The sequence below is a fragment of the Gracilimonas sp. genome, assembly GCF_017641085.1.
Classification (GTDB): domain Bacteria; phylum Bacteroidota; class Rhodothermia; order Balneolales; family Balneolaceae; genus Gracilimonas.
The window spans coordinates 288,357-346,027 of sequence record NZ_JAEPPI010000003.1 but is presented as its reverse complement, the minus strand read 5'-3'; the positions used below and the strand labels follow the sequence as shown (position 1 = coordinate 346,027).

General features: G+C 44.9%; 53 protein-coding genes (2 of these 53 cut by a window edge). 19 read left to right on the top strand and 34 right to left on the bottom strand.

Annotation, left to right across the window (positions count from 1 at the left end; all coding sequences use genetic code 11):
* The 3 genes in view from JJ941_RS12530 to JJ941_RS12520 are tightly spaced (at most 55 nt apart) and all read right to left on the bottom strand, a layout consistent with a single transcriptional unit that may run on beyond the window.
* On the bottom strand, positions 1 to 3,049 hold the 5' portion of the coding sequence (locus JJ941_RS12530; RefSeq protein WP_290965778.1) for a CusA/CzcA family heavy metal efflux RND transporter. The gene continues 86 nt to the left of window position 1, outside the view; the window shows 3,049 of its 3,135 coding nt (coding positions 1–3,049); the start codon lies at positions 3,047 to 3,049; its stop codon lies off the left edge, out of view.
* Positions 3,050 to 3,104: 55 nt separating this feature from the next.
* The gene (locus tag JJ941_RS12525) at positions 3,105 to 4,598 is read right to left on the bottom strand and encodes an efflux RND transporter periplasmic adaptor subunit (protein ID WP_290965775.1); all 1,494 of its coding nucleotides are present in this window, start codon (positions 4,596 to 4,598) and stop codon (positions 3,105 to 3,107) included.
* Between the two features lie 21 nt (positions 4,599 to 4,619).
* Positions 4,620 to 5,888 carry a TolC family protein gene (locus JJ941_RS12520; RefSeq protein ID WP_290967002.1) on the bottom strand — a complete coding sequence of 423 codons (1,269 nt, stop codon included), beginning with the start codon at positions 5,886 to 5,888 and terminating at the stop codon, positions 4,620 to 4,622.
* 476 nt (positions 5,889 to 6,364) lie between these two features.
* Between JJ941_RS12520 and JJ941_RS12515 the strand changes: the two genes are divergently transcribed.
* The 3 genes from JJ941_RS12515 to merA are packed head-to-tail and all read left to right on the top strand — an operon-like array spanning position 6,365 to position 9,010.
* Entirely contained in the window at positions 6,365 to 6,745 is a 381-nt protein-coding gene (locus JJ941_RS12515; protein WP_290965772.1) for a metalloregulator ArsR/SmtB family transcription factor, read from the top strand.
* The gene (merTP, locus tag JJ941_RS12510) at positions 6,742 to 7,368 is read left to right on the top strand and encodes a mercuric transport protein MerTP (RefSeq protein WP_290965769.1); all 627 of its coding nucleotides are present in this window, start codon (positions 6,742 to 6,744) and stop codon (positions 7,366 to 7,368) included. Before JJ941_RS12515 ends, merTP begins: the two co-directional genes overlap by 4 nt.
* Before the next feature lie 4 nt (positions 7,369 to 7,372).
* Positions 7,373 to 9,010 carry a mercury(II) reductase gene (merA, locus tag JJ941_RS12505; RefSeq protein WP_290965766.1) on the top strand — a complete coding sequence of 546 codons (1,638 nt, stop codon included), beginning with the start codon at positions 7,373 to 7,375 and terminating at the stop codon, positions 9,008 to 9,010.
* A gap of 187 nt (positions 9,011 to 9,197) precedes the next feature.
* Here merA and JJ941_RS12500 read toward each other — a convergent pair whose 3' ends face one another.
* From JJ941_RS12500 to JJ941_RS12490, 3 genes are read right to left on the bottom strand one after another with little or no spacing between them, the layout of a single operon-like run.
* Positions 9,198 to 9,626: a nuclear transport factor 2 family protein gene (locus JJ941_RS12500; protein ID WP_290965763.1), complete on the bottom strand. Its 429-nt coding sequence runs from the start codon at positions 9,624 to 9,626 to the stop codon at positions 9,198 to 9,200.
* A 39-nt stretch (positions 9,627 to 9,665) separates the two neighbouring features.
* Entirely contained in the window at positions 9,666 to 10,100 is a 435-nt protein-coding gene (locus JJ941_RS12495; RefSeq protein WP_290965760.1) for a cytochrome c, read from the bottom strand.
* Between the two features lie 59 nt (positions 10,101 to 10,159).
* Positions 10,160 to 11,236 carry a DUF2231 domain-containing protein gene (locus tag JJ941_RS12490; RefSeq protein ID WP_290965758.1) on the bottom strand — a complete coding sequence of 359 codons (1,077 nt, stop codon included), beginning with the start codon at positions 11,234 to 11,236 and terminating at the stop codon, positions 10,160 to 10,162.
* A gap of 271 nt (positions 11,237 to 11,507) precedes the next feature.
* On the opposite strand from JJ941_RS12490, the gene JJ941_RS12485 reads away from it, so the two are divergent.
* From JJ941_RS12485 to JJ941_RS12475, 3 genes are all read left to right on the top strand, one after another.
* Positions 11,508 to 12,068, top strand: coding sequence for a YceI family protein (locus JJ941_RS12485; protein WP_290965755.1), 561 nt, complete (start codon positions 11,508 to 11,510; stop codon positions 12,066 to 12,068).
* Positions 12,069 to 12,153: 85 nt separating this feature from the next.
* A complete protein-coding gene (locus JJ941_RS12480; protein WP_290965752.1) occupies positions 12,154 to 12,714 on the top strand; it encodes a cupredoxin domain-containing protein in 561 nt (186 codons plus the stop codon).
* Between the two features lie 175 nt (positions 12,715 to 12,889).
* Complete coding sequence (locus JJ941_RS12475) at positions 12,890 to 13,489, top strand: DUF4136 domain-containing protein (RefSeq protein WP_290965750.1); 600 nt, start codon at positions 12,890 to 12,892, stop codon at positions 13,487 to 13,489.
* 395 nt (positions 13,490 to 13,884) lie between these two features.
* Here the strand turns inward: JJ941_RS12475 and JJ941_RS12470 are convergent, their stop codons facing one another.
* The 9 genes from JJ941_RS12470 to JJ941_RS12430 form a co-directional block, all read right to left on the bottom strand.
* Positions 13,885 to 14,598, bottom strand: coding sequence for a M15 family metallopeptidase (locus tag JJ941_RS12470; protein WP_290965748.1), 714 nt, complete (start codon positions 14,596 to 14,598; stop codon positions 13,885 to 13,887).
* A 78-nt stretch (positions 14,599 to 14,676) separates the two neighbouring features.
* Entirely contained in the window at positions 14,677 to 15,180 is a 504-nt protein-coding gene (locus JJ941_RS12465; RefSeq protein WP_290965747.1) for a nuclear transport factor 2 family protein, read from the bottom strand.
* An 83-nt stretch (positions 15,181 to 15,263) separates the two neighbouring features.
* Complete coding sequence (locus JJ941_RS12460) at positions 15,264 to 17,726, bottom strand: fused MFS/spermidine synthase (RefSeq protein WP_290965745.1); 2,463 nt, start codon at positions 17,724 to 17,726, stop codon at positions 15,264 to 15,266.
* A 206-nt stretch (positions 17,727 to 17,932) separates the two neighbouring features.
* Positions 17,933 to 19,276: a RagB/SusD family nutrient uptake outer membrane protein gene (locus tag JJ941_RS12455; protein ID WP_290965743.1), complete on the bottom strand. Its 1,344-nt coding sequence runs from the start codon at positions 19,274 to 19,276 to the stop codon at positions 17,933 to 17,935.
* A gap of 31 nt (positions 19,277 to 19,307) precedes the next feature.
* Positions 19,308 to 22,580: a SusC/RagA family TonB-linked outer membrane protein gene (locus JJ941_RS12450; protein WP_290965740.1), complete on the bottom strand. Its 3,273-nt coding sequence runs from the start codon at positions 22,578 to 22,580 to the stop codon at positions 19,308 to 19,310.
* A 24-nt stretch (positions 22,581 to 22,604) separates the two neighbouring features.
* Positions 22,605 to 23,642: a FecR domain-containing protein gene (locus JJ941_RS12445; protein ID WP_290965737.1), complete on the bottom strand. Its 1,038-nt coding sequence runs from the start codon at positions 23,640 to 23,642 to the stop codon at positions 22,605 to 22,607.
* 221 nt (positions 23,643 to 23,863) lie between these two features.
* Positions 23,864 to 24,412 (bottom strand): RNA polymerase sigma-70 factor, encoded by a 549-nt coding sequence (locus JJ941_RS12440; protein ID WP_290965734.1) that lies wholly within the window; start codon positions 24,410 to 24,412, stop codon positions 23,864 to 23,866.
* Between the two features lie 443 nt (positions 24,413 to 24,855).
* On the bottom strand, positions 24,856 to 27,075 hold the full coding sequence (locus JJ941_RS12435) for a TonB-dependent receptor (RefSeq protein ID WP_290965731.1): 2,220 nt from the start codon (positions 27,073 to 27,075) through the stop codon (positions 24,856 to 24,858).
* 117 nt (positions 27,076 to 27,192) lie between these two features.
* A complete protein-coding gene (locus JJ941_RS12430) occupies positions 27,193 to 27,480 on the bottom strand; it encodes a hypothetical protein (RefSeq protein ID WP_290965728.1) in 288 nt (95 codons plus the stop codon).
* 510 nt (positions 27,481 to 27,990) lie between these two features.
* On the opposite strand from JJ941_RS12430, the gene JJ941_RS12425 reads away from it, so the two are divergent.
* A complete protein-coding gene (locus tag JJ941_RS12425; protein WP_290965726.1) occupies positions 27,991 to 28,758 on the top strand; it encodes an SDR family oxidoreductase in 768 nt (255 codons plus the stop codon).
* Between the two features lie 194 nt (positions 28,759 to 28,952).
* On the opposite strand, the gene JJ941_RS12420 is transcribed toward JJ941_RS12425, so the two are convergent.
* The 7 genes from JJ941_RS12420 to JJ941_RS12390 all read right to left on the bottom strand — a co-directional run bounded on the left by JJ941_RS12420 (position 28,953) and on the right by JJ941_RS12390 (position 35,120).
* A complete protein-coding gene (locus JJ941_RS12420) occupies positions 28,953 to 29,777 on the bottom strand; it encodes a copper resistance protein B (protein WP_290965723.1) in 825 nt (274 codons plus the stop codon).
* On the bottom strand, positions 29,774 to 31,579 hold the full coding sequence (locus JJ941_RS12415; RefSeq protein ID WP_290965720.1) for a copper resistance system multicopper oxidase: 1,806 nt from the start codon (positions 31,577 to 31,579) through the stop codon (positions 29,774 to 29,776). Before JJ941_RS12415 ends, JJ941_RS12420 begins: the two co-directional genes overlap by 4 nt.
* A 207-nt stretch (positions 31,580 to 31,786) precedes the next feature.
* Positions 31,787 to 32,350 carry a hypothetical protein gene (locus tag JJ941_RS12410; RefSeq protein ID WP_290965718.1) on the bottom strand — a complete coding sequence of 188 codons (564 nt, stop codon included), beginning with the start codon at positions 32,348 to 32,350 and terminating at the stop codon, positions 31,787 to 31,789.
* A 47-nt stretch (positions 32,351 to 32,397) separates the two neighbouring features.
* Positions 32,398 to 32,916, bottom strand: coding sequence for a hypothetical protein (locus JJ941_RS12405; RefSeq protein WP_290965716.1), 519 nt, complete (start codon positions 32,914 to 32,916; stop codon positions 32,398 to 32,400).
* 124 nt (positions 32,917 to 33,040) lie between these two features.
* Positions 33,041 to 33,358 (bottom strand): hypothetical protein, encoded by a 318-nt coding sequence (locus JJ941_RS12400; protein ID WP_290965715.1) that lies wholly within the window; start codon positions 33,356 to 33,358, stop codon positions 33,041 to 33,043.
* A 19-nt stretch (positions 33,359 to 33,377) separates the two neighbouring features.
* Positions 33,378 to 34,652, bottom strand: coding sequence for a hypothetical protein (locus JJ941_RS12395; RefSeq protein ID WP_290965712.1), 1,275 nt, complete (start codon positions 34,650 to 34,652; stop codon positions 33,378 to 33,380).
* A 33-nt stretch (positions 34,653 to 34,685) separates the two neighbouring features.
* Positions 34,686 to 35,120: a cytochrome c gene (locus JJ941_RS12390; RefSeq protein WP_290965710.1), complete on the bottom strand. Its 435-nt coding sequence runs from the start codon at positions 35,118 to 35,120 to the stop codon at positions 34,686 to 34,688.
* A gap of 202 nt (positions 35,121 to 35,322) precedes the next feature.
* Between JJ941_RS12390 and JJ941_RS12385 the strand changes: the two genes are divergently transcribed.
* Both JJ941_RS12385 and JJ941_RS12380 read left to right on the top strand, forming a co-directional pair.
* Positions 35,323 to 36,051 carry a response regulator transcription factor gene (locus JJ941_RS12385; RefSeq protein WP_290965707.1) on the top strand — a complete coding sequence of 243 codons (729 nt, stop codon included), beginning with the start codon at positions 35,323 to 35,325 and terminating at the stop codon, positions 36,049 to 36,051.
* The gene (locus tag JJ941_RS12380; protein ID WP_290965704.1) at positions 36,048 to 37,496 is read left to right on the top strand and encodes an ATP-binding protein; all 1,449 of its coding nucleotides are present in this window, start codon (positions 36,048 to 36,050) and stop codon (positions 37,494 to 37,496) included. The genes JJ941_RS12385 and JJ941_RS12380 overlap by 4 nt, the downstream gene beginning before the upstream one ends.
* 322 nt (positions 37,497 to 37,818) lie before the next feature.
* Here JJ941_RS12380 and JJ941_RS12375 read toward each other — a convergent pair whose 3' ends face one another.
* From JJ941_RS12375 to JJ941_RS12365, 3 genes are all read right to left on the bottom strand, one after another.
* Positions 37,819 to 38,457 (bottom strand): class I SAM-dependent methyltransferase, encoded by a 639-nt coding sequence (locus tag JJ941_RS12375; protein ID WP_290965701.1) that lies wholly within the window; start codon positions 38,455 to 38,457, stop codon positions 37,819 to 37,821.
* 112 nt (positions 38,458 to 38,569) lie between these two features.
* The gene (locus tag JJ941_RS12370) at positions 38,570 to 38,707 is read right to left on the bottom strand and encodes a hypothetical protein (protein WP_290965699.1); all 138 of its coding nucleotides are present in this window, start codon (positions 38,705 to 38,707) and stop codon (positions 38,570 to 38,572) included.
* 405 nt (positions 38,708 to 39,112) lie between these two features.
* Positions 39,113 to 39,901 (bottom strand): GntR family transcriptional regulator, encoded by a 789-nt coding sequence (locus JJ941_RS12365; RefSeq protein ID WP_290965696.1) that lies wholly within the window; start codon positions 39,899 to 39,901, stop codon positions 39,113 to 39,115.
* 252 nt (positions 39,902 to 40,153) lie between these two features.
* Between JJ941_RS12365 and JJ941_RS12360 the strand changes: the two genes are divergently transcribed.
* From JJ941_RS12360 to JJ941_RS12315, 10 genes are all read left to right on the top strand, one after another.
* The gene (locus JJ941_RS12360) at positions 40,154 to 40,540 is read left to right on the top strand and encodes a DUF302 domain-containing protein (protein ID WP_290965693.1); all 387 of its coding nucleotides are present in this window, start codon (positions 40,154 to 40,156) and stop codon (positions 40,538 to 40,540) included.
* Positions 40,541 to 40,613: 73 nt separating this feature from the next.
* Complete coding sequence (locus tag JJ941_RS12355; RefSeq protein ID WP_290965689.1) at positions 40,614 to 41,102, top strand: hypothetical protein; 489 nt, start codon at positions 40,614 to 40,616, stop codon at positions 41,100 to 41,102.
* Between the two features lie 72 nt (positions 41,103 to 41,174).
* Entirely contained in the window at positions 41,175 to 41,408 is a 234-nt protein-coding gene (locus tag JJ941_RS12350) for an SHOCT domain-containing protein (protein WP_290965686.1), read from the top strand.
* Positions 41,409 to 41,462: 54 nt separating this feature from the next.
* On the top strand, positions 41,463 to 42,830 hold the full coding sequence (locus JJ941_RS12345) for a TolC family protein (protein WP_290965682.1): 1,368 nt from the start codon (positions 41,463 to 41,465) through the stop codon (positions 42,828 to 42,830).
* A 47-nt stretch (positions 42,831 to 42,877) separates the two neighbouring features.
* A complete protein-coding gene (locus tag JJ941_RS12340; RefSeq protein WP_290965681.1) occupies positions 42,878 to 43,975 on the top strand; it encodes an efflux RND transporter periplasmic adaptor subunit in 1,098 nt (365 codons plus the stop codon).
* Positions 43,976 to 43,998: 23 nt separating this feature from the next.
* Positions 43,999 to 47,229, top strand: coding sequence for an efflux RND transporter permease subunit (locus JJ941_RS12335; RefSeq protein WP_290965679.1), 3,231 nt, complete (start codon positions 43,999 to 44,001; stop codon positions 47,227 to 47,229).
* 28 nt (positions 47,230 to 47,257) lie between these two features.
* Positions 47,258 to 47,575, top strand: coding sequence for a hypothetical protein (locus tag JJ941_RS12330; RefSeq protein ID WP_290965677.1), 318 nt, complete (start codon positions 47,258 to 47,260; stop codon positions 47,573 to 47,575).
* A 47-nt stretch (positions 47,576 to 47,622) separates the two neighbouring features.
* Positions 47,623 to 47,871, top strand: a complete 249-nt coding sequence (locus JJ941_RS12325; protein ID WP_290967791.1) for a DUF2892 domain-containing protein — start codon at positions 47,623 to 47,625, stop codon at positions 47,869 to 47,871.
* A 2-nt stretch (positions 47,872 to 47,873) separates the two neighbouring features.
* Entirely contained in the window at positions 47,874 to 48,164 is a 291-nt protein-coding gene (locus tag JJ941_RS12320) for a thioredoxin family protein (protein WP_290965671.1), read from the top strand.
* A 93-nt stretch (positions 48,165 to 48,257) separates the two neighbouring features.
* Positions 48,258 to 48,728, top strand: coding sequence for a rhodanese-like domain-containing protein (locus tag JJ941_RS12315; RefSeq protein ID WP_290965668.1), 471 nt, complete (start codon positions 48,258 to 48,260; stop codon positions 48,726 to 48,728).
* A 9-nt stretch (positions 48,729 to 48,737) separates the two neighbouring features.
* Here the strand turns inward: JJ941_RS12315 and JJ941_RS12310 are convergent, their stop codons facing one another.
* The 9 genes in view from JJ941_RS12310 to JJ941_RS12270 are tightly spaced (at most 13 nt apart) and all read right to left on the bottom strand, a layout consistent with a single transcriptional unit that may run on beyond the window.
* Entirely contained in the window at positions 48,738 to 49,436 is a 699-nt protein-coding gene (locus JJ941_RS12310; RefSeq protein ID WP_290965665.1) for a hypothetical protein, read from the bottom strand.
* Between the two features lie 13 nt (positions 49,437 to 49,449).
* The gene (locus tag JJ941_RS12305; RefSeq protein ID WP_290965662.1) at positions 49,450 to 50,484 is read right to left on the bottom strand and encodes a hypothetical protein; all 1,035 of its coding nucleotides are present in this window, start codon (positions 50,482 to 50,484) and stop codon (positions 49,450 to 49,452) included.
* A gap of 11 nt (positions 50,485 to 50,495) precedes the next feature.
* Positions 50,496 to 51,857 (bottom strand): NADH-quinone oxidoreductase subunit N, encoded by a 1,362-nt coding sequence (locus tag JJ941_RS12300; protein ID WP_290965659.1) that lies wholly within the window; start codon positions 51,855 to 51,857, stop codon positions 50,496 to 50,498.
* Between the two features lie 5 nt (positions 51,858 to 51,862).
* Positions 51,863 to 53,341: an NADH-quinone oxidoreductase subunit M gene (locus JJ941_RS12295; RefSeq protein ID WP_290965656.1), complete on the bottom strand. Its 1,479-nt coding sequence runs from the start codon at positions 53,339 to 53,341 to the stop codon at positions 51,863 to 51,865.
* A 3-nt stretch (positions 53,342 to 53,344) separates the two neighbouring features.
* A complete protein-coding gene (locus tag JJ941_RS12290; RefSeq protein WP_290965654.1) occupies positions 53,345 to 55,231 on the bottom strand; it encodes a proton-conducting transporter membrane subunit in 1,887 nt (628 codons plus the stop codon).
* Between the two features lie 7 nt (positions 55,232 to 55,238).
* Positions 55,239 to 55,547, bottom strand: coding sequence for an NADH-quinone oxidoreductase subunit NuoK (nuoK, locus tag JJ941_RS12285; protein ID WP_290965652.1), 309 nt, complete (start codon positions 55,545 to 55,547; stop codon positions 55,239 to 55,241).
* Positions 55,548 to 55,552: 5 nt separating this feature from the next.
* Positions 55,553 to 56,071, bottom strand: coding sequence for an NADH-quinone oxidoreductase subunit J (locus JJ941_RS12280; RefSeq protein WP_290965649.1), 519 nt, complete (start codon positions 56,069 to 56,071; stop codon positions 55,553 to 55,555).
* The gene (locus JJ941_RS12275) at positions 56,068 to 56,970 is read right to left on the bottom strand and encodes a complex I subunit 1 family protein (RefSeq protein ID WP_290965646.1); all 903 of its coding nucleotides are present in this window, start codon (positions 56,968 to 56,970) and stop codon (positions 56,068 to 56,070) included. The genes JJ941_RS12280 and JJ941_RS12275 overlap by 4 nt, the downstream gene beginning before the upstream one ends.
* A 12-nt stretch (positions 56,971 to 56,982) precedes the next feature.
* On the bottom strand, positions 56,983 to 57,671 hold the final stretch of the coding sequence (locus tag JJ941_RS12270) for a hypothetical protein (RefSeq protein WP_290965643.1). It continues 1,870 nt past the right edge of the window; the window shows 689 of its 2,559 coding nt (coding positions 1,871–2,559); its start codon lies off the right edge, out of view; its stop codon occupies positions 56,983 to 56,985.

The following is a 57,671-nucleotide window of genomic DNA, read 5'->3' as shown; positions in this document are numbered from 1 at the left end:
GGCTAAGTATCGTTGCTGATACCATCCCCCCAACCATTGGGGCGGCAATCCGCTTCATGACGGTAGCCCCTGTTCCCGCACCCCACATTATTGGCAGCAGCCCGCCGGTGATGGCACAAACTGTCATAAATATTGGGCGAATTCGCTGGGCAGATCCTTCAAAGATAGCCTGTTTCAGATCGTCTAGGTTCTTCATCTTGTCATTATATTTCCGGTCGTTGTAGGCATTATCCAGATATGTGAGCATTATAACCCCGATTTCTGCGGCCACACCTGCAAGAGCTATGGCACCAACCCCAACAGCCACACTCAGATTATAATCCAGGATATACAATAGCCAGAATGAACCAACCAATGAGAAGGGCAGTGTCAAAAGAACGATCATACTCTCCTGTAGATTTTTAAAGTTAAAGTACAGCAGCAGGAAGATAATGAGCAAGGTGATCGGAACTACCACTTGCAGACGCTTTTTAGCCCGCTCCATGTATTCATATTGCCCACTCCAGCTTAGACTGTATCCGGAAGGCAGGTCCAACCGTTCATCAACGGTTTGCCGGGCCTGGTTAACATAGGTTCCAAGATCAGAAGTAGTTAAGTCCACATAGATCCAGCTGGAATAGCGGGCATTCTCGGTTTTAATCACAGGCGCGTCTTTGCGGATCTGCAAATCGGCAACGTATTCAATGGGTATTTGAGCCCCAGAAGGAGTTGAAATCAATACCCGCCCGAGATCCGTAAGGTTTTCACGGGTCTCTCGGGCATACCGTACGTTGACCGGATAGCGTTCCAGCCCTTCCACGGTCTCAGTTACGTTCATTCCACCGATGGCAGATTGGATTACATCCTGCACGTCACCGGTCGTTAGTCCATAACGGGCAGCTTCTTTACGGTCGATATTGAAGTCCAGGTAATTTCCTCCAGTTGTCTTGTCAGCGAAGACACTCAAAGTTCCAGGTACATCTCGCACCACGGAGGCTATGTCCGAACTGAGATCGGAAAGTGTCTGAAGATCTGGTCCGGTTACTTTAATACCAATCGGAGTTTTTATACCAGTAGACAGCATATCTATTCGTGTCTTAATCGGCATCGTCCAGGCGTTAGTAAGCCCCGGAATTTTGATGGCCGCATCCATCTCTTGCTTCAGTTTATCCATCGTCATACCCTCACGCCACTCATCTTCAGGTTTTAACTGGATAATGGTTTCGAACATCGATAGTGGTGCCGGATCCGTGGAAGTTTGTGCTCGTCCTGCTTTGCCAAATACCGATTTCACTTCAGGGAAACTGGCGATAACTTTATCAGTTTGTTGCAGGAGTTCCTTCGCCTTGGTTATACTGATACCAGGATCGGTGGTCGGCATATAAAGCAGGTCACCCTCTTCGATAGGAGGCATAAATTCCGAACCGAGTCGTTGCAATGGCACTATAGATATGGCAAGTATTGCAATAGAGGCTATGATGGTGGTCCACTTAAAGCGCAATGCCAAATTTATTACCGGTCTGTAAATCCATATTAAAAAACGGTTAACGGGGTTTTTATGTTCGGGTTGAATTTTTCCGCGTATAAGGTATCCCATTAATACAGGTACCAGCGTCACCGAGAGCAGTGCTGCTGCTGCCATGGCGTACGTTTTGGTAAAAGCCAGTGGTTTAAAAAGACGTCCTTCTTGTCCCTGTAATGCAAAGATTGGCAGAAACGAAACCGTGATAATCAGAAGGGAGAAGAACAAGGCCGGCCCTACCTCTTTGGAAGCATCTATAATAATCCGCCAATGTTCCTTTTTGCCCCGATCTCTTTCCAGATGTTTATGCGCATTCTCCACCATCACGATTGCCGCATCCACCATTGCTCCAATAGCAATGGCTATCCCACTTAATGACATAATATTGGCGTTGATACCCTGAAAATACATCACTATGAAGGCGGCCAAAATACCGATGGGCAAACTGATAATAGCCACTAATGAACTCCTAAAGTGTAATAGGAATATCAACACAATGATAGCAACGACGATGCTTTCCTCCAGAAGTTTATGTTCCAAAAATTCAATAGCACGCTTAATCAGGCTGGAGCGGTCATAAGCCGTTTTAATGGTGATTCCCTCTGGAAGCCCGCTTTCAAGTTCTTTCAACTTTGCCTTTACGTTGTCGATGGTTTGCAGCGCATTTTCTCCAAACCGCATGATGACCACGCCCCCTACTGCTTCTCCTTCGCCATTCCAGTCAACTACACCGCGACGGAGGTCCGGGCCTATTTGAACATTAGCTACATTACGAATGGTCACGGGCGTGCCGTTACCATCGGTACCGATGGGCACATTTTCAACATCTTCAACTGTTTGAATATATCCTTTGCCACGGACCATAAACTCGGTTTCGCTCATTTCCACCAAGCGGCCACCCACGTCATTATTACTGCGTTTGATAGCCATTTTTACTTTCGACAACGGGATATCATAAGCCAGCAGTTTATCCGGATCCACTTCTACCTGGTATTGTTTGACATGACCTCCCACACTGGCAACTTCGGCTACCCCGTCCACACTGAGTAGTTCGTATTTAAGGAACCAGTCTTGAATTGAGCGCAACTGTTGGAGGTCGTACTGGTCTCCACCATCCAGCACGTACTCGTAAACCCAACCAACCCCGGTTGCATCCGGTCCAAGCGTGGGCGTTACCCCTTCAGGCAAATTACTGCCTGCAGTATTAAGGTATTCCAGTACCCGGCTTCGCGCCCAATACATATCGGTATCGTCTTCAAAAATGATGTATATGAAAGAGAGCCCGAAGAAGGAATAGCCTCGAACAACTTTAGATTTGGGTACCGACATCATAGTAGTGGTTAGCGGATAGGTGACCTGGTCCTCAACAACCTGCGGGGCCTGTCCCGGATATTTGGTGAAGACAATAACCTGTACATCACTTAGATCGGGAATGGCATCTACGGGTGTTTGATACATTACATATGTACCGCCTGCCAGTATCAGAATACTAGCAATAATCACCATAAAGCGGTTATTTACAGATAGTTCAATTATTTTCTGTAGCATTTCTTAATTCTCCAAAATGTTTAAAAGGGTTTGTACTTTAACTTTGCCCATTGATTCACATATTCATATTTGAATGGTCGGTAGTGTCGGCCGGCATTTCATCATGATTCATTTCCCCGCCGGTCATATCCATGTTTGAATGATCGGTAGTGTCGACTGGCGTCTCATCGTGGTTCATTTCACCACCGGACATGTCCATGTTCTCCATATCAGAGGTATCTTGCTTTTGCTGAAGCATTTTTTGAATCGCTTCTTGCAGCCGGCTTTCACTATCGAAAAGGAACTGAGCAGAAGTAACAATCTCTTCACCCGGTTTTACGCCTTCCAATATTTCAATTTCATTGTTTCGCTCGCCACCTTCCATACCTAAGGTTACTTCGCGGGGTTCAAACGAGCCTTCGCCCTTTGCCACAAAAACGATGTTACGTTCCCCGGTTCTGATGATAGCCTCATTTGGAATGACGGTGACATTATTTTTGGGTCGCGTTTGGATGCTTACATTGGCAAACATCCCTGGCTTTAGTTCAAGATTAGGGTTGGAAAATTCCAGCCGCACCTGAACGGTTCGGGTTTTCTGGTCCAGGGTGGGGTATACATAGGCAACGATTCCTTCATAGGTTTTACCCGGTTGATAGGAAAGTTCCATTTGTGCAGGTTGTCCCTCTTCAATCCAGGGTACCTCGTAGTCGTACACGCTTGTTTGCACCCAAATGGTTGAAAGATCTGCTATTTTATACGCAGGTGTACTCGCTTTTATATACTCGCCTTCTATGGCATTTTTATGAAGCACTATTCCAGAGGCAGGCGATTTTAGCGTAATAGCTTTCTTGACTTCCCCACTTTGTTCCAGTTGTTTTATTTCTGAATCAGGAATGTCCCAATATTCTAGCCGTTGGCGTGTAGCATCAAGTAGGCTACTTCCTCCAGAACGGATGGTTTCAAAACTGCTGGAGGCTACCTTTTTCTGGGTTTTTAGAGCCAACAGGTATTCTCTCTGAGTGGTCACCAACTCAGGAGAGTAGATACTGAATAGCGGTTGCCCCCGTTGCACCATTTTACCTGTATAATCCACGTAAAGCTGCTCAACCCAACCTGAAATTTTTGGACTTACAGTAAAAAGTTTTTGTTCATCGTAATCGACTTTCCCAACGGCACGGACGACTGTTGATAAATCTTTTTGCTGAACTTTGGCCGTTCGAACATTCATATTTTGTACCACCACGGGATTTATTGATATCATCCCTTCCGAGCTGCTTGCTCCATCGGCATATACCGGAACCAGGTCCATACCCATACTAGATTTACCGGGTTCATCATAAATTTCACTTGGATTCATCGGAGCTTGCCAGTACAGTACTTCGCGATCTTCCTTTTGCCTGGTATCTGATTCAGCCTTCGGCATATTCTGCATCTCTTCCGCGGTTTCTGTAGAAGATGCTGAACTGTCAGTAGTTTGTTGTGTTCCCAGCCAGTAACCACCTAGTGAAAAGGCGACAACTGCTCCGAGGGATAGTAATATTGATTTGGTATTCATAATGGTTGTACTCATTGTTTAAATTTTGAAAAAGGTTTAAAACTCTGTGCCGGTTAGTGCTTCTATATCTGCTATAGCTTTATGGTAGTCGGCTAAAAAGCGATGGTAATCCAGGCGAAACTGAAAAAGCGTTAATTCACTATCAAGTAGAGACAAGAAGTCCACCTTGTCATTCTGATACCCGGCTATTGATGACTCCAGGGATTCTTCGGCCTGAGGAATAATCCCTGTTCTGTACAGTTCCAAGAGTCTCTGGTTTTTTTCAAGGTCAGTAAGTGATTGTTGAAGTTTTTGTTCAATGGAATTTGCTACATTTTGATAGCGATACTCTATAGACGACTGTCGAATTTGGGTCTCTTGTACCTTTTTATTCTGCTTTTTATTTAAAAAGAGAGGAATTTTAACATTGAACATAGCCGAGACAAAATCATAGCCCTGCATCCCGTTTTGCAGTTCATTCCGTTGGGTATAAGCAACACCAACTGAAAAATCAGGATATCGGTCTTTCAGTGCTAAATCTACCTTTTGCCCGCTTTGCTTAACGGCCGTTTTCCATGCTGCAAGTACCGGGCTGCTACTGTCGGCTCGCTGAATGAGCGTTTGTAGTTTGCCCGTCCAGGGTTCCGGTTCCATAACAACAGCCTTGCCAAGCGGCGAATCAGCGGGGTCGTTTAATAGGGTATTAATGCGGGCCTGCACAGCTTCACGCTGTTGGAGAAGCTTGAGTTCCTGATCAATCATTTTTGAAAGAGCTACTTGTGCCCGTAATACATCCGGTTGCGTACCTTTACCCACGCCATACCTTGTCTCAGCTATTTCAACGAATTCCTTGAGCAACTCCTGGTTATTTGCAACTGTTGCAAGAGCCTGATCTATGTAATAGAGGTCGAAATAAGCCTGAGAGGTGTTTTTTATAAGCTGATTCTTAAGTTCTCTATACCGATGTAAAGCTATCTCCGACTCACTTTTTGCAATATCGCCCTTCAGACTAAGTTTACCGGGGAAAGGGAACGGTTGCATCAGGGATACCTGCTTGCCTGTCATAGGCTCCTGATCAAGAGCAAAGCTGTTGACCGGCAGGTTCATGATATTTAAACCTAACGTAGGATCGGGTAATGCTTTTACCTGTGATATCTTAGTTTTGCTGGCATCCCAGTCTTTATTTGAAGCCATTAATTCTGGATTTTGTTCTAATACTTTTTGTATAAGCTCATCCAGTAATAATGTGGAGTCTGGTGTTTGAGAAAAACTTAAATTAGATGAAACAAGGAACAGTGATATTCCGAAGAAAAATCCCTTTATCATTATTTTTTTCATTCCTAAATCCTTGGTTTAAAAGGCACAAAGCCCGTAGTTTGATATGTTGTATTTAACCCAAACTACGAGGGGAATGCTTAAATGAAGCTTAAATCATAAGAAGTTTTTATTTCTATAGGTTAGGTGGCTATACCAAGATGGTGAAACAGAAAAAAGAGAAGAATATTAAGGCTAATTAATTCGATTTTTGGAGCTCAGGATGGTTGAAAATACGAACTAAGTGGAGGCCGAAAAGAAGTACCGGGATGTGATTCACAAAATTGAAGACTTGCAGCGGATAAAAGGGACGATGCTTAATCTCATTGACTCCTGCACTGGCGATGTGCACGAAGATGAGTGCCCTATCCTTGAGGCCCTGGAAGGCAAAAGCGTAACTCGGAAAAACCAAGATGATTCATCATTTAATCACTTGCTTAAATGATACACTGATTCTATATTTAAGAAATCACTTAAATATAATTCCTATGAGTAAACAATCCTGTATTCGTGATGTAGCCGATCTGAACCAGATCAACCGCTGCATTGATTCTATCCATGCGGTAGAATCATCCATCTTAAAACTCTCGGACATACTGAAACTGGCCGGAAATGATGTGCGCCTGAAAATTCTGTTTTTACTGAGCACCGAAGAAGATTTATGTCCATGTGATTTGAGCGATATTTTGGATATGACCGTACCGGCGATATCGCAACACCTACGAAAATTGAAAGACGCCGGACTTTTAGATTCAAGAAGAGAGGGAAAACTCATTTTCTATTCCCTGCAAGAACCTTATGACGATCTTTTGAAACCACTTTTCAACCAAATTGAAAACAATACCATTATGGAGGTATTAGCCGCATGAACAAGCAACCGGAAAATAATTCTGATACCAAATGGCTGGGCGCTGGACTCGGAGTTGCATTTATCGCCTCCCTTTGCTGCATCACACCGGTGCTGGCTATTCTGGCAGGTACAAGTGGAATCGCTTCTACATTTTCATTCATGGACCCATTCCGGCCTTATTTAATCGGGCTGACTGTTCTTTTACTTGGGTTTGCATGGTACCAAAAACTGAAGCCCTCAAAAGAGATCGACTGTGAATGTGATCCTGAAGAAGCCCGTTTCACCCAGTCTAAATCATTTCTTGGCACCGTAACCGTTGTGGCGGCGCTGTTGCTGGCTTTTCCAAACTACTCCCATTGGTTTTTCTCTGACGCTCAACCCACACAAATACAATATGTTTCCGAGGCAAATGTAGAACGGGTCACCTTCACTGTAAAAGGCATGACCTGCGCTGGGTGTGAAGCCAGTGTGAAAAATGAGTTGGGTAAACTCGATGGAATTATTGAATCTGAGGTATCCTACGACAGCGGAACGGCTACTATTTCGTATTTAAAAAAGAAACTCACGGAAAAAGACCTCCAGGATGCTATCAATAAGACCGGATTTACAGCCAACCTTCAACAAGAGCAAGAAAACGAATAATAGGATGAAAGAACTGGAACTGGACATAGCGGGCATGACATGCGATCATTGCGCCGTGTCTATTGAAAATAATCTATCCAAACTAAACGGAATACAGAAGGCGGATGTAAGCTACCCCAACGGAACGGCTACGGTATCATTTGATGAATCCACCCTTGATAAAGCTTCAGTGATTGAAGCCGTAAATCAGACGGGAAAGTATCAGGTAGTGGGCGAATCAGGAAAAGAGCAAACTGGTGAAAACCTTTACTCTTTGATTATTATCGGGGGCGGTTCGGCTGCTTTTGCTGCCGCTATCCGAGCCAGTGAATTGGGGGGAACTGCGCTTATTATTAATAAAGGTCTGCCAACAGGTGGAACGTGCGTAAATGTGGGGTGCGTGCCATCCAAAACGCTGATCCGAACCGCAGAAGCCTTCCATAACGCATCTCGTCCAAGATTTGAAGGGATTGAAACCACTGCAACTATCAGTGATTTTAAAAAAGTGATCGAGCAAAAACGGGAGATGGTTCTGGACCTGCGGCAGGAGAAGTATGTGAATGTGATAAAGGATGATCCAAGCATCACCCTTATTGAAGGGTACGGAAAGTTAATTCAAACAAATCAGGTTCAGGTAAATAATTCAACCTACACCGCCGAGAACATTTTAATTGCCACAGGAGCTTCCCCGTTTATTCCTGAAATACCCGGACTCAAAGAAGCGGGATATCTGACCAATGAATCGGCCTATGAACTTGAGCAGCTCCCGGAAGATCTCATCATTTTGGGTGGCGGATATATTGCTCTTGAAAATGCACAACTCTTTAGTCGACTGGGAAGCAAAGTGACGGTACTACAGCGATCAGAACATGTGTTAAGTGATCAACCCGAAGAGCTTGCAACAGCCTTAACGGGATATTTGGAAGAGGAAGGATTAACCATTTTGACGAATACAGACATTCTGGAAATAACGAAAACAGATAAAAAAAGAAGTATTCGATTTACGGTAAACGGAGAAGAAAAAGAACTTGAAGCTGATCAGATATTAGTTGCTACCGGCAGGCAGGGAAATACAGGGAACCTGAATCTTAAATCCGCAGGAATTGAGACCAAAGGACGCAATTACATTCCCGTGGATGAAACCATGCGAACCAATACACCCAACATCTTTGCCGCCGGCGATGTAGTGGGCGAACGGCAGTTTGTATATACTGCGGCCTATGAAGGAAAAGTTGCTGCTGAAAATGCAATGAGAGATAGTCATGGAAAAGCCGATTTTTCAGTCTTACCGTGGGTTATTTTCACTGATCCACAGGTGGCCGGTGTGGGCATGGATGAACAACAAGCCGAAGAAGCTGGAGTCAACTATCAAGCAATTAAACTTACGCTGGACAATGTGCCTCGATCCATCGCCGCTCGGGACACCCGCGGTTATATTAAGTTGATCAGAAACAAAGATAATGACCGCTTGATTGGAGCCCGTATTTTGGCACCGGAAGGTTCGGAACTATTGATGGAACTGGCTCTGGCTATTCGACACGGGGTTTCCATTCAGTCACTAAAGTCGGAATTTCATCCTTACCTGACCCTTTCTGAAGGAATTAAGCTTGCGGCACTCACTTTTGATAAAGACGTGAAAAAACTAAGCTGTTGTGCTGTGTAGAAGTATGCCTTTGACACAAAATATTTATAATATAGATACTTTTAAACGGAAGAATAAAATGGTAATTATCTTTGGATTACAAAAGTTGCAAATCGGAAATTTATAATGCGATTATTGCTATTACTATTCAGAGTTTTAAATTCTATGCCCTCCAGTTCAAATGAATTGAATAAAAATTGCTCCTAAATCAGGACCAATGCAAAGCAATAATTTTCCATTCACCCTTTTCTTTCTTCAGAACTGCTAACTCGAGACTGGTTCGGTCAATTTCTCGTTCATTATAGGTCCCGATCATTTTTGTTTGGGACGATACCCAGGCTACATTACCTTCGATGGTTATTTGTTCAGAAATTAATTCACGATTTATCGCACTTAGAAACCTGCCATCTGAATGAAAGTGGTGAGAAAGGTACTGTTCTTTTGTTTCACTGTTGTTTCCTTCCAGAATGACTACATCATCATGAAGTAATTTGGAAGCAACTTCCGAGTTATTTTCAACAATGGCGTTTTCGAAGTCGCCCAGTATTTTACTAACAGATTGTTCTTCTGACTGTTGAGCCAGGGCTGTCATGGAAATGCTAATTAGCACTAATGTAAGAGTAAATATTTTATTCATAAGGTTTACCATATTTGGTTTTAATTGTAAAATTTAAGATCAAAATTTTGCGTTCATATTAGTCCACCGATCGTAGGTTTTCTGGTCCCATAAATTTTGTATATAGGCAATAACAGCTATTTTTTCCTCTTCAGAAAGTACTTCCCTGAAAGCTGGCATATTGCCACCATATGGTGCTCCGCCATTATTAATAGTTTGTACTAATATTTCCATCGGATGATGCCAGGTATGTGCCGTACCATTTAAAGGAGGTGGCGGGAAGGATCCATCAGGGTTTGGCTTCTTCCAATTCTCTACCAATCCCTGGCCTTTTGTCCCGTGACAACGGGCACAGTTTTCTGAAAATACGACCCTACCCATTTTATATTGTGACTCTGTGTACCACCTGTTATTCTTAAAGGAGTCATCCACTATTTCGGGTTTGGATCTTTCATTCTCAGAGTTTCCACACCCGATAAGAATAAATAAAGGCATCAAAAGCAGTAGGAAATCAATCCTTAACATTTCATAAATAATTTACGAGACATAGTCATTTAATTGAGTTGTGTTAAAGAAATGCTGTCGATGATTACAGTACCGCTTCCATTTAGCCGGAGTCCAACTTTCCCGGTTTCCGGGGCATCTCCATGCCCGTGAACGGCCATCTCCCTGTTAATATACGCTCTGAAATGAGTGCCGTTAACCACTGTACGAACAAACAGTATGCCGGAAGCCGAATAGCTTTCCTCACCAAAAATGTTAGTTTCTCCCCCGATTACCCGTCCCTGTGTGATGGTTCCTTCGGAACTAAGGGTGACGAAATCGTAATTTTGAGCATCTTGCACATGGTTGACCAGCTCCACCTCGCCATCAAAATTCGACAGATCCAGGTAATAATCGACCTGCACATTTAGTAAAGCATTTCGTACAGTAAAAAAGTTGGGAGATGATTCGGGGGTCAATTGTATTAAGTAGTTATCTCCACTTTTAACAACTGAGGGCTGAAGATTCTGAGGAGCTCCTTCAAGCCACTGGAACTTTGATAGCAGCGTACTAACACCATTGGGGCCGATCTCCCATGACCAATCCCCATTATCATTAACTTTGAAGGTTGAATTTGACTGAAGCAAGCTGTCAGTTGTCGCAGAAGCATTCGCAGAACTTTGTTGCTCTAACAACTGCCCTGTACCGGCTCCATAACCAAATACCAACTTGGCACCGTGATCTCCGGTTTGAAAAAGAAGAAACACTCCGGGCAAAGCTATGACAAATGCAAGGATTCTGAGACTAAATTTGTCCATCATTTTATACCAGTGAAGCGCGATGCGTGCCGCTGCATAAAGTCCAAAATACCAGACAGTCCAAAATGCCCAGTCAGCATGATTGTTTAATACCGATTGAGCTTGAGAGGGCAAAAACACGGTATCGGCGGCTGATTGGCCTGTATAATAAGCAGCGATAGCCGCAACCGCTCCCAATCCATATAGAATAGTATTTTTCCATTCATCCCACCATTTTTCCGGAATAAAGAAAGTCAGCAAATTCAGTCCTGCCGCCACAACAAGCAGAGCAACGGGAAAATGCACCACCAACGGGTGGATATTGAGTGCCCACTCAGGTAATAGTTCCATAATCAATCCTTTAATTTTTTAATTTATGATATATAATTTATGATATAATTTTGTGATAAGGTCATTTTATGCAGTCAAATATCAAGCTAATCTAATGATAGAACCTTAAATTAAACTTAAATCAGGTAACGGCGCAATGTAATACTTCCCTAAAATTGAGCCCTTGGATACATTTATATTTTCTTAGCTGTGTTTATATGAAATGATGCACATCTTTCAGATGTTGTAACAACCCCTATTTATTTAATATTAATATGGATCTTGTCAGCATATGAAACGAAGAACACTATTTTGGTTTAGCCTTTTTACCTTGCTTTTATTTGTGTTTCCTCACCAGGGCAAGGCACAAACCTATCAAACCGGGAACGGACATGCCGAATTTACGGGTTATACCCCCCTGTTTTCATTTGAAGGCTCATCAGACAGCTTAAGTGGAAGCGTAATCCTGTCCGATTCTGCCGTTTCATTTCAACTGCCTGTAAAATCTATTGACACAGGGAATAATAAACGCAACCGGGATATGGTAAAAACACTGAAAGCTGAAACATATCCGTATGCAAAATTTGAGGGAAAAATTATTACTCCGTTTAGAAGTGATACTTCCGGGGTTCAGGAGGTCGAGGTAAAAGGGACATTTACAGTTCATGGCACCTCACAGAAACTGACCATCCCCGGAACTATGCAGTTTACAGATAACGGTTTGAACATTACCGCCGAATGGTCACAGAAATTGACCGCTTATGATATTGATCCGCCCAGTGTTCTGTTTTACAGCATGAAAGACCGGCTGGATATCCGGGTAAAGGCTGCGCTGGAGCTATCCGGTAAATAGAGGGTACCGGCAGGGAATGTGCACAATCTTATACTTGTTGTTAATCATAACAATAAGCCTGATTTAAAATCAATGAGGCCATATCATGTTATCTTTTGTAGATTCTCGAAAAGTATTCTTAACACTATCTGCACTGCTTGTTTTACCCATGCTGATATCCGGTAATCATTTAGAGAAGGCTTCAACTCATGACGAGGCGTCAGTGTACGATCAAAACCAACAGACTATTAATATAGAGGTGACGCTTGGCGATTACTGGTTCAAGCCGGATACCATCCAGGTTCCGGCAGGGCAAAAAGTTGTACTGCAATTAAAAAATAAGGGTACTGTTGAACATGAATTTATGGCAGGGAACATGGTTTCTGACGATATGGATCAGTTTAAAAAAGACTTATTCAGCGGTGTTTCTATAGAAAAAAAGGTGCCATCAGAGGGCAGTGAATCCGGAGAAGAAAGCAATGAAGAAGGGGAAGAAGAACACGAAGGTAACATGATGGAGCTCGAACCCGGCCAATCGGGCACGATGACTTTTACCCTGCCAGAATCCAAAACCGGAACGTGGAAAATTGGCTGCTTTGAAACTACTGCCGATAAGCCCCATTATCAGTTTGGCATGAAGGGCGTTTTGGTTGTTAACCCCGGGTAGCGGGTAAATGGAACGAAACTCTTGCTACAATAAAATATTATCCACCGATTAGAAATACGGTGATACCGATTTTGGAACCCACTACAATGACAGTGATTCTCGTGAACGATAGAATAGAAATTAAACTGCAACAATCTTTGTTAAGCAGTAATAAAATAAATATAGAGGTGTCAGTATGAAAAGCGTCAAGTTTTTAATATATACCATCATTGGAATAGTATTGGCGGGCTGCTCATCCACATCCTCCATTATTACGGATTATGACAGGAACGTACAGTTCAACGATTATAAGACGTATTACTGGGCTGATGAGTTTAAAATAATGAAACAAACCGGTGAGGAAGATCCGTTGTTTTATAATAGCCTGATACAGGCCCGTATTAAAAATGCCATACAACAACAGATGAAAGCCAGGGGATTTACGCTAAATGAAGAAGAACCTGACCTGCTGGTCAATGCATCGGTGGAGATGGAAGAAGATAAGTCAAACAGGAGCTATAGCTATCCGTATGCTTACCCTTACAGCCCGTTCCATCCCGGCTTTGGCCATTCTTTCGGTCATTTTTACGGTTATTATGGGGCACAGGGAAGCTCCAGCCATATGGCGGGTGCCATCCTGGTTCAGTTAATTGACCGAAGTAAGAAACAGCTCGTTTGGCAGGGCTACGCCCCGGACATCCTGCACGCCGACACCGAGGATAAAAGAAAAGAATTGAATGCGGCCATAGCGGATATCTTTTCAAGGTATGATCAAAGAACTATGGAGCCAAAGTAACATCGGGCTTAAATTTTAATATCGACCAGCGGTGTATGAATGTTGGAATACCCGGTTGATAGAAAACACCACCTGTTTGACCAATGGATTTTTCGCTGCTACCTATATCCGGCCAAACGAACATTCATTTTTCGTCCAGCTAATCTTTTTTTACATTACTCTCGCTAAATTTCCTTAACACTCAAAAGCTTTTATACTCCATAATCCTGGAAGGGTTATTCGGTTATTCAGGCAACGTCAGGCTTCCAAAATTAATCAAACTCAGGTTAGTAACAATTACCGGGGTATTCGTCGGCTATAGAGAAACAGGGAAGCAGATGCCATATAAACTCCTTCAAAATGAGGTTGGTGTAAACACTGCCGTTATATTAATTCCGGAACCTTAATAAAAGGGTCTAATTTTTATGCCGGTCAAGTTCCTCAAACGACAAATCCATCAGTTCATAATTTTCCCAGCCTTCATAATCAAAATGCCACCATTCATAAGGATAGGTAGAGAAGCCGTTTTCTGTCATTACATCCATCAATATTCGCCTGTTGGCAATAACACTGTCGGGAAGCTGCATGTAAGAGGGGGCTGCTTTTTCTGTAAAGTCATCATACGATGTGGGCATAGTTAGCTGCTTTCCATTTGCCAAATTAACCAGGGTGACATCTACAGCGCAGCCCCGGTTATGCCGCGAGCCGTTCCAGGGAGCGGCCACGTAATTGGTGTCGGGATAGGCTTCGTATAACATCACGGTTGCAGAGTAAGGCCGGTAGGCATCAAAAATTTTTAAACCCAGCCCTTTTTCCTTCAGTTGCGTTTGTACGTTCTTCAAAGCATCTGCCACAGGCTTTCGGGCAAAAGCCCGGGGTGAATCATATATCTTTTGTCCTGTAAAATTATTTGTTGCAGCATAGCGAATGTCAAATACAAGCTCCGGAATTTCTGTTTTGAGATCAACAAGTTCCTTTTCCGGGGTTATATCAACGAGTGATTTGTAACGTTCTATTTGTTGAATAACATCCAGCTCATAGTGGGTTTCAGAGCCTTTGTTGTTACAGGCGTATAGCGTTAAAAGGAAAATCCCGAGAGTTAATAAAAAGGAGAAATTATTTTTAGCCATGGGATTTAAATCAGGTAGTTTTTTAAAAACTGATAAGTTATGGCATAACTAAATATGCCATAACTTATTGAATGGCCATTAATTTCTTAATGCCCGTGATGAGCCGTGGTTCTGAATAATCTTCCAGCTGCCATCCATTTTTTTAAGCACGGAGGTAGCCACGCCCTGCCGCTCGATGGTGCGGCTGTTCTCTCCGCCGGTAACAATTTTATAGTTGTAGGTTTCGTAGGCTACGGCTACGTCACCCTCCATCCGTACATTAACCATGTAATCGCTGAAGGTAAATTCCTCGAAATGATCCAGTTCCGGCCCGATATGATGGTCAAGATATTCCTGATACGTTCCTTCGAAGCTTCCATTTTCGAAAATATGGGCCTTTTCCCCAAACAGTTTTTGGGTGTCGCTAACATCCAGGTTTTGGAGGGCATTCTTATAGCTTTTTAATACTTCCTTTACGGCTTCCACATCCGGGGAATTTGTCATTTCTATCTTATCATGACTATGATTTCCGTGATCTTCATCCTGGGCATAAAGCAGGCTGGCTGTCAAAATCAGGCATAAGGTTAGGGTAAGTTTTTTCATAATATATTGGATTTGGTTAGTTGATTTATGAGTTGTGTAGTTTAAAGTACATGTAAGTACAATTTTAAAAAAAAGTTTTGTTATTACGAACCGGTTGGAGTTTGGGTAGAATCATTTAAAAAGCCGGGTGCCAATTGGTTAATTTTTGTCTTCAGGATGTCTGCCTTATTTGTTTGCCCGGCCGCTTTATAATTCAAATAACGATAATACAGCAGGCCAACCGTTACATAACGCATTTCGTTTTGAGGAAGATTAGATAAGTATGGATCTTCTTCCGGTGGAAGATTTTTGGATAATGACGTTAATAATTTTTCCAATTCCATTCCAACCATATAGGTTCCGTCTCCGGCATTGGCCCGCTGTGACAAAATGGGGGCCTTAAATTCGATGGTGCGCTGGTCATCGGTATTCAGCTCTGTTTCTGAAAGCTGCTGTTCAATAGCATCCAGATTTCCCAGATAAAACAGGCCTGTCATGTGCTCGGCTGGTGAACTGTCTTTGCTGCCAACCACACGGGCAATATTTCGTTCGAGAACTTCCTGGTCAAGTTGTGATCCTTTTTGCTGGCCAATAAGTGCAATGCTGGCCCTCGACCCCGAAAAATCTGCCCGCCACAAGGTTACCTCCGGGAATACCGTATTAAAGGTTGCGGCTATTGTTTCAAAACCTTCCGGGGTTAACTGGTAAAGAGGCAGCCATTGTGCAAAAATGCCGCCTGGTTTCAGTTGTTCTTTTGCCATTTGAAAATGTTCCAGGCTATATAAACTGCCTGTACCGGCATGCCAGGGTGTAAACAGGTCGCCCACAATAACATCAAATTTTTCTTTGGTGCCCAGCAGATAGTTGCGTGCGTCGTCAGCTACAATTTCAACCCGGGAATCGCTGAATAATCCATTTAGCCAGGGGGTAAAATAACTTTCAGCCGCTGTTATAACGTTAGATACCAGTTCTACTGCTACAACCCGATCAACGCTATGATTGAGAGCAGCCCCGGCGGTAATACCCGTGCCCATCCCCAAAAATAAAACTTGCTCCGGGTCGGGGTGAAGTAAAAGCGGAATGTGGCCCTGCATCTGCTCAACCAGTGTTGAGCGGGTATCTCCGAGTACATAAAAATTGTCGAGCCGCATTTGAATATTCTCATTTGATTGCACAACAGAAACAACACCATCGGTTGACTGCCAGGTATTCAACAAGCGTTCGCCCTTTTCCAGATGTACGAGCGGCGGGTTTGTCATCACCGTTGCAACTATGATTCCGGCGACAGGCAGAGCCATCCATCGCAGGCTTTTGGGTGCTGGGATAGAAAAAGCAATTAATAGTCCCAGGGCACCGTATATGACGGCCACAATTTTGATGCTTCCCCACAGGCCGATGGCATCGAGTATAAAAAAGCCTGTAAGAATAGGGCCAATAGTGCTGCCTATTGAATTACATAACACAAGCAGTCCCACAAATTGTCCGGATTCTTTGCTTGTTTTGGGTGAAGCTTTAAGCAGGTACGGGAAAACGGTGCCAAGAATCAGCGTTGGAGGAAAAACCACCAGAAAGCCCATTTTAAAAACAGCTCCCAGATATCCAGTCCAGGAAGCATCGCCGGCCACATAACCAAGTCCATCAGTCAGCTTGTTGAAAACGACAGGGGATAGTGCAACCAAAATTGCCCCGGCAGAAAGCAACACCAGTAAAGTGGGAAGAGGCCGGAAGTTAAAACGAACAAGCAGATGCGATAAAAACCCCCCGCATCCCAGGGCTATGAGAAATACAACCAATATAGCCGAGAAAGAATAGACCGAATTTTGTAATACCTGGGCGAACATCTTAATCCATGCGGTTTCTGCGGATAGAGCCAGCAGGCCCGATGTAAATGCTAAAGTAATCATCAAGGAGTAGTTCAGCCTTAGTGCAGAATTTTTTGATGCCCCTGAATTGCCCTTTTTAGTGGCGGTACTGCGCGTTTTATCGGCCTGCTTGAATTCTGAATTCATAGCAGTTAGGATATCCAGAATAATTGCGGCGAGACCGACCGCTGCTGCCAGGGCAACCGCTAAGGCATAGGTGGTATTTACTCCATACCGTGAGAGAAGAATAAAACCGGCTAAAAAAGCTCCTAAAGAGGCACCGATGGTATTTAAAGCATATAGCAATGTACCTCGTATTTCGAGCTGCCGCCGCTTTTTACCAACATATTGTGCCAGTACCGGAAATGTACCGCCCATAAGTATGGTAGGAAATAACAGGAGGGTAATACTAAACATGAATTTTAAAAAGGTGAGCATTCCGCTCTGCCCGTCAAGAAAAGAAACCAGTGTGGCATAATAATTTTCATAGAAATCAAGGCCCGGTATAAACAGCAAGGCGGTTATGGCAATACCAATCTCCATGAGGCCATATAACCTCAACGGCCGTTTCAGTTTTGCCGAGGCATTGCCCCAAACCCATCCGCCAATAGCTAAGCCAAGAAAAAATGCAGCAAGTGTGGCAGCCGTTGCGTAGGCCGCATTGCCAAATACCAATCCCAGGCGGTACATCCAAACTACTTGCAAAATTAAACCCGCTGCCCCTGAAAGAAAGAATAAGCCGGTTACGACAGAGAAATAATTGGAAACGAGAGATTTAGAAATAGGAAGTTGATTAGTTTGACTTGACACTATCGTCCGATCCGCTGGTTAAGATTTGCTAAAGGATAGCTTAGAAATAAAAAGGGGGCAATTCCAGCCCCCTTTGCTTCATTGAATTGAGTGTATAATAGTTATGGATTTCGATCCAGGCAACCTTGAAAGTTGGGATTGTTTTCTTCTGATTGAGGAACCGGAAAGTTGACGTTATCTTCATATACACCGCCTTTGATATAATCTCCCCACGGAAACACATCGGAAACCTGCTCTCCATACACGCGCACCATCCTTCGAAGATCACCCTGACGATGACCTGTGCTGAAAAGCCAGAAAGCACGTTCACTGAAATGATAAGACCGAAGTTCGTCTGCATCCATAGCCGATAAATCATCTTCCGGGAGGCCTACGGTAGCTCGCAGAGCATTGTGGATATCTTCCACTTCCTGATTATTACCGGCCTGCATGGCTGCTTCGGCTTCAATCAAACGAGCCTCTATCCCTGAAGCCAAAGTAACCGGGTCGCTTGGAGTGCTGAATTTGAGTTGATTGAAGTACGGTGTTATATCATCCTGCCCATCTACGCCATTATCTTCCCAGGGAATACGGGGATCATTAGCAGAACGAAAATTCAATCCGTTCCCGCCCTTGCCGTCAGCGATAGATAATTGACGGCGGACTGTGCTTAAGACATATATTCCGTTCTCCTGCCGTCGGCTGTTATCGGAATGCTCAATGTTATAAACGAAATCGGTAGGCACAGAACTAACCGTATTGGCTGCATCACTAATTAGGCCCAGCCCGAGTTGGGCGCGGGCTTTGCCTAAAAGGGCAAGATTGGCAAAGTCGGAACCGGCACCCGCACTGGCTGAGGCACCATCAAAATGGGTTATTGCCGTATTAAACATTTGCTCGGTCGTCAGCGGTTCCCCGAATTCAAATCCTCCATCAGGGGATACCTTACTAAAAGGAACGCCGGAGCAAAAAGTTTCTGCAAACATGAGGTATATATAGCCTATAACGCTGTGCATTTCACTCTCTACGGAAGGCAGGTTCCCAAATTCGGTTACCGCATCTAAGGTTGTTGCAGCGGACGCCCGGGATCTGTGCAGGTTTCCGTAAATCATATCCATTTCACCGTTTGAATTCTGGAGATTTCGGGTGTCTGCTTCACGCCGGGTGGGGAAGGTTCCGGAATAATCATATTCGTCCGTCATAAGGACGCTCATAGTTATTAAACCCGGAGTGGCACCATGCCCTGCTCCTGAACCGCTCATAGCTACTGCTAAATCACCAAGTGAGCCGGCTCTGAGCGTTTGTATGCCGGCCTCGCTGTTCAATGATTCGGGGGTAACAATATCAGGGTCTGTTACATCCACCATAGAATCACATGCATAGGTACTTAGAGCTATTATAATTGCCGCACCGGCAAAAATAATATACCTCCAAATTTGGTCTCTGTTTTTGACTAATGTATTCATAATATGTTCTCCAAATTAAATTTTTGTATTACTAAAATGTAAGATTTAGGCGTGCCTTCCAGGTTCGGACGGGGGGCTGGCTCATAAATTCTTCGGTAGTGAAATTGGTCTGTCCGGTTGAACTGATTTCAGGATCAAGGCCGGTGTAGTCTGTCCACAAGCCTAAATTATTGCCTGATAAGGTCAGGCTTGCACGGGAAACCCCAAGAGAGTTCAACCATCGTTGCGGTGCGTTAAAAGTTAACGATACTTCACGTAACCTCCAGAAAGAGGCATCTTCCATATAGCCGGCGTAGGTGCCGTTAAATTTAGCAGCAATTGCACGGGCCTGATCTTCCAAAGAGGCATCAGGATCATTTAAGGCTTCAGTATTACTGTTGCCTTGCCGCCACGCTTCTGTATTATTTAACAGGGTTTTGCCTCCGCGATAGTTCATAAGTGCCCGTACTACAATTCTATTGTTGAACACGCCAAGTGTACCTGTAAAAGAAAGATCGGTATCGGCAAATGGAGAACCTTGATAAACGGCCTCACTGCCAACTTCTACTTCATCCCGGCCGATTAGACCATCGCCGTTGGCATCATTGAAGGTATATGATTCATCCCAGTAGCCGCCAAGGCTATATCCTTCTACATGACGCTGATACCCGCTATTAAACAGTATAGGCTCGATGCCTTCACCAAGCTCTTTCAGTTTATTGTCAATAAATGACCCAACGAAATCAAGATCAAAGCTGGTAGAACGCGTTTGGAATACTCTTGTGTATAATGCGAGTTCTAAACCGGTATTTTGGACAGAACCCAGGTTTTCGAAACGTCCATCTCCAACTCCGAGCGATCTCGGTAATTCCCTGAAAATTAACGCATCTTTAGTTTGCTTATTAAAGTAGGTTATCTCCAGATTTACACGATCGGTAAACAGGGTGGCATCTGCCCCGACTTCTACCTCAGTTGATCGTTCCGGTTTAAGGTCAGGATTCCCCACGCTTCCAAAGGTAACACCGGTTACGTTTTGCCCTCCAACGGTTGCGGCAATCGGGTTGAAATACCTCAGGGCATCATTGGTTCCCGGTTGTACTCCGGAAGCTCCCCAGGCGGCTCTTAGGCGTAATGAAGACAGCCAATTCCCGGTATTATTAAGAAAAGATTCTTCCGAAACCAACCAGGAGGTGCTTATTTTGGGATATACCGCTGCATTGAAATCAGCTCCAAAGGCGCTTCCCCGGTCAATCCGAACAGCCCCGGTAACGAACAACTTATCGCGAAAACCAACCTGTTCTTCCATAAAAGTACCAACCGTGCGTTGCTCTGTGGTTTGTTCCGAACTAACCGTTACGGCAGCTCCTGCAATGGAATTGCTTCCCGCAACCAATTGCCGGCCTTCGGCAAAGGTGCCGCGCGTAAGGGTTTGCAGATACTGAAAGCCTGCAGAAGTACGTGAAGAGAAATCTTCAGAAATCGCCAGGGTATAGGTACCTACTAAATCGAGGGTATAATCAAAGGTCTCGAAACGATTGGAGAAGCGGGCTCCTTGATTATAATCAAGGAAATCAGGGGCTTTACCGGTAGGGAAAAACTGATTGTCCCATCGGGAAGTAAAATCCAACCCTCCGTTGGCACGAACATTCAAATTGTCCATAGGCGTCCACTCCGTTTCCAGGCCGGTAGTAAAGCGGTTGATATTCTGCCTGGTATCAATAGTGAATAATTCTGCAGGGGTAAACTCTCCCCACCCATCGTTTACATCGGGAGTTGCCCGGCCGTTAAGTCCCTGATTGATCAATGCTAAGGCAAAATTATCGTTTAAAGGTAATTCCAATTCACTATTAGTATAGCCAACGGAAAGGTTTGTCTTTAAACTTTCAGAAATCCGGGTGCCAAAATTTCCACGGAAGTTCGCTCTTCTGAGGTTATTAACCGGAAGAACACCTTCATTATCAGAAAAATTACCGGAAAGGAAATAGGTTAATGCTTCCGTACCGCCAGCAACACTCAGGCCAAGCCCATAGTTCTGCCCTGTTCGGAATGGGGATATACGGTCGTCGTTAAGTGGCTGAAAGGAATCAAGAGTACTCTGCGTACAAAGCCCTTCAGCAGCTTCAAAAGTAAAACAAGGATTACCGGAGGCATCCAAAGCCTGATAGTTTTTTGGATAGGTTGTTACATCATTGACTATTCCGGTTTCCGTAAATGCCGACCATTGAGGTTTTCCTGTTCGTCCCCTCTTTGTTGTTATCCGGATTACCCCGTTGGCAGCAACCGAACCATATAAGGTAGCTGCAGAGGGGCCTTTAATAATTTCAATCGATTCAATGTTTTCCGGGTTAATATCGCTTAACCGGGAAGGGGACTGTCCACCGGTTTCAAAGGAGATAGAATTTGGATCGTTGTTAATTCTGACTCCATCAACGTAAATAACAGGTTCATTAGAAAGAGAGGCACTGTTAGACCCGCGAACTCGTATGCGGGAGCCCATTCCGGTTGAGCCGCCGCTTCCCAGGATTTCTACTCCGGCGGCCTGCCCCTGAAGTAAACTTGAAACATCACTAATGGGGCGTGTTTGAACATCCTCAGCAGCATCAATACGGGAAATGGCGTTTCCAATTTCAACCTTTCTGCGTACACCGGTTGCGGTAACTACGAGTTCATCTAAATTTAAAACGGAAGATTCCAGTTGAAAATCAACAGTTGTTTCTCCCCCGGATACATTTACGGATTTACTCATCGCTCTAAAACCCAGGAATCTTGCGGTAATAGTGTATGATCCATCCGGTACATTATTGATAGTATAGTTACCATCTAAATCGGTAGAGGTACCAAGAAGGGGATCTGTATCCTCTACAACAATATTTACACCCGCCAGCGATTCGCCATTTTTAGCATCCGTCACCGTACCGGTAATACTACCTTGAAAAATGACGGGAACAGGCTTCTTCTTAATCACAATTTGTCCGTTGGGGGATGCAACCATGTCCAGCCCCGTATTTTCCAATACTTGTTCAAGAGCTTTTTTAACCGTAATACCCTCCTCAACTACAGTTATTTTTTGAATGGGTATGATTAGTTTGTTATAAGCCAGCCTTATGTTTCCTTCTTTAGCTATCATTTGAAGCGCGTTTTCAACAGACACTTCTTTTAAATCAAGCGAAATTTTTTGCTCATAAGGTGAATTATATTGATAGTTTTGATCGTACCGCGACAGGGAAACAAACTGTCTGCTTTGATCTTGTGCATAAATATCTGACACCAGCGAGAGTACCAACCATGCCGGCAACAATAGAATAAGTAGCTTTAGTTTTTTCATAGGTATATTGTTGATAGGTTACTGTTATTGTTGAAAAGTAAAAGATCTGTCATTTTTCACATATGTCAGGTCCAGGGATATTGCTATAGCGTCAAGGACCTCTTCCAGTGGCTGTCGAAGGTTAAACGCAGCCGTAAGTTTACGCTCTTTAATTGCAGTATCTTCAATATTAAAAGACAGGCCATACCACCGTTCGAGCCTGATTACTACTTTACTTAAGGGTTGATTGTCAAAAACCAATTTTCCATCCATCCAGCCCATGTAATTATTTAAGTTTACTTTTTGAACCGTCAAAAGGTGGTCTGCTGAGTATTTTCCAAGCTCTCCGGGTTTTATTAACACCTGTTTGTCAGACTCATGTGCCTGTAAACCAACACTTCCTTCAACTACAACTACGCGTACGTCTTCATCTCCGGGATAGAAAATAATGTTGAATTGTGTACCTACAACTTCGGTTGTTGTTTCCCCAACATGAACTTTAAAGGGCCGGTCAGGGTTAGAAGCCACATCAAAAAAAGCTTCCCCTTCCAGATAAACTTCTCGTGAACCGGCTTGATATTGAGGAGAAAGGCGAATTTTACTATCTGCTGCCAGGGTAATTAAAGTTCCGTCGCTAAGCTGGAATCTCTTTTGTTCTCCCTTTTTGGCAACCAGTTCTTTTTGCACCTGCTCTTGTTGTGGTTTGCTGCTGGTAGTTACATCAGGCCGGTAAAGCAGAATACCCGTGGCTGCACTAATTACAACAACGGCGGCCACACGAATCATGTAATTTAAAGAACGTTTATTGGGCCGGCTTTTCATTTTATTTACCGTGCGGCTTTTCCCGGTTGCCTCCATCTCATCCATGTCTTCCAGCCTCTGGCGAACATCATCCCATGCTTTATCCATATTCCAGGCTCCCGCCTTTTTGCCCGATATGTTCCATGCCATACGGGCTTCCTCCACTAATTTTTTATAGGTTTCGTCAGACTCCATTTTATTTTTTAATCGCTTGCTTTCCTCGATACTGCTGTTTCCGGAAACATATCTGGCTATCTCAGCCCACTCTATGTTTTTATGCATGTAAAAATTCCATGTTTTTAAATTGCTGTCTCTATTATTAATACAACTGTATATACCAATACCCCTACAAAAAAAAGAAATTTTTGTGGTCAGCAGGTGTACTGTTAAATTGTTGGGAGAATTTAGACGGTCTAACCCTTTTTCTTTTGTCTTACAATGGCGTTATCTCTGATACAGGGTAAAAAGATAAAAGAAGAACGAGGCTTTAAAATGGGTTTAGTTTATCTCAATCTCTGTTCCAGCCTGCTTCTAAGGTGTCGTAAGGATCTTCCCATTTGGGTTTCAACGGTTTTAACAGAAATGCCCAGAGTTTTAGAAATTTCCACGTAGGTAAGCCCATGATCACGGCTAAGCTGAAAAATTTCGCGTCTTTTTTCGGGAAGTTTTTGAATGGCTTCCTGTAACCATTTATTCATTTCTTCGAAGTTAGCTCTTTTCTCTGTCGGAGAAAAAGGACTTGGTGTGTCACTTAAGGCCTCTTCTTGTTTCCAATCGTCCACTATCTTTTTGTGTTTAAGGTAGTTCAATGATTGATTGCGGACCGCCGTATATAGATAAGCCTGAATGGTTCCCTGCGGATTCCAATCTTTTCTTATCTCCCATATCTTTACAAAAACTTCCTGTACCTGATCTTCGGCGGCCTGGTGATTTTTCACATACTTTTGTGCATAATCACACAACAAAGCATAATAACTTCTGAACAAACTTTCGAACGCACGCTTATCTCCCCGTTGTATTTTTTTGATTAATGATTGATCAGACAACCGCATTGTACTTAAACTTCTATTTAAGACTTAGCCAGCAAATTTGTTAAACAGGCTTAAGCTAACAGAGAAATCTTAAATTAAGCTTAAATTCCTTGTTAGAATTCAGAGAGAGGGTGTTTCTAACGGAAAGTTTTAGCCCGCATTTCTCACCAAGAAATTTAGTTGAGGGCAAGGCGTCCAGGAAATGGTGGCTGAAACGTACCTGAGTACGTTGAGCAAACGATTTTCGGGACAACGCAGCCCACGGACAAATTTCGCAGCGTCTGACAGAGTGTTTTGGGGGCTGTCACTGAAAATCCAGATTAAAAACATTCACAATCAAATAGTTAGATTTTTTCATAATTATTTCTGTGAGAAATGCGGGTTAGGAAAGAATGGGTTGTAAGGCTCACCAGATTTATAATGGGAATAACCTGTTGCCCGATTATTCCCATTTTAATGGTGCTTTATTCAGCCAGAGTAAAGGGGATATTGATTTTCAGCTTAATGTTGCGGCCGGGGTTAAGAGCATATTCCTTATACCGGCTCAGGTGCGAACGGTAGGCCTCGTTAAGCAGGTTTTCAGCCTGTAAAATAATGTTTAGTTTTTTAGAGCCCATCTGCAGCTTACCCCCTATGCCCAGGTTTAAAAGGGTGTAGCCGGCGGTTGGGGTCTCAAATCCGGCTATACGATCTTGTCTGGCAAAGATCTGGGTATCTACGCTAAGGTACGGTTCGTATAAAAAACCAAATTTAGGCTGTGTAAACCTGGCACCCAGCTTCAACTGGTCTGTGGGCATCAGCGGTAAGGGGTCGTCAATACGCTGATTGGCACCCCTTACAATACTGTATCCGCCTGACAGAATTAACCACGGGAACGTCTGAGCCTGAAGAGAATACTCCAATCCGTAAATGCGGGCGTTGGCCTGCGAGTATTGGTATTCTCTGAACCCTGACCCGGGATCAAATTCGTTGGTCGGATTTGGAAATATGTAGTCATTGATCCGGTTGTTATAAACCGAAAACTCACTCTGAAAAATTCCGGAAATGTATCGTAAAGAAGCATCAATATTTAGCGATGACTCCGGAACCAGGTCATCGTCGCCGATTTCGTACCGGGCTGTGCCTTCGTGTACCCCATCTACATATAGCTCAAACGCCGTAGGCGCCCTCCACGCTCTTCCTAAATTTACGGATAAGGCAAAAGGATCGGTAATCCGCCATACTACACCCAGGTTACCACTGAGTGCATTATAATTTTTTTCTTGCCTTTCCACATTAAGCTCCGGTGTAGCTCCGGTATTCAGGCTTCGATTGTCAAACCTAAACCCGGCTGAAATGATTAAGGGATCCATTTTCAACTCTTCATAGATGAACCCGGCAATATTATAGAGCACGTATTCCGGTATCAGTTTTTCTTCGGCAAGCGTCTGATTGCGCTGAGCCATACCGGAGATACCAACGGTTCCGATCAAATTACCCACGGGCTTGTGGTGCAATTTTATATCGGTTGTACCGGTTCTAAGCAGCAGGTTTAACTCCGGGTCGGCTGCACCAGATTCTACAAATTCTTTACGGTTATTATTTTGATAGGCCGCCTGAGCTTCCAGCCTGAAACCCGGAAAATGCAGATCAAGGCCCGACTGAACCCGGTCGTGTATTACACTTTGGTAAGGGGTTGCATCCGGTTCTTCCGCCGGATTTTCAAAAATTTCAATCCGCTGGCCTACCCGGGAGTAATCGAGCGAAAGTTCGCCCCATTGCTGTTTCGTGCCCAACGCAAAACTACCGTTTGTTTCTTCTACACCTGTATTCTTCAGTGTTCCCCGGGCTGTTTCAATATTGCCCGAATTCCGCTTGGTGAAAGTGCCCCGGTACCCAATAACGCCCTGTGCACCCGACAGAGCCAAAGAACCACCCAGCAAGTTGTTATTGGAATACCCGCTCAGATTGATCTTGCCGTCCAGCAAAGGATCGTTTTCCGTTGTGGGTAAATCGGGTTTGATGACGTTTACGACACCTCCCAGAGCGTCCGAACCATATAAGACACTGCTGGGGCCTTTTACCACTTCAATACGTTGGGCACTGTAAGGGTCTATTTCAGGAGAATGTTCATCTCCCCACTGCTGCCCCTCCTGCCGTACTCCATTCACAAGAACGAGAACGCGTTGAGAACTTAATCCCCTGATGACCGGTTTAACAATACCGTTGCCGGTTGTGTACGTGTTGACACCCGGAATATCTTCCAGGGATTCCATGATGGCATCGCCCCGGTTTCTGAACAGCTGTTCTTCATCCAGTGAAGCTACGGATTGGGACGTACTCAATACATCGGTGGGCTGCGGATTTGAAGTAACAGTTATACCGGGCAGATTGAGTGATGTTTGCTCCATTACAATACGGATGGGCTGTTCAACTGTAGAAAGGTTAATTTTTCTGATTTCGGTTTTGTATCCTAAAAATGAAAATTGAACCGTAAAAACGGACTGTTGAAGGTTCGTTAACCTGAAGGCCCCGTTTATATCGGTTATGGCTCCTTTATGAATAGCCGGTATATGAACCTGTACGCCCGGCATGGGAATATTTGTTTCGTCATAAACAATTCCAGACAACGATTGAGCATGGAGGGTACCGCTCAGAAATGAAAGAAAAAGAAAAAATAAAACTCCAGTATTAAATAATTTCATGGCTTTAAGCTGAATGTAAAAAAATGAACAGGTTAGCCTATTTATAAAATTAAGCCACATGATTGAAGAAATATCATCCATCATGTGTTTATATAAATAAGATTGAAAAGAAAGAAGTTAGCTCGAAGCGGGAGGAGACCGGCCTGAAACCGGGTTTTGGAAGTATGACAGAAAAGCTAATGAAGCTGAGCCCTGGATAAAGGTTGATTTGGCCAGAACCTGTGTGGAAGATACAGCCGGAACCGAACCGGCTTTAAACAGATAGCCGCAAACAGGACATTGCGAAGAATCGACTGTTAATGTATGTCCGGTATCAGCATGCTTTATCGAACGGTTCCATTGAATATCATGATGGGAATGGAATGTGGAAACAGTGAGGCTGACAGTGGTAATCAGAATCAACAATAAGTTAAGATATGTGAATAGTATATTTGTCAACCAGATATCTATTTTTGGGATGTAAAAATGCTGAAGTGAATGGGAGTAAAATATCACTAATTTGTAATACCCCAAAATTGAAGCTGAAGCAGTGATGGCCTGATTATGGTACTGCCTTAGTTAACAGGGAGCTTGGAGTCAGTTGAAAATGTCTTAGTTTATAATCGAGGGTCTTTTAATTTCATGCTTAGAAGTCTTTCAAAACAGTGGGCGGCCATATGATTTGAATCTAAACACAATTTGAAGTTTCCGTTCTTATGATTCCTTGAGAGTGACAAACCTGCCAGTTCTCAAAAACTATCAGCATACGGATAGAGCTTGTTTCGACCACTGCCGGGCCTAGAATAACGTAATCTTGAGATTTTTCAGAGACTTCGCTTATCAAATGCAACGCTACAGTTACCGTTAACTTTATTTGAATTTTTTGAAGTTAAAAGATGTTTAATAATTGCAATTTCAATTAAAAAAAGAGAACAAATGGGACGCTTAGATAATAAAGTGGCACTTGTAACTGGAGGAGCTGGAGGCATTGGTTCAACCACAGCAGAATTATTCGTTAAAGAAGGTGCCTCAGTGATGTTAGCTGATGTAGACGAAGAAGCATTGAAAGAAATCAGTGAAAAAATTGGGGAGCCTGATCGCGTTAATTATATAACATGCGATGTTTCTTCTTTGGAAGACAATAGAAAAGCCGTTCAGAAAACTGTTGAAGCATTTGGAGGATTAGACATACTACTGGCTAATGCGGGTATCGAAGGAGAGGTGAAGTCCATTGTAGATTACCCAGCTGATACTTTTGATAAGGTCATTGACATCAATGTAAAGGGGCCGTTTTATGCCATCAAAAGTGCGTTTCCAGAAATTGAGAAACGAAATGGAGGGAGTATCATAATTACATCTTCTGTAGCGGGGCTCATGGGAACGGGAAATATGTCAGCATATACGACAAGCAAACATGCAGTAATTGGGCTAATGCGTGAAGCCGCTAAAGAAGGAGCTCCAAAAAACATTAGAGTGAATACGGTAAATCCTGCTCCAGTAGATAATCGAATGATGCGATCTTTGGAAAGCGGATTTTCGCCTGATAATGCAGATCAGGCTAAAGAACAGTTTGAATCCATGATTCCACTGAAGAGGTATGCGGATAATCAAGACGTTGCAAATATGATGCTGTTCCTAGCGAGCGATGAAAGTAGTTACGTCACAGGTACTATTAATCCCGTTGACGGTGGCATGACTTCCTAATCAGAATACCCCATTTTACTTGAATTTGAACGATAACCATTTAATGGGCACGCAAAAAAAATGCGCCCGGCCGTATCAGAACCGGGCGCACATTTTTGGGGTACAAATAAATGTCAGGGAAATTGTGCTATTGGTGTTTCTTTCATTATTGATCTAACCGGTGTTTGCTTAACCGCTGAAAAATTTTCCGGGAATTAAAACCACATGCGAACGCCGCCAACAAGGCCAAAGGCACTTACATCTCCATCTTCTAGACGGGCAAAGTCAGCGGTGCTACCAAGTTTTTGGTTCCACGATATACCCACATAAGGAGCAAACTCACGTCGGATCTCATACCTGAGTCTAAAACCAAGCTGAACATTATTAATACCAGAACCGACCCCCCATTCTTCAACTTCCTGTAAGGCCAAATTAGTTGCAAAACGTGGTTGTGCAATCAACCTTTGTGTTACTAATAAATCAATTTCCCCTTCAAAAGAAGCAGAAATATCTCCATCTTCACTAAGCTGAAAACTTCCGTCCACTTCGAATAAGTAAGGCGCAAGCCCTTGAATTCCAATGACAGCAAAGCCTCTGGAATTATCTTCTGTATCGTTATAAGCTAAATCATATCTTAAACCGGCCTGAATGTCAAAATAGGAAGTTATAGCACGGCTATATAACCCTTGAAATTCCATTTCGCCTTCACGCTCAGTAGTAAGGGCTTCCCCTTCTGCCTTAAACCAAAATTTATTGATGTCTTTGCCAATATAACCCTGGGCATCCCACACAATCGGACCTGGATCCCCAATTGAGTAAAACTCAAAGCGGTCAGCCTGGAAAAAATAATAGGTTTTATTATCCGGCATGATATCATTACTAAATGGAGGGGCTTTTTGGGCAATTACCGAATTTGTCCCCAATAATAATGAAAACATAAAAAGAGCTAATGCTATTTTTGGTCGAATTTTTTTAATAGTTAAATTCATCAGAGTTAATAGTAATTCAACTTTTATTTTTATTCTTGTTATTGATTTCATCCGTAGATACCTCCATCTTCATCACTTACCTGAACCACTCTAAACATTCCCATTTCCATGTGATACAGAATGTGGCAGTGGAAGGCCCAACGCCCTTTATCGCGTGGAGTTACCAGAGCTGAAATCCTTTGAGCGGGTTGTACTAATAGTGTGTGTTTTCTGGGATTATAGTTGCCATTCCCATTTTCCAGTTCCATCCACATTCCATGTAAGTGAATTGGATGTTCCATCATAGTATCGTTGACCAATGTTAAACGCAGGCGTTCATTGTGTTGAAATTCAATAGGCCCATTAACTTCATGGAATTCTTTTCCATCAAACGACCACATATAACGCTCCATGTTTCCGGTCAGATGCAATTCTACTTCCCGTTCAGGCTGACGCTTATCTATATTTGGTTCAAGACTTTTAAGATCCCTATATACCAGCACTTTTCGCCCATCCTTACCAAGCCCGATGCCAGGTTCATCCAGTCGGTCAAACTGGTAGTTGGCGATAGCCGCGGCACCAATACCATGGTGGTTCGGGCCGTGTTTAACAGGTTCAGCTGCTTTGTTGGTCATCGACATGCCACTGTGATCCATCTTCATATCCCCGTGTCCATCATGGCCCATGCCTTCCATGTTCATGCTACCATCCATATCCATGCCGGCCATATCCATTTTCATTCCCATGTCTTTCATGCTGCGTTCAGGACGTGGCCGTAGCTCGGGCACAGGGGCTTCCATCCCTTCGCGGGGCGCCAGAGTACCACGTGCATAGCCACTTCGATCCAACGATTCAGCAAAGATAGTAAATGGTTTTTCTTCATTGGGTTCGACGATCACATCATAAGTTTCAGCGATGCCGATACGGAATTCATCCACGGGGGTGGGCTCAACATTTTGGCCATCAGCTTGCACAACAGTCATCTTAAGTCCGGGAATGCGTACATCAAACATGGAGCCGGCTGAAGCATTTATAAAACGTAATCGAACTTTTTCATTTTTGTTGAACAAGGCATTCCAATTTGAATCCGGCCCCATCCCGTTCATTAGGTAAGTATAGGTAGCCCCGGTAATATCAGCGAGGTCGGTAGCACTCATTCTCATTTTAGCGAATGAAAGGTAATTCCTCATTGCATCGCCAAAACCATCTTTTTTCACATCTTGGAAGAATTCGCCTAAATCCCGTTGTTGGTAGTTATAGTAACCCTCAGCTTTTTTAAGCTTACTTAGCACTTTATAAGGACTTTCAAACGTCCAGTCAGAAAGTATAACGGGGTATTCACGGTCAAATTCAACCGGGTCTTCATTAGCCGGGTCAATAATCATGGGTCCATAATGCCCCAGTTGTTCCTGTAATTTTGAATGGCTGTGATACCAATACGTTCCATTCTGTTTAACAGGATATTTGTATTCAAAAGTCTCCCCGGGTTTAATTCCATCAAAACTTACTCCGGGAACGCCATCCATCTGAAACGGTAAAATAATGCCATGCCAGTGAATGGAAGTGTCTTCATCCAAATTATTTGTAACACGCAAGAGAACATCTTCTCCTTCTTTTAAGCGGATTAGCGGGCCTGGAACTTTACCATTAATCCCTATTGCTTTTGATTTTTTACCTTCTATTTCAATAGGGATAGATTCAATAGTTAAATCAAGTGTATTTTTAGGGCCTGAAGGAGTCAGTACTTCTTTTTCAATATTAAAATTCTTGAAGGCATATGCAGGAAGAATAGAACTAATACCTGCTACTGCCCCCAAAGAAGCAGTATAGCGAAGGAATTTTCGGCGGGATATAGTTTTCGAATCTTTACTCATTAAATTGAAACTTTTTTGTTAAGAAGAACAAACGCATAAGTTGAACTTATAATAAGTTTTTTAAATATACTCTTCGATTCTGTGCTTTAACATGTAGGAAGTTGACAGTTAACTCATAGGCTTTTAAGCTAATTTGTAATATAAATGGTGAACCTTAAATTAAGCTTAAAGACGAAATGCGTTTGATTGGTGGCGTAGGGAGAAGGATTAATTGGCCATCATCCACACCATAAAGCCAACCATTATTGCACTACTAGCGACCCATGGGAAGGGGTTATACCTATTATATTTGGCAACTGATTCTGAATCCATCAAGTGTGAAGAAATAGAATGAGGTGACGAAGATTTTTTTGTGTTCAAATTTACTATAAAAGTTATTTGATAAGTTCCCGATTCTGCAAATCTATAAGGAATGATCCAGTATCCTTGACGGCTTAAGGTAGGATCGGGTTTAACCGTGGTGGTGGCGAGAGGCAAGCCGGAGTTTCCTGGATTTTGTATTTCCAGGACTACTGATTCAATAGGTGTATTGGTAGTATCCTGAGAGATTGTTTCCAGTTCAAAATGAACTTGTTGACCTGCTTCAGTAGAAGGGAATGTTGCCCGAACCGTCTGATTTGCTACTTGCTGCTCCTTGATCAGATTTGCCTGTTGATCCGCCGGCTGACTGCTGCCATTATTGTAATGGCCGCCCCAGCCCATAGTCATACATCCGTTAAGAAACAGAGGTAATATGATTAGAGAAAGTAAATGAGGAGTTCGAATTTTCATTATAGTCGGCCGTTATAAATTGTCACGTTATGTTATCTTTCTTTAATTTAATTGTGTCCTCCACCCATCATGCCGCCGTGTCCGCGTCCACCGTTTTCCCAGTGGTCGCTCATGCCATTGCCGTTCATATCCACAAACCCAGGGCCATGCCAAGTGGGACTGCCGTCTTGGGCAAGGTCACAAATTCCGTCTCCATCCGCATCAATAAATTTATGGCCTGCTCCCCAATGCATTTCCTCCTCGAAGTAATCATTGATATGGTTTTCATTCTCATCGTGAAAGCGCATTCCCTCGTGCCGGCTGTGCATGGAATGGGATTCATCCCAGTAATCGCAGATACCGTTTTCATTATCATCAATGAAACCAGGTCCATGCCAAGTTGGACTTCCATCTTGAGCATAGTCGCAGATACCATCTTCATTGTCATCGGTAAAGGAATGCCCGGGTTCACCATGAGAGTTACCATTATCTGTGGAGCTTTTTGATGATACCGTGCCCGGACCCGGTTCGTGCGTTGTCTGCTCTACATAATCATTGATATTATTCGAGTTGTTGTCTACGAACATTGGATATATAATTTCAGACTCTTCTCCAGATTCTGCAGTTGTAATACACCCCTGATACAGAAATAAAGTCATTAAAATTAATGATATTAATTTTACCTTTGCCATAATTATATTGGGTTCTGACTTAATTACTTTGCTGCAGAAATGTGACGATTTTCTTCGTCTCATCAGCCGTCAGGCCGGCGCGGATTCGCATATGAGAGCCGATAGCATCCCATTCCCGGTCGCTGAAAGCCGTCGGGTCTGGTGCGTTATGGCAATTCCCGCAAGTTTCGCCCCACAAAACAGCCCCTGATTTTTCTACAGTAAACGACAAATCATCCAAGCCGTCATTTGAGGCAGTCCCGGTGGCTTCTTTGCTTGTGCTGCAACTGTACGTTGTAAAAGCTAAGGTTGTTAAAATTACTATGGTTAATAATTTTGAAATGCCTGAAAATTTCATAGTGGTAATTATTTAAGTGTTAAAATCCTAAAGCGTAATGGAGGTAGATGCCCGAAAAGGCCTCTTCATTGTTGTCGGTTATCTGATAACTGAATTTTATGACCGAACGCCATGTTATCCAGTAATTAACACCGAATGCTATCTGGGTGCGGTCACCTTCATTGTGAACTTCCTCTTCTTCACCGCCCCCAACAACTTCCGGGGTAAATAAAGATTTTGAACGCAAGCTGTTACCGGCACCATTGTCTGATATTTTGGGCGTGGCGGGCTCATCCCCATGTTCATCAGGGCCCTCTGGTAAGTCGATACCTGAGTATCGGCCCACAAATTCAAGCTTGCTCAAAAAAGGGCTGCTTGAAAGTGAGGGGCGGTAAGCTATCTGAGCGTAATAGGCACTTCTTTTTTGATCGAAAATAAGCTCGTCGCCATCGGGTAAAACCAATTCAAATTCATCAATGTTGGATTGGTTCCATTGAGCCTTAACATCAATATTACCTTTAATGGGTTGAATGCTGTTTTTTACGAAAGACAGGTCAAACGCGTAATTTAACATGCCTACCGAGCCATATTCAAAGTCTTTATTTGCAATATTTGAGGTGTATTGCGCAGATACCCCTAATTCCAGGGCAGAATTATTAAAAGGTAAAAAGCCAAATCTTCCTCCAACAGCCTTTTCATTATTATTATCCTCAAAGTTCAACCCACTCAGGCTGACTTCCGGGGCTGTTGTTGAATCTTCATCGTGTACTGAAAGTATGGAACCATTCGACAAATACAGTGAGTAATTAAACTTAGAACTTCCAAGATCAGCCGCGCCTCTTAATTCAGCGCCAAATTCGCTGGTTGGCCCAACAGGGTCGTGTCCCATTCCCAAGGGTGCCGTTGATAATTTGTTTATCCACGCCGGGTGAATCCTGTCGTTAAAGGTACCGAAGGGGGTCAGAAAATTACCGACCCTAAGTATGGCATAATCATTTAAGATGTATGATATATTAGCATACTCCAGGGCAAACTGAACACCATCGCCCTCAAATTCAATTTCGAGTTCACTCTCGAAAAGAATTTTATCGCCTTGTTTCCACATTAAAATGGGGGCGTATTGCCCGCTTACAAAAGAGCTGTTGCCATCAATAGATTGAAATCCGGCATGTGAATATCCCCGCAATAAAAAATTGGTAGTGCCGGGCTTAAGGGATTCCAGGTCTTCCTTTGCCTCGTCGTTGTAGGATTGGGCTAATGCGGGACCCGCGAAAAGCACTAGAGTAAATACTAGCAGTAGTAGTTTTTTTTCCATCGTCAAACTTCTTTGTTTAAATTTTGGATTGAATTAATTATCGGTATCGGTGTTTAAAGAACGGATGTAGTGTACTACCGCCCAAGCCTGCTGTTCCGAAAGTTGTTTTTTAAAGCCGGGCATAGGCGGTCGTCCTTCCCACATTTTCCAATAAATTTCACCATCGGTTTGCTCTTGAATGGCTTCCGAAGTCAAATCTGCCGGTTTCGGGTTTAGTGCTGCAGCAGTTACACCATCCCCTGCTCCGGCTTTGCCATGACAAACCGAGCAAAGCTGGGCAAAGATCTGTTTACCGGCTTTGAGCACCCGTTCGGATTTTTCCAGTGTATTTTCCAATTTTTGCGCTTCTTCCGGAGCTACCCATGAACTATCTTGAGCCAAAATAATTTGTGGACTTGCCAATAAACTAAAGCCCAAAAGAAATAGTGAGAAAGTTACTATTCTTAAGTTATATGTATTTTTTATCATAGCTTGGATTTTTAAGTATTCATTAAAACAGTAATGAATGAGATTTTAAGTAAAGTTCAACATCAAATTAATTTAGCCTCCGAACCTTAAATTAACCTTAAATCTGCCTTTAAATTCGTCAGCCTGGGGTGAGAATCACTATATAATGGTTTTCCAATCTTTATTTCTATCTTTCGAAAAAGCATTAATGTAATTTATAGTTATGTGGATACTATTGGTAGAAGACGAAAAGCAGCTTGCAAACTCACTAAAAAGAGGCTTGGAGGAAGAAGGATACGTAGTAGAAGTACAGCACGACGGCGAGGAGGCAGAACTGCAAGGGTTGGTTAATGATTACGATATGGTGGTTTTAGACTGGAGACTGCCTCATCGAGACGGAAAAGAGATTTTGGAACACTGGCGCAAAGAAAACAGGAACTTCCCGGTGTTAATGCTCACAGCGCTGGGCGATCTTGACCATAAAGTATCTGGCTTGGATGCCGGAGCCGATGATTATATGGGCAAGCCCTTTTCTTTTGATGAATTACTGGCCCGAATTAGAGCATTATCCCGACGGTCTGCCGATATTTCAAATACCGAAATAGTTAAAATTGGGCCCATTGAAGTTGACGCACGAAAACATAATGTAACGGTCGGAGGAATGTCTCTGACTTTGAGACAAAAAGAGTTTGTTTTGCTTGAGTTGTTAATGACCCATTTGGGTACCGTATTCTCAAAAACCCAGATTGCAGAGAGGGTCTGGGGATCGGCCTACTATGTATCCGATAACACAATAGAGGCTACCATATCAACCCTGCGCCAAAAACTGAGCGATACTTTTGAGGATCTTGATGACTTTAAGCTTGGAAAAAATGATCAGATTATAGAGACCATACGGGGAGCAGGCTACCGATTTAACTTTGACTTATTTAAAGATCACAAGGATTCATGAAGCCCTCCTTTACTTTTTATAATGAGCTTTCCATATCAAAAAAGCTGGCTTTATGGTATGGATTAAGTTTGTTTTTGATGCTTAGTTTGTTTGGATATTTTTTGTACGAAAGCTTTCACCAGTCCATCCACCATAATTATGATCGTCACCTGCTGTTTGAGGCCGAACAGCTGCTTCCATATATTCAAGCTGAAGATTCACTTTCCATTGATTTGACAGGGTACAGCAGGAATGAAGCACTTAGAGGCGGTGTGGAGTATGGTACGTATGTTCGATTATACGATCAAAAGGGGAACCTTGTATTTAATAGCCCAAACTTCTCTGGTGTTGAAGATCCGCTTAAACGCCAGATACCCGATGGAACACAGGAAAAATCTTTCAGCAGTGAGTGGCAGACTTTGCCTGCTCGTACACTTTACTATCCAATAAAAGATAACAACGGAAGCCTGAGCGGCTGGCTCGAACTCACTGGTTTTGAATGGACCCTTCATGAAGAATTAACCAGGTTCAGGCAGTATTTGTTTTTTCTCATAGCGATAAGTGTTGCTTTTTCTATACTCGGGGGATACTGGCTGTCAAAAAAAGCGCTGACCCCTGTAGCCTCCATCATCGACGCAGCAAAATCCATTACAGCCACTGATCTGGATAAGCGCATACCTGTAAATTATCAGGTCCGGGACGAGCTTACTGACCTGGCAGAAACCTTTAATATAATGCTCAATCGACTTCAGCAAGGTTTTGAACGGGAAAAAAGATTTTCTTCTGATGCCTCTCACGAGCTAATGACTCCCCTCTCCTCCCTGCAAAGTGAGGCCGAAATCATGCTTAGAAAACCCAGATCAATCGAAGAGTACCGGGAAACGATTGAGCGAATGCTGGTGGAAGTGAGACGAATGAGTGAAATGGTACACTTGCTCCTTCAACTTTCGAGGGTGGAGTCGGTCCACCGAGCAAAGCCGGATACCGTTAATTTTAGTCGCATTACGGAAGTGGTCTTAGGAAAACACCGGAAAGATGCCCAAGAGAAGAATATAGATGTTCACCCGCAGATTGATCCTAATCTGGATGTCCGGGCACATGCAGCATATATCGAGGAGGTTATCAACAACCTGCTGGAAAATGCCTTGAAATATACACCAGAAGGAGGCTCCATAAATCTGGAGCTTAAACGATCCAGCAATAAAGCCGTACTTCACCTCAGTGATACCGGTGTCGGGTTTGATGGTGACACCAAAGACCGTCTGTTTGAGCGATTTTACCGTGCTACGCAGCAGGAAGTACAGGATCAGCCCGGAAGCGGCCTGGGCCTTCCACTGGTAAAAGCAATCATAGAATTATATGGAGGTAAAATCCGTGCATACAGTGACGGACCCGGCAAAGGTAGTACGTTTGTTGTGGAGCTGCCGTTGGTTGAGGAACCCCGCCCTGATTCAAACCTGACGTAGAGCTTTGATTCCTCCTGAAGCTGAATGGAGGTTTTTCGCTCAAGTTCGCAGCGACGAAATGTGCGGGCCGGTGATTTAATTGAGAATTCAGGAGTAAGAATGTGTCAGACTTATTCTGAATTCTCGCTTATGTTACCTCTTTTATGTCTCAATAAAACCTTGGCGAAGTGGGCTTACTTGTACCAATTCGAATCTACCCCTGCCTTTGCAGTAACGGCCTGTCCGCCATACATTTCTTTGACAGGCAGGCTAAAACCCTCCCCCTCCCTGCCGCGTAAAAGACAGAACTTGGGTGCCGCAGGAGTGGATAGGCAAAACTTGCTCAAGGACGTTTCACAGCTTCAATCAACCGAAAGATCCCGTTGGATGTTAATTCCTGCACCTGTTCCATCTCCCAGCCGGCTTTCTCTACATTTTTTACGGTCTTTCGGGCAATATGAACTCCACTCAGGTAATGGATTTGAGAATCAAGCTTCTTCATAACGGAAGCAAAGCCTGTATTTTTCGACAGCATGTGCTCCAGCAGGTAAAGTTTGCCACCCGGCTTTGTAACGCGAAGGGCTTCCTTTAATCCAAGTACGGGATCGGGCACCGAACAAAACACAAAGGTTGCTGCGACTTCATCGAAGGTATTTTCCGCGAAATCCATCTGCTGGGCATCCATCTCCCGCAGGCTTACCCGATCGTTCCCCGCTTCTGCCCATACCTTTTTCGCCCGCTTAAGCATGCCGGAAGAAAGATCAATTCCTGTTATCTCAATATCATCCGGATACCAGGGGATGTTTTTCCCCGTACCTACGCCGATTTCAAGTACCCGGGGGCCGTTGACTTTACTCCATAATTTTTTGCGCCATGTTTTATACCACAGTTGTTCTACCGGCCATTCCATAATGTTGTACACTGCCGAAGTGGTGTTATATCGCTTTTTGGTATGCTCGGTTTGCCCGGAATCGTGTTTCATGAGATTTTTTCTTGCCTGAATTCAGAGTTTGGAGTGTATATAAAATTGAGTGTATATAAAATAACGTAAATTCGGTATGCTTATTAATTTTTATTCTACAGAGCAGTCGTATTCATCTTTTTGACTGCTCAATAAGCCGGTTTTCATACAGCCTGGAACTGTAATCAGCTATGCCTTCTTTTTTGTGAATTACCTTATCTTCTTTGGGAATTACACAGGTACTGGAAATATACCGGGAAAAACAGGCCATTGTAAATTCCTTGTTCTGGTAATCCTGATCCTGAATGCCTGGGAGAAAATACTTCTCTGTGACGGTGCAGCGGAAATTATCTTTAGCCAGATTTTTGCTGCTAAAATTTCAATAGCTTTAACAACCATCCTAAGCATTAATTGGCAAAAATTCTTCGGGAGTACCCTCTGATGACGGGTAGAATCGAGCAGCGAAACTTAAAAAAGGCGTCATCCTGAGGCACCTAAGGATCTTGCCTTTGGCGGAGCATGGGTGGCTGCCATGCGAGGGTAGCTGGCGGTGGCAGATGGGTTGGATAAATCAGACTCATTTCCTGAACAGGCAGGCTCCGGCTTAGCTATTCATTGAGTCCGGGAGTATTCCCGGCCTCATCTGCCTTCTCCTTAACAAGGAGAATGACGCCTGTTATGCGTTTATGTGGGCGGTAAATTCATTGACCGGTACATTCTCAGTCCCCTTCTGATTTGGGCCGCCTCTTTGGGTACGTACCTCAAACACAATTTTGTCATTCCGGTAATATCGTTTCTGATAATAGATCGGTTTATCGCCAATGGTATAGGATATTCTGTTGATCAGGAGCAACGGCGTATGTTCTTCTACAGAAAGATGGGAAGCAAGGTTTTCATCAGCCACTGTTGCCTCCAGACGATAGCAGCCTTTATCCACCGGTATTTCAAATTCATTTTCCAAGACCTTGAATATGGTTGTCTCTTCCAGGTCAATTCCTTCAATAAGCTGTCCATAAAATACGGGCAGCCAGGTAATATCGTAAGCGATAGGCTGCCCGTTACCCAGCCTGACACGTTCAAGTTTAACTACAATAGCGCCTTCTTTAACATTCAGGATGGAAGCGATCTCTTCACTGACCTTTTCCTGTCCCAGAGCTATCACTTCAGAGGAAGCTTGTAAACCCGAGCCGGCCAGCTCTTCGTTAAAATCTTTTAGTTGTGCGAACGACTGATGGGCACGATGGTCGCTGACAAACGACCCCAGCCCCTGGCAGCGATAAATAAGCTGCTCATTTTCCAATGTCTGCAAAGCCCGCCTGACCGTTACGCGGCTAACCTCAAAGGTATCACTCAGCTCGTTTTCGGAGGGCAGTTTTTCATTTTTCTTCAGTTTGCCATCCTGAATCTGTTTGCTCAGCCAGTCGCTGATTTGCTTGTGTAATGGTATGCCGTCTTGTAATTCCATAAACCTTTCCATTTCAAAACTAATTCGATTTGCTGCTAATATATATAATAGGATGCTAAAAAGCCATACCTGTATTTACAAGCTTGATTTTTGGGTTATATGGCTGAAAAAGCAAGTAATCTGAAATAACAGTAAAAATTTAAGGTTTATTTAAGGTTTTAGATTGTATATTACAAGTCGTAACAACTTGTATTGACATGTAGGAATATTTAACGTATTTTAGAACCAGGAAATCAAAAAGGATCAAATATTATGAAATACTTCACTTCGAAAACAACAAACCGGTCGTACGAACAGGCCATAGCCGATGTAACGGAACTCCTTAAAGATGAGGGGTTTGGCGTGCTGACGGAAATCGACGTCAAAGAAACGCTGAAAAAGAAACTGGACGTGGATTTTAAAAAGTACAAAATATTAGGGGCTTGTAACCCTCACTTTGCCCACCAGGCGCTGCAGGCGGAAGATAAGATTGGCGTAATGCTGCCGTGCAATGTGATTGTGGAAGAGCATGAAGACGGCACGGTAGAAGTTTCGGCTGTGGACCCGGTGGCGTCTATGCAGGCCGTTGACAATGACAACCTGCAGCCGATAGCCGAGCAGGTGCGCGCCAACCTGAAAAAAGTGATCGGCAAACTATAAGCACAGCATTTTTTATTTGAAGTACCCGAATACATTTTAATTTCAAACCAACACAAAACAAATGGTGACTATTATGAAACGTTTAACAGTAGTTTTTGTACTTATGTTCTCTTTGATGCTGATTGCAAGCTCCGGCTTTGCACAGCAGAAAAAAGCTGACATGAGCCAAAAGAAACAACAAATGATGGAAATGATGCAGGATTCGACCATGCGGTCTATGATGATGGAGCAAATGGCACAAAACCCCGAAATGCGCAAGCAGATGATGCAAAAAATGGTGGGATCTGTAGGCATGGGTCAATCAGCCATGATGAAAAACATGAAGAATAATCCTGAAATGAAACAGCGCATGCAAAAACACATGGAGATGATGCAGTCTATGATGGACGGCAATATGGATCAGTCTAAAATGATGGACATGAAGAGCGATTCATCCATGATGAAGATGAATATGATGTGCATGCAGATGATGATGCAGGGCGATATGATGGATCAAAAAGGCATGATGGATAAGGACGATAAGGGGTCTGGAAATGGAAATCACGAACAACATCACAAGTAGAATATAATTAGGAATTTTTCCGGGGCTAGTACCCCGGTCAGTTCCTAATCCTAAAATAATGGAGCAATTATTATGCATTGGTTTAACGGATTCGGAGGTGGTTGGATGATGATTTTCTGGTGGATATTGATAATCGCCGTAATTGTGGTACTGGTGAAATGGGCCGCCATATCAACCGGCGGCTGGCCCGGCAACGGCAATAACAGGCTAAACAAGAGCGCCTTAGACATCCTGGAAGAACGATATGCCCGGGGTGAAATCGGCAAAGAAGAGTACGAAGAGAAAAAAAAGGATCTGATGCGTTAATAAAACGAACTATACCTATCTGAGTAAACAGAATTTATAAACTGAATAAAACCCATGAAGAATCCTCTATCCATAGCCGGGCTGACAGCCCTATTTGTATCCCTGATGCTGACGGTGGCCATTCGCCCTCTTAAGGCTCAAAACAAGGACAACAGACAAAGCATAAACAAAATGAGCCTGGAAGATGTGCTGCGAATTGCAGAAAAAGAGAACTTCCAGGTACTCATGGCTGAGTCTGACATCGAAATTACACGGTCGCAATACCGGCAGACCAACGCTGCCTTTTTGCCCCGGATTTCACTGGAAGAGACCGGTATCAGCACCAATGATCCATTGAGTGTTTTCGGCTTTAAATTGAAGCAGGAGGCTGTTACAGCAGCGGATTTCAACCCGGATATTCTGAATAACCCTGATCCCTATGAAAATTTTAATACAAAACTGCAGGTTCAGCAGCCTCTGTTTAATCCCGATCAGTTCTTACGGCGCAGTGCGGTTAAAAACCAGCTCAATGCTGCAAAAGAGCAACTGGAGGGCACACAAAGCTATGCCCGGTTTCAGGTTAAAGAGACCTATTACCAACTGCTGCTCACCGAAGAACGGCTTTCTGTTATCAATACGTCGCTGAAGGCTGCACGTGAGAACGAAAGGCAGGCGCGGGACTTTTACGAACAGGGCATGGTCAGTAAAGCTGACTATCTTGCGGCAGCCGTGCGGGTCCGGGATCTGGAGAGCCGGCAATCTGAGGCAGAAAATCAGCGGCAATCGGTTCAGGAAAATTTACGTTTCCTGCTGGGGATGAACGAAGAGGTTGTTATTCAACCAACGGACAGCCTGAATATGGCTACAGCATCTCTTGGCTCATTACCTGCTAATCCCGATGTTTCAAATTCAACATTGCAGGCTCTGCAGTACCGGGTAAAAGCTGCCGAGAAGATGGTAAGTTCTTCAAAATTAAGCTTTGTACCCAGTATAAACCTGTTTGGCAGCTATGAATTCAATGACGATGTTCTTTTGGGTACCCAGGGAGAAAATTACATGCTCGGTGCCACTCTGAAATGGGAGCTGTTCAGCGGCTTCAGTAAGGTGGGCAAAGTGATGCAGTCACAGGCAGAGCTGAAAAAAGCCAAAGTAGCCTATCAAAGCCAATCTCAAAAAACCCGGATGGAAATCAAGCAGGCCCGCCGCTCTGTCAAACAGGCTCAAAAACAGTTTGCCTTTGCCGAGGCTTCTGTAGAACAGGCCGCTGAAGATCTCCGCATCCGGTCCGACCGATATGAACAGGGCATGGAAAAAACTTCTGATTTACTCAGTGCGGAGGCGCGCTATTCACAAGCTCAGCTTCAGCGACTCAACGCCGTGTATCAACACAATATAAGTATGGCAACCCTTGAACTGCTGTTTGAACAGGAGCTGCCCAACTAACCATGAATTTTTTTTCAGATAAAATGAATACCAAAACGAGTACTACTATGAGAAGTAATAAATTATTTTCGACAACCGGGAAACTATTGGCGGTGGCTGTAGTGCTTTCTTTTTCAGCCTATGCGTGCAGTTCACCGGAAGAAAGCCCTCAGGAAACTGAAAACCCTGTTACGGTGGCCGTTGAAACGGCGAAGCGCAGTCAAATGGATGTATCGAACCGTTTTTCAGGAACCGTTAAAAGCGAACATACGGTAAATCTCAGTTCCAAGGTGATGGGAACGATTACCCAGCTGGATGTGGAAGCCGGTGATTTTGCCCGGAAGGGAGATGTACTGCTGCGAATTAAAGACGATAACCTGCAGGCACAGAAAAACCAGGTGGAGGCGAACCTGGCACAGGCCCGTTCAGCCCTGCAGAATACCGAAACCAACTACAAGCGCCTGAAGGCCCTGCATGAAAAAGGGAGTGCCACCCAAAAGGAATTCGATGATATCAGCACTCAATACGAGGCGGCACAAGCGAATGTAAAAGCACTCCAGGGTAAACTTCTGGAAATAAATGATCTGTTAGATTATACAGTGCTGGAAGCCCCCTTTGACGGCTATGTGGTAGCCAAGCTGGTTTCGCAAGGCGACCTGGCAGGCCCCGGGCAGCCGCTCATTTCCTTTGAACAGCAAACGGGAATGAAAGTGGTAGTAACAGTGCCGGAAACAGAAATTTCCCGGTTTAGCCTTGATGATACGGTGTTGGTGGATGTTAAAGCAGCCGGCCGGCAGCAGCTTGCCGGTGTAGTATCCGCTATAAATCCTTCCGGAAGCCGGGCAAGCCGCCAGTTTATGGTAGAAGTAAGGCTGCCGGAGTTGAGCAGGAATCACGGCCTTAAATCCGGGATGTTTGCCGAAGCCGGCCTCACCTCCACCTCCGATTCTTTATTGATGGTTCCCAAAACTGCCATTATAGAACGGGGGCAGCTTACCGGCTTGTACACACTTACTGATGATTCAGAAGTACTGCTGCGCTGGGTTCGTCTCGGGGATACAAGCGGGCAACAGGTTGTAATATTATCAGGCCTGGCGCCGGGCGAACAATATGTATCGTCTTTTGAGGCCCCGCTTCGTGAAGGACAAAAAGTAAACATACAGTAACCGCACAGAACGAAACAGATATTATGAAAACCGGAATAGCAGGAAAAATTGCAAATGCATTCATTAACTCGAAGCTGACACCGCTGTTAATGGTGCTCTTTTTGGGGCTGGGCTTCTATGGAACCTATTTAACACCCCGCGAGGAGGAGCCGCAAATTGATGTACCGATGGCTGATATCTTTATCGGTTACCCCGGGGCTTCTCCGAGTGAAATAGAAAAAAGAATCTCTATACCGCTTGAGAAAGTGCTCTCCAACATAGAAGGGGTGGAATATGTCTATTCTACCTCCATGCCCGACCAGGCCATGGTCTCGGCCCGCTTCTATGTAGGCGAAGATGTGGAGCGCAGCTTGGTACGCTTGTATAACGAGCTGATGAAAAATATAGACCAAATGCCGGAGGGAGCCACCCCGCCGATGGTCAAAACACGCTCCATTGACGATGTACCCATTATGACGCTGACGCTCTGGAGCAAATCGTACAGCGATTTTGAGATCCGCCGGGTGGCTGATGAGCTGGCGCTGGAGATCAAACAAATCGAGAATGTAGCCCAGGCCGAAATCCACGGCGGGCGGACACGCCAGGTTGAGGTCTCCCTCGACAAAAATAAAATGGCTTCCTATGGTATCGACCCAATGAAGGTAGCGGCACAGATACAGGCGGCCAATCAGGAGCTTTCCTCGGGTTCATTCAATAAAAATGACACGCAGTATCTGGTAGAAACCGGCAGTTTCTTTCGCAATGCCGACGAAGTGCGCAACCTTGTCGTAGATGTACAGGGCGGCGACCCGATTTACCTGAAGAGTATTGCCCAGGTAACCGACGGGCCTGAAGAACCAGCCGAATATGTTTCCTACGGGGTGGGAAATGCCAAAGCGGAGAAATCCAGAATGAATATTGGAGAATCCTATCCCGCAGTAACGCTTTCAATAGCCAAGCGCCCGGGTTCGGATGCCATGTTTATTGCCGAAAAAGTTCAGGAAAAAGTGGATATGCTGGATGGCAGCCTTATTCCGGCTGAGATTACTGTAACGACTACGCGTAACTATGGAGAGACTGCTGCCTCGAAAGTGCTTTCTCTGCTGGAACACCTGCTGGCCGCCATACTTGCCGTTACCATAGTTGTAGCGCTGGCCATGGGATGGCGGGGAGGCCTGGTGGTCTTTTTATCAGTACCGGTAACCTTCGCACTCACCCTGTTTCTCTACTATATATTCGGCTATACCCTGAACCGAATCACCCTATTTGCGCTGATATTTGTAACCGGTATTGTAGTGGACGACTCCATTATTATAGCTGAAAATATGCACAGACACTTTAAGATGCGTAAACTTCCGTTAAAGCAGGCGGCGATTGCGGCGATTAACGAGGTAGGAAACCCGACCATCCTCGCTACCTTCACCGTCATTTCGGCGGTACTGCCGATGGCTTTTGTATCGGGTTTGATGGGGCCGTATATGAGCCCTATGCCCATTGGCGCATCGCTGGCTATGATCTTTTCTCTGATTGTAGCACTGATTATTACTCCCTGGCTGGCTTACATGCTGCTGCCCCACGTGAAGCCTGAAAAAGACGAGAGCGGTGCCGACAAGGAGTACCGGCTTGAAGATACCCGTATCTATAAATGGTACTCGCGCATTATGAAACCGCTGCTGGAAAGCGTAACCAAGCGTTGGGTGTTTATCGGAGGCGTAACCGCTTTGCTTTTCGCCTCAATCCTGCTCTTCGTATTTCGTATGGTGGAAGTAAAAATGCTGCCTTTTGACAATAAAAACGAGGTACAGCTCATCATCGATATGCCGGAAGGAACCACCCTGGAGCGGACCAATGCCGTGGCACGGGAAGTGGGACTAAGTTTAAAAGAAATACCGGAAATTCTTGATTATCAAATTTATGCCGGTACCAACGCCCCTATAAACTTTAACGGGTTAGTCCGGAGCTATGGCCTTCGTGAAGGTGCGAACGTGGCGGATATACAAGTGAACATGGTGGATAAAGGAGAGCGCAGCGATCAAAGCCACGCTATTGCCAAGCGCATCCGCCCCATTGTGCAAAAGGTGGGCGACAAATACAACGCCAATATTAAAGTGGTGGAAGTGCCGCCGGGCCCGCCTGTACTATCCACGCTGGTTACCGAAATATATGGCCCGGATGAAGAACAGCGCCAGAGGGTGGGGCGTAAAGTGAAAAATATCTTCGGGGAAATGGAGGGCATCGTTGATGTGGACTGGATGAAGGAAGCGCCCCAGACCAAATATAAAATGGATGTGGATACCGAAAAAGCGATGCTTTCCGGCATTTCATCCCGGCAGGTGGTGCAGACGGTCAGGATGGCGCTGAGCGGCCAGCCTGTTTCACGCCTGTACAGCGAAGATGAGATCAATGATATCCCTATTGTTTTAAAGCTGCCTGAAAACGAGCGCTCCGGGATTGAGCAGTTAAGCCGCCTTTATATGCAGTCGGCTTCAGGCGCTATGATTCCGGTAACAGATTTAGTAACGGTGACCGAAGATACGTTGGAGTCCAGTATTTATCGCAAAAACCAGCGCCGGGTGTTATATGTAACGGCCGAAGTAGCCGGGGCTATCGAGAGCCCGGTCTATGCCATCCTGGATACCGGCGAAAAGATTGATGCCATTGATATGCCCGCCGGTTACAGCCTGGATCAGATTTTTGCCGGACAGCCCTTCATGCAGGAGGATTATACGCTGAAGTGGGACGGAGAATGGCAGATTACCTACGAGGTATTTCGTGACCTCGGGATCGCTTTCGCCGTTGTACTGGTGATTATTTACATGCTCATTATTGGCTGGTTCCAGGATTTCAAAGTACCCATTATTATGATGATCGCCATTCCGCTCTCGCTGGTAGGTATTCTCATCGGGCACTGGGTGCTGGGTGCTTTCTTTACAGCAACCTCGATGATCGGTATGATTGCCCTGGCAGGTATTATGGTGCGTAACTCCGTGCTGTTAATTGACTTTATCGAAATACGGCTTAATGAAGGAGAAACAATGAAACAGGCGGTTATTGAAGCCGGGGCTGTGCGCAGCATGCCCATTCTGTTGACAGCCGGTACCGTCGTAATTGGAGCGTTTGTGATACTGTTCGATCCGATTTTCCAGGGATTGGCGATTTCTCTGATGGGCGGAGCAATAGCTTCAACGGCCCTTACACTGCTGATGGTTCCGCTAATTTATTACATGGTGGAAAAGAAAGCCCATCAGCTGAAAGACAGCAACACGGAAACATAGTTTAAAATTAATCTTAAACCTCAGACCAATGAAACTACTAATTATTTTGAGTATCGAAGAATATGCGGATGAAGTACGGCGAATTCTGGTTAATCAACGCATTCCTATTTACAGCGAAACAGAGATACAAGGATGCCGTTGCGACAACGGGAAAAAGACAGCGGATCTTACTAACTGGTTTGCCAATGTAGACACCATGGTATATTCTCACCTGTTTTTTGCCTTTCAGAATGAGGAATCAGTCGATACGATTCTTTCGGAAGTGGATCACTATAACCGGTTGAACACTGAACAACAGACAAATCCGCTTCATGCATACCAATTGAACGTAGAAAAATCCGTTTGACGTAGAATGAAAAACTAATCCAAAAATTTAAACAAATACTTAATATTATGAGAAAAATGGAACGCATTATACGAGCTGTCGCAGGAAGTTTTGTAACCATCAGCCTGATACTGGGCTACTTTGTTAGTCCCTACTGGTATCTGTTTACCCTGTTTGTGGGATTGAACCTGTTTCAGTCGGCATTTACCAAATGGTGCCTTGCCGAAGAGATATTGAAAAAATTCGGTATTGGCGTGCCCTGTACAACGGAAGGAAATTCTAAATCAGAACTTGAACATCAAACACAAAAGCTTTAAAAATGAAAGTACTTCTTTTAGCAACCAAAGACTGCAATCATCGCCCTCAATTAGAAATGAGATTGAAGAAAATGGATATACCTTATACAGTAAAGTATGTTGAAGAACATCCTGAACTGGCTGCCCGTTTCAAAATACGTTCTTCACCAAACATGATCGTTGAAGGAGAAGTTGTATTTCGAGGCGAGGGCGAACAATCTCTTCCCACTAAGCAAGAACTTAAAATGCTTTTTTCTCTGAAACTATTCGACCAGGGTAAAAAAAATCTGCCTCCCAAAGACAGCTTTGAGTAATGACACATAAAGGAGCATTCAGCCCAATAGAATTCTCAGCAAGTAGTGGAAGAAATATTTAAAAATCAATTCCCAAAATATAGATAAAATAGAATGGACAAAGGAGAACAGTTCCTGGAGCGTATCACACAAAGAGAAAAAATGCAAATGATTCCCCGGTATATTCCAGATACTAAGGGACTGGTAACAGTAGATGTTACGTGGGGAGAAATTCAACCGATTCAGGCCGCCGAAGGAGTACAAACCATCGGTGAATGTGAGATAATCGAGCATCTTGAAAAGGGACTACCGGTGGTTGACGTACGGGCTCCCGGTACGCGTCATGGAGTGGGTATCCCCGGAACATCTGCCATTCCCCTTTCAGATATCGTGGACCGTATGGATGAGCTGGACCGGTCAAAGCCGACTGTTTTCTTCTGCAACGGGCCGCAGTGCCCGCAGTCGCAAAAGGCGATCAATATGCTGCTTGAGGCAGGGTATCCCGCCGAAAAAATATGGTATTACCGCGGCGGCATGCACGACTGGATCACCCTGGGACTGCCAGTTACCGAAAACGGGGAATGACGATTCGGGTCAAATCAACCGGATCACAAAATAGCTGTCATCGTCTTCACTGGTAAATTTTTGCCAGATAATTCCCCGGTCCTTGTCAATGATTTCAATAACACGGTACCCAAATCCTTTCACCTTAATGCCCATTACATACACACCAATATCTACTCCCGAGTTAATTTGATACTGCTCGGTCTGCAGGGTATCGTTGGATACCACACGCCGTTCGTAGATGGTAATTTTGCTTTTTCCGCCCAAAAATCCAACCAAACCCTTGTCGATATTCAAAGCAAATTCAATAGGTTTCATCTCCCAGCCGGGCTCGGGAGAAATCGGGTAGAATGTTTTCGAATCTAACAAATTGACTTTAATTTCACTGCCCTTGCCATAGTCGGTAAACGGGAAAACATTCAAAAGCACTTGTTGTTCGTCCGGCCGACAGGTATAAAGAGTTTTGGTACTGTCCTGAAGTTCACCGTCAGCATTATAGGAATAAAGTTCAACAGGCAAGCGGTAGGTATTGGTGTTTTCTTGAATAGAGCCAACTATTAGATTTTGGTATGACTCCAACTCTCCCTCTTTACTATAATTGCATTTTTTGTATCGGTTGCCGTCAATTTCAAACAATAGCATTTCTTCAGATTGTTGGGCCTGAAGGAGGTGGACCGGAAGCAAAACCGCCAAAAGGATAATGCTTAGGAAATAAGTAATGATGCGCATGAGGAATAGGTGCTTATTTAAAATTGTTTTTGTTCGATTGCTTTTGGTAAACTTCATTCCAGCTCCAACCATTACTACGTAACAATCCATGCAATGAACTTCTGCGTTCATTCATTTCATAACTATTTGAAGACATGGCTTGATGCTCTTTTAATGGAACATTCCTGGATTTTAGGTATTCAATATCCAGCGGAAACCTATCGATTTCTTCCGGCATTTGATGGTAATGACGGCGTGCTGTGTCCAAAAATTTGGTAATCGCGTCTCTGAGCGGTGCAATATCCTGTTCCCGCCATCTGTTTGGTTCAACATAATGAATCAAAATTGTTATTGCTTCATCTACATTTACCAAATTGATGGATAGTGATTCATCCCTTGCCGTACTGTAGAAATAATGCACAGCCGGGTGGGCATAGTGATTCTGGTTATGTTTATTGATCATCTCCCTGAGCTTGATTGAAAAATCTGGCAACATTATGAAATGCTCTTCTTCACAAGAATACAGATTGATGAGAATTTCTTCAGGTGTATCTCCCATGTTTGCTATAAAAAGGCTGAGATTTCTTTTGTGGATCACCGCCGTGGTCAGGCTCATCAGATAAGTCATGGCGGTAGTTATGAAAATAAAGCCGGCAAATGAAAAGGCGGCCATTATAATCTGCCACCCTTCGGAACCCGGTATATAGTCACCTACTCCCAGGGTGGAAAGGGTATATCCGCTTACATACAGCTTGGTAAGAACGCTTGCGGCAGATCCTGTGCCTGCTTCTACTACCGAGCGGGGATCGCTGACGAGCAGCAGGAAAAATCCGATCCATAAAAGCCCGATCCACATTCCAAGAAGAAAAAGGATATGCGTTACCCCGGAGTAGCGCAACGCGTTTCGCCGGGGGATATACCTGTTCAAAAAAAGGAAAAGAGCAGATAGGAACCGGCTCGTCAACAGGGACAGGTATCCTGCCCCGTTGAAGGAAAGCGTGGTATAGAAAAAGTCGTAAGCAATTACGACGAGTATGGTGATACCTAAAATAAGATAAAATGTATGCATACTTTATTTATTTAACCCAGAAACCACTGCACGCCAATTCCCGCAGCTATCGTTAAGGCAAGTGTGCTTATCCATACGAAGGATGTTCCCGGAGCGTAAGTTCTGATTTGCCCATCTTCGGCTTCCTGAAAAAACATGGGTACCACAATCCGCATATAAACTGCAAGAGAAATTGCGCTGTTCAGGATGGCAACAACCGCCAGCCAGCTATATCCGGATTCTATGGCTGCCCCAAACAGTAGAAATTTGCCGGCAAAGCCGGCCAGGGGCGGCATCCCTACCAGGGAGAGCAGGAAAATGGTCATACCCACCGCCTGCCAGGGCCGGCGTTTTCCCATGCCTTTAAAATCGTCCAGCCGGGTGCCTTCGCCCAAAGTAATGGCAAAAGCGCCTGCGTTCATAAGCAGGTATGCTACCCCAAAAACCACCATTGAATCGATCGCAAGCGTACTTTGTCCCACTCCGATTACTCCCAACAGATAATACCCTGACTGTGCAATAGTGGAGTAGGCCAGCAGCCGGATCACATTGTCCTGCCACAGCGCTACCACATTGCCAAAGGTCATGGACAGCGCGGCCAGCACGGCCAGGATCAACGGCCAGTCAACAAGGGAAACCGGAAGATCACGAACCACCTGCGCGAGTGCAAACAGGGCCCCTATCTTGGGAACTACCGACAGGTAGGCGGCTATGGAGACGGGTGCGCCCTCGAAAGTGTCGGGCGTCCAGAAATGGACGGGAAACAGGGAAGCCGCATAGCCGATTCCAATTACCAGGGTAATAAAGCCGAACATAACGGCATAAGAGGATAAGTCAGGATTGTTAATCCCGGAAATCAGCGTCGTTCCGGCAAGGCCCGCCCAGAAGGTTAGCCCGAAAAGCATGATGGCTCCGGCTACTGATCCGTAAATAAAGTACTTCATCGCTCCTTCGCTGGAAGGGTCGTTCCTTGGGTGAGCTGCCATGGCCATACCGGCAAGAGTACTAATAAGCAGGCCCAGTACAATGAACATGAGATCTCCGCTGCCCGCCAAAATCATGGCTCCCAAGGCTGAAAAGCCCATCAGGCTGTATATGGTGCCTTCGCGGGCCGAATCTTTCAGCTCCGATCGGCCCAGCAAAGCAAAAAGGATGGTTGCCGGCCCCAGAATGATGACGGCCCACAAGCTGAGTGCGTCAACACGGAAGGTAGTGGAAAAAGCTGTTGTGTCTGTCCCCAGCATATCTACGGCAACACCGGTGGCTGTGAGCATGCCAACCACCAAAGCCCATAGTGCAGCCCGGGGTAATCGGGCCATTTCCAGGCATAACACGATAACCGTGGTGGATAAAACAATAAGCTGTGGTGAAATATTCAGTAAATCAGTGGCCATCGTTATTACAGTCCGAAGAAATTAGTTGTAGCATGAATCATCGAGAGCAGGGAATCGGGATATACTCCAATCAGTATGGTAGCTAATATCAAAGGAACAATAGCCCACAGCTCCCGGCTTCCCAAATCTTTAAGTCCGCTAAATCCTTCCGGCAGGGTACCTAAAAATACTTTTTGAATAGCCCGCAGGTACAAGGCTGTAGTAACCGGTAGTCCGATAATGATGATCCCGACGGCGACTGGATACACATCAAAGCCGCCTAAAAAGATTTGAAACTCGGCAGGGAAATGAGCCAGCCCGGGCAGTCCCAGAGAAGCAAAGGCCGCGAGCATAAAAAGTCCGCTTAAAATCGGGTAGGCTTTTAGCAGCCCGCTCATTTCGTTCATTTCCCGCGTACCAGTGCGATCCTGAAGAGCTCCTACCAGCAGGAAAAGCACCCCTGTAACCACACCGTGGCTTATCATTTGAAGTACCGCTCCGTCCAGGGCAATCATGCCGGATGTGGTAGTGGTGACGGCTGCTATGGCCACACCAAATATCAGATACCCCATGTGGTTTACACTGGTGTAGGCCACCATCCGCTTGATATCGGTTTGGGCCAGGGCTACGAAAGCCCCGTACAGCGCTGTAAAGACGGCAATAACGATGACGTAAGGTGCAAATTCACGAAATGCATCAGGCGTCATTTGCAATGGAAAGCGAATAAAACCATAGGTGCCCAGTTTCAGCAACACCCCCGCCAGGATGGCACTTCCGGCAGCAGGTGCTTCCGTGTGAGCCAAAGGAAGCCATGTATGGAATGGGAAAAGCGGTGTTTTAATAGCAAAAGCGATAAATAATCCCCAGAACGTAAGCGTAGCTGCAAGTCCGGTTATGGTGGGATTTGTTATCAACTGTTGTATGTCAAACGTATTGGCATCGGAAAAAAGATACAGCGCCAAAAACGCCAGCAGCAGAAACAAACTGCCTACCAGGGTATAGATAAAGAAAGTTAAAGCCGCCTTTTTGCGATGTTCGTGCCCCCATTTGGCTATGATAAAATACATGCCAACAAGAGTGATTTCAAAAAACACGTAAAAAAGAAAGAGGTCAAGCGAAAGGAATACCCCAAGACAGGCGGTCTCCAGCATCAGAACCAGTTGAATAAAGATATTGGCGCTATCCTTGATCTTTGCAGAAAAAATCAGCGAGGTCAGGAACAAAAATGCCGTCAACAGCACCAGGGGAAAGCTAATGCCGTCCACTCCCAACCGGTAAGCTATGCCTAAGGATGGTATCCAGCTGAGTTCTTCAACTTGTGACAAACCGCTGCCTATACCCTGTATCCAGATCATAATAGCAGCCAACAGGGTGAGTGACGCGAAGGCTATCCCAATACCATAGGCGGTTTTGGTTTGTTTGGGGCGGAGTACCATAATGACAAGTGCCCCTATAACCGGCAAGAATGTAGTGATTGAGAGCAATGGTAATGATGAAAAATCCATGATTTACAGATAGGTTAGTGATAAAATAATTAAAGCTAAGATCATACCGTACACCGACCATGCTAGTTCGCGGTGAACCAGTCCCGATTGAATGTTCCGCCCGTATTGGCCCAGTCGCTGGATGGATGCCACCAAGCCGGCAATCCACTCCACAATGCCGCGATCGTCCGTTATTTGGGACCATTGGCCGATGTTCAGATTGAATGTCCCGATTTGGTCGATCACAAAAGCCATCGCACGGTCCGGCACATTGGCCAGCCAGCGCGCCAACATTAAAAACGCCTTGCCAATCTCAAAGACAGATTGAAGCAGAAATTGTTCGATCAGGTTTGCGCCGGTTGCCAGCATCTGAAACGGTTGCACGATAACATTGGTGTAGCCGCCTGCTACGGGATAGTTATCCCGGAAAAACATCCACACCTGGGTTTTAAAGATGGGAGCGGTGGCAAACCAGCCTGCTGCCAAACCAAGAAAAGCAGCTCCAAGCCCGCTTATCATGGCAATGTTGTCTTTTGGAATGGAAAAACCTGACGTTTCAACCAAAGGATCCAGAAACAACCAGCCTGCAATAACAGCCGTTACCAGGGTTAGAAATCCGAGATGCATCCAAGGCAGTTTCTTTGGCTTTTCTTCCGGTTCGCTGTGTCCTTTCCATAAAATTCCGAATGCGCGGCCCATATAGATAGCAGTAAAAAAAGCTCCAATCAGCACAGCGGAAAAGTACCATGAGGCCGGGTCGGCCTGCAGGCCTGCCGTCAGGATGGCATCCTTCGACCAAAAGCCGATTAATGGAGGGATCCCGGCCAGGGCCAGCCCGGACACGGCGAATCCTGAAAAAGCCAGTTTCAGTTTCTTTCCTGAGCCTTTGAGCTTTTCGTAATTTGTGGAATGCATTTCGTGCTGAAAGATTCCGGCTCCCAGGAACAAGCTGCTTTTCATGAAAGCGTGGGCAATCAGGTGGGCCAGGGCCGCGGCCGGATACCCGGCGCCAATAGCCAGCGCCATAAAACCAAGCTGACTTGAGGTGGACGCGGCAAGCATACGTTTGATATCTTCGGAAAATATGGCAGTTGCACCGGCGAGCAGGATGGTTATTCCTCCCACTAAGCCGATCAAGAAAAGAGCGTCCGGCGGGAAAAGAGGGAAGGCTTTAAGCAGCAGAATAATACCTGCCGCCACCATTGTGGCCGAATGCAGCAGGGCCGAAACAGGTGTTGGGCCCGCCATGGCTGCCGAAAGCCAGCTCTGGAAAGGAACCTGTGCCGATTTACCCATTACCGCCAGCAGCAGAGCCAGGGTTCCCACTACAGAAACGCCCTGTACGGGTTCAGCTAAAATCTGGCTGGACCCGCCGGCAAGAATGATCACGAATACCCCGACATAGAGCCCGAGGTCGGCCACCCGGTTCATAATAAACGCTTTGTTTGCGGCGTCACCAGCTTCTTTCTTCCAGTACCAGGTGCCGATCAGCAAATAGGAGGCAAAGCCCATAACCTCCCAGGCTATCACAAACAAGATCCAGTCTCCGGCTAACACCAACAACTGCATGGCCCCCATAAAAAGCGTTATGCCGCTCCAGAAACGGAGTTTTCCTTTTTCTTCTTTCATATACCCGATGGCATACACTAAAATGAAGGTGGTAATCACAGCGACAACCAGAGCAAGTACGGCCGCCATTTCTGTGGCTTCGAGGCGAAAGGGCATTCCCGGAAGCCCGGTAAATTGCAGTTGAGTAACAGCGCCGTTCAAAGCGGCCATAAAAAGCAGTATCGAACCGGCCAGAGAGCCTGCTGCCCCGGTTAAGGCTGCATACCCTATTTTTTTCCGGGTTACGATAATCCAGGCACTTGCCGCCAGTGGAGCTAATATGGTAAGTAATATTGCTGCCATATAGGTACTATCCTTTTAATTCTGCTGATTCTTCCATTTCAACCGTTCCCGAGGTACGGAACCGCTGAGTGGCAATGGCAAAGCCGACGGCTCCTTCCAAAGCCATCACAGTCATGGCTACCAGCACAAACATCTGCAAGGAGAAGGCGTCGGGATGAAGAAAGCGCCAAAAAGCTACCAGGTTGATCATGGCTGCTCCCAGCATCAGTTCAATTCCCATCATGATCATTACCAAATTTGTCTGACTTAAGGCGCCGTAGAGCCCTATACCAAAAAGGACGGCGGCAATAATAAGTGCTGTAATTAATAGCTCCATAGTGTTTACTTCTCCACGCTGTTTTTAATTGACAAAGCGACTGCGATAGAGGCGATCATTCCGGTAAGAATGGTCACCCCGGCGGTTTCGAAGATCATCATCGACCGCTTCAGAATTTCCATACCCAGCAGCCGGTTTTGCTCATGCGGCCCCGGAAACTGAGTAGCTATTGTACCCCAGTCGGTGGTAAGAGCAGCACCGACTATCAATACGGTTACAATTACGCCCGCTGCTATGGAGATATTTTTCTGGTGATACATATCCATCTGTCCCAGCCCGCCAGGATCCATCATGTACATCATCATAAAGATGGCCATGATACTCATTTCGGTTCCCATCATCATGATTTGCAGAACACCCAAAAATTCGGCTTCCATAACGAGAAATAATATGCCGATGGCCACCATGGACGCCAGAAGTGAGAGAGCTGACCGCACCATAGAGCTGGTCATAAAAACGCGCCATCCAAACCAGATAGCCGCCAGGCCAAAAATAATAAGTAATATGAGTTGTACAGATATCATAACAGCAAGACTACTCCTACCTGAAATATGTTATAAAGGGCTAAGGGTACCCCGTACTTCCAGTTGTATTCCAGCAGATGGTCGTGCCGGATGCGGGGTATAAAATGACCGACAGCAAAAAAAGAGGCCGCTACCAGTAAGGTTTTCAGAAAAGTCCAGACAAAACCGGGCAGCCAGGGGCCCATCCATCCACCCAGGTACAGTACAACCACTGCTACCGACAAAGTTAACACCAAAGCAAGCCGGCCCAGACGAAACAACAGCTTGCGGGCGCCGGTAAGGTCGGCCCAGACCCCTCCTGCCAGCTCACCTTCTGCTACCGGAAGGTCGAAAGGGGGAAGAAAAGCGATGGCCAGCGCCGAAATATAAAACAAAATGAAACCCACCGGCTGATATAGAATATTCCACAAAGACTGTTGGGATTCGACGATGTCTGTCAGAAACATTGATTCAGCCCGCATTACCGTGGCCGTCAATGCCATTACTACCGGCATGGAGTAGGCGATAAGCTGTGCCAGCGCGCGCCAGCCGCCAACCATGGCGTACACGCCGTTAACAGCCCATCCGGCCATCAGCAGGGCCACCATTATATAGACCAGCGCCGCATTGATAAAGAGGGCGCCGGTTCCCAGATCGATGACCACGCTTCCCCGGCTGAACGGCAGGATGGAAATCGTCAACAAGATCACTCCGATAAAAAGGATCGGAGCTGTTTCAAAAAACACCTTGTCGTGCTTTCGGGTTTTGATCTCCTCTTGGGCAAACAGCAGCAAAAATGACCGGGCCGGACCGCTCCAGCTTACGTTTCCCGTCATTGAGCAGCGTTCCAGTACTGCTACAAAATATACTCCTCCCACAAAAAGGAGGGTAATCATAAAACCGCTTAAAAAAGGCGTCATAACAACTATCTGTTAAGGGTTAATTTCCCAGGGTGAAATATCCAGTGAGTTCACGGCTATCAGTGCATCGGCCAGCTCCTGCTGTTCGGTTACCGGCTTTACCAGCCCCGCCAGTGCCACGGAGGGGGTTGTCAGGTGCATATGAGCCAGTTTACCCTCATGAATATGAAATTTTAGTGTTACTATACCACGGGGGCTCTCAATGTGTGCAATACCATTCCCCATTCCGACAGATGGTATGTTGATCTTTCGTGAAGATTCTTTGCCGGAATCGTTTCCCGCTTTTTCTATAAATCGCAGGCTTTGTTCAATTTCGTCCAGCCGTACCATCAGCCGGCTCCAGGCATTGTTACCGGCAGCGGTTACGGGAGTCCACCCGGCTTGCTGATACACGGCTTCCTCTAACCGATGGTCTTTCTCAATTCCTGCAGCCCGGGCTACCGGCCCTGTGATATCGTCAGGCAGCTGACCGGGCACAGCACCGGTAACTTTGTTTTTTTCATCTTTGCTTGCATGATCGTGATGAACATGTTCATGATGGTCATGGGTCTCATGCCCGGTGTGCTGATGCATTTCATGGCTATGATGATCGTGCTCACCATGTTGATGACCTTCGTGACTATGCCCGTGTCCTTCGTGGTGATCATGCTCTTCTCCGTGTCCATGGGCTCCGTGATCATGTTCGTGGCCTTCATGCCCAC

Excerpts from the sequence above, each read along its gene's own strand:
- JJ941_RS12525 (WP_290965775.1), bottom strand. The coding sequence starts at position 4,598 with ATGAGTACAACCATTATGAATACCAAATCAATATTACTATCCCTCGGA.
- JJ941_RS12520 (WP_290967002.1), bottom strand. The coding sequence starts at position 5,888 with ATGATAAAGGGATTTTTCTTCGGAATATCACTGTTCCTTGTTTCATCT.
- JJ941_RS12515 (WP_290965772.1), top strand. The coding sequence starts at position 6,365 with ATGAGTAAACAATCCTGTATTCGTGATGTAGCCGATCTGAACCAGATC.
- merTP (WP_290965769.1), top strand. The coding sequence starts at position 6,742 with ATGAACAAGCAACCGGAAAATAATTCTGATACCAAATGGCTGGGCGCT.
- merA (WP_290965766.1), top strand. The coding sequence starts at position 7,373 with ATGAAAGAACTGGAACTGGACATAGCGGGCATGACATGCGATCATTGC.
- JJ941_RS12500 (WP_290965763.1), bottom strand. The coding sequence starts at position 9,626 with ATGAATAAAATATTTACTCTTACATTAGTGCTAATTAGCATTTCCATG.
- JJ941_RS12495 (WP_290965760.1), bottom strand. The coding sequence starts at position 10,100 with ATGCCTTTATTTATTCTTATCGGGTGTGGAAACTCTGAGAATGAAAGA.
- JJ941_RS12490 (WP_290965758.1), bottom strand. The coding sequence starts at position 11,236 with ATGGAACTATTACCTGAGTGGGCACTCAATATCCACCCGTTGGTGGTG.
- JJ941_RS12485 (WP_290965755.1), top strand. The coding sequence starts at position 11,508 with ATGAAACGAAGAACACTATTTTGGTTTAGCCTTTTTACCTTGCTTTTA.
- JJ941_RS12480 (WP_290965752.1), top strand. The coding sequence starts at position 12,154 with ATGTTATCTTTTGTAGATTCTCGAAAAGTATTCTTAACACTATCTGCA.
- JJ941_RS12475 (WP_290965750.1), top strand. The coding sequence starts at position 12,890 with ATGAAAAGCGTCAAGTTTTTAATATATACCATCATTGGAATAGTATTG.
- JJ941_RS12470 (WP_290965748.1), bottom strand. The coding sequence starts at position 14,598 with ATGGCTAAAAATAATTTCTCCTTTTTATTAACTCTCGGGATTTTCCTT.
- JJ941_RS12465 (WP_290965747.1), bottom strand. The coding sequence starts at position 15,180 with ATGAAAAAACTTACCCTAACCTTATGCCTGATTTTGACAGCCAGCCTG.
- JJ941_RS12455 (WP_290965743.1), bottom strand. The coding sequence starts at position 19,276 with ATGAATACATTAGTCAAAAACAGAGACCAAATTTGGAGGTATATTATT.
- JJ941_RS12450 (WP_290965740.1), bottom strand. The coding sequence starts at position 22,580 with ATGAAAAAACTAAAGCTACTTATTCTATTGTTGCCGGCATGGTTGGTA.
- JJ941_RS12445 (WP_290965737.1), bottom strand. The coding sequence starts at position 23,642 with ATGCATAAAAACATAGAGTGGGCTGAGATAGCCAGATATGTTTCCGGA.
- JJ941_RS12440 (WP_290965734.1), bottom strand. The coding sequence starts at position 24,412 with ATGCGGTTGTCTGATCAATCATTAATCAAAAAAATACAACGGGGAGAT.
- JJ941_RS12435 (WP_290965731.1), bottom strand. The coding sequence starts at position 27,075 with ATGAAATTATTTAATACTGGAGTTTTATTTTTTCTTTTTCTTTCATTT.
- JJ941_RS12425 (WP_290965726.1), top strand. The coding sequence starts at position 27,991 with ATGGGACGCTTAGATAATAAAGTGGCACTTGTAACTGGAGGAGCTGGA.
- JJ941_RS12420 (WP_290965723.1), bottom strand. The coding sequence starts at position 29,777 with ATGAAATCAATAACAAGAATAAAAATAAAAGTTGAATTACTATTAACT.
- JJ941_RS12415 (WP_290965720.1), bottom strand. The coding sequence starts at position 31,579 with ATGAGTAAAGATTCGAAAACTATATCCCGCCGAAAATTCCTTCGCTAT.
- JJ941_RS12410 (WP_290965718.1), bottom strand. The coding sequence starts at position 32,350 with ATGAAAATTCGAACTCCTCATTTACTTTCTCTAATCATATTACCTCTG.
- JJ941_RS12405 (WP_290965716.1), bottom strand. The coding sequence starts at position 32,916 with ATGTTCGTAGACAACAACTCGAATAATATCAATGATTATGTAGAGCAG.
- JJ941_RS12400 (WP_290965715.1), bottom strand. The coding sequence starts at position 33,358 with ATGAAATTTTCAGGCATTTCAAAATTATTAACCATAGTAATTTTAACA.
- JJ941_RS12395 (WP_290965712.1), bottom strand. The coding sequence starts at position 34,652 with ATGGAAAAAAAACTACTACTGCTAGTATTTACTCTAGTGCTTTTCGCG.
- JJ941_RS12390 (WP_290965710.1), bottom strand. The coding sequence starts at position 35,120 with ATGATAAAAAATACATATAACTTAAGAATAGTAACTTTCTCACTATTT.
- JJ941_RS12385 (WP_290965707.1), top strand. The coding sequence starts at position 35,323 with ATGTGGATACTATTGGTAGAAGACGAAAAGCAGCTTGCAAACTCACTA.
- JJ941_RS12380 (WP_290965704.1), top strand. The coding sequence starts at position 36,048 with ATGAAGCCCTCCTTTACTTTTTATAATGAGCTTTCCATATCAAAAAAG.
- JJ941_RS12375 (WP_290965701.1), bottom strand. The coding sequence starts at position 38,457 with ATGAAACACGATTCCGGGCAAACCGAGCATACCAAAAAGCGATATAAC.
- JJ941_RS12370 (WP_290965699.1), bottom strand. The coding sequence starts at position 38,707 with ATGGCCTGTTTTTCCCGGTATATTTCCAGTACCTGTGTAATTCCCAAA.
- JJ941_RS12365 (WP_290965696.1), bottom strand. The coding sequence starts at position 39,901 with ATGGAATTACAAGACGGCATACCATTACACAAGCAAATCAGCGACTGG.
- JJ941_RS12360 (WP_290965693.1), top strand. The coding sequence starts at position 40,154 with ATGAAATACTTCACTTCGAAAACAACAAACCGGTCGTACGAACAGGCC.
- JJ941_RS12355 (WP_290965689.1), top strand. The coding sequence starts at position 40,614 with ATGAAACGTTTAACAGTAGTTTTTGTACTTATGTTCTCTTTGATGCTG.
- JJ941_RS12350 (WP_290965686.1), top strand. The coding sequence starts at position 41,175 with ATGCATTGGTTTAACGGATTCGGAGGTGGTTGGATGATGATTTTCTGG.
- JJ941_RS12345 (WP_290965682.1), top strand. The coding sequence starts at position 41,463 with ATGAAGAATCCTCTATCCATAGCCGGGCTGACAGCCCTATTTGTATCC.
- JJ941_RS12340 (WP_290965681.1), top strand. The coding sequence starts at position 42,878 with ATGAGAAGTAATAAATTATTTTCGACAACCGGGAAACTATTGGCGGTG.
- JJ941_RS12335 (WP_290965679.1), top strand. The coding sequence starts at position 43,999 with ATGAAAACCGGAATAGCAGGAAAAATTGCAAATGCATTCATTAACTCG.
- JJ941_RS12330 (WP_290965677.1), top strand. The coding sequence starts at position 47,258 with ATGAAACTACTAATTATTTTGAGTATCGAAGAATATGCGGATGAAGTA.
- JJ941_RS12325 (WP_290967791.1), top strand. The coding sequence starts at position 47,623 with ATGAGAAAAATGGAACGCATTATACGAGCTGTCGCAGGAAGTTTTGTA.
- JJ941_RS12320 (WP_290965671.1), top strand. The coding sequence starts at position 47,874 with ATGAAAGTACTTCTTTTAGCAACCAAAGACTGCAATCATCGCCCTCAA.
- JJ941_RS12315 (WP_290965668.1), top strand. The coding sequence starts at position 48,258 with ATGGACAAAGGAGAACAGTTCCTGGAGCGTATCACACAAAGAGAAAAA.
- JJ941_RS12310 (WP_290965665.1), bottom strand. The coding sequence starts at position 49,436 with ATGCGCATCATTACTTATTTCCTAAGCATTATCCTTTTGGCGGTTTTG.
- JJ941_RS12305 (WP_290965662.1), bottom strand. The coding sequence starts at position 50,484 with ATGCATACATTTTATCTTATTTTAGGTATCACCATACTCGTCGTAATT.
- JJ941_RS12300 (WP_290965659.1), bottom strand. The coding sequence starts at position 51,857 with ATGGCCACTGATTTACTGAATATTTCACCACAGCTTATTGTTTTATCC.
- JJ941_RS12295 (WP_290965656.1), bottom strand. The coding sequence starts at position 53,341 with ATGGATTTTTCATCATTACCATTGCTCTCAATCACTACATTCTTGCCG.
- JJ941_RS12290 (WP_290965654.1), bottom strand. The coding sequence starts at position 55,231 with ATGGCAGCAATATTACTTACCATATTAGCTCCACTGGCGGCAAGTGCC.
- nuoK (WP_290965652.1), bottom strand. The coding sequence starts at position 55,547 with ATGGAGCTATTAATTACAGCACTTATTATTGCCGCCGTCCTTTTTGGT.
- JJ941_RS12280 (WP_290965649.1), bottom strand. The coding sequence starts at position 56,071 with ATGATATCTGTACAACTCATATTACTTATTATTTTTGGCCTGGCGGCT.
- JJ941_RS12275 (WP_290965646.1), bottom strand. The coding sequence starts at position 56,970 with ATGACGCCTTTTTTAAGCGGTTTTATGATTACCCTCCTTTTTGTGGGA.